General features: G+C 44.6%; 49 protein-coding genes and 1 tRNA gene (1 of these 50 cut by a window edge). 12 read left to right on the top strand and 38 right to left on the bottom strand.

All coding sequences use genetic code 11. The features are described from left to right. The 19 genes from eboE to G9Q97_RS09130 all read right to left on the bottom strand — a co-directional run. Positions 1–757: the 5' portion of a metabolite traffic protein EboE gene (eboE, locus tag G9Q97_RS09220; RefSeq protein WP_166145979.1), read on the bottom strand. Its footprint begins 452 nt before the window's first position; 757 of the gene's 1,209 nt are visible here — the first part of the coding sequence; it begins with the start codon at positions 755–757; its stop codon lies off the left edge, out of view. A 36-nt stretch (positions 758–793) separates the two neighbouring features. Further along, complete coding sequence (locus tag G9Q97_RS09215; RefSeq protein ID WP_187357718.1) at positions 794–1,954, bottom strand: 3-dehydroquinate synthase; 1,161 nt, start codon at positions 1,952–1,954, stop codon at positions 794–796. A 70-nt stretch (positions 1,955–2,024) separates the two neighbouring features. Further along, positions 2,025–2,915: a UbiA-like protein EboC gene (gene eboC, locus G9Q97_RS09210; protein ID WP_166145976.1), complete on the bottom strand. Its 891-nt coding sequence runs from the start codon at positions 2,913–2,915 to the stop codon at positions 2,025–2,027. 7 nt (positions 2,916–2,922) lie between these two features. Then, on the bottom strand, positions 2,923–3,834 hold the full coding sequence (locus G9Q97_RS09205) for a TatD family hydrolase (protein WP_187357717.1): 912 nt from the start codon (positions 3,832–3,834) through the stop codon (positions 2,923–2,925). Between the two features lie 105 nt (positions 3,835–3,939). Continuing rightward, the gene (locus tag G9Q97_RS09200; protein ID WP_166145973.1) at positions 3,940–4,827 is read right to left on the bottom strand and encodes an EboA domain-containing protein; all 888 of its coding nucleotides are present in this window, start codon (positions 4,825–4,827) and stop codon (positions 3,940–3,942) included. 300 nt (positions 4,828–5,127) lie between these two features. After that, positions 5,128–6,282, bottom strand: coding sequence for a Gfo/Idh/MocA family protein (locus G9Q97_RS09195; protein WP_166145970.1), 1,155 nt, complete (start codon positions 6,280–6,282; stop codon positions 5,128–5,130). A 49-nt stretch (positions 6,283–6,331) separates the two neighbouring features. Next, the gene (locus G9Q97_RS09190; RefSeq protein ID WP_166145967.1) at positions 6,332–7,363 is read right to left on the bottom strand and encodes a sugar phosphate isomerase/epimerase family protein; all 1,032 of its coding nucleotides are present in this window, start codon (positions 7,361–7,363) and stop codon (positions 6,332–6,334) included. Between the two features lie 173 nt (positions 7,364–7,536). After that, the gene (locus tag G9Q97_RS09185) at positions 7,537–8,742 is read right to left on the bottom strand and encodes a class I mannose-6-phosphate isomerase (RefSeq protein WP_166145964.1); all 1,206 of its coding nucleotides are present in this window, start codon (positions 8,740–8,742) and stop codon (positions 7,537–7,539) included. Between the two features lie 34 nt (positions 8,743–8,776). After that, entirely contained in the window at positions 8,777–9,841 is a 1,065-nt protein-coding gene (locus G9Q97_RS09180; RefSeq protein ID WP_166145961.1) for an aldose 1-epimerase family protein, read from the bottom strand. 104 nt (positions 9,842–9,945) lie between these two features. Further along, positions 9,946–10,743, bottom strand: coding sequence for a 3-keto-disaccharide hydrolase (locus G9Q97_RS09175; protein ID WP_187357716.1), 798 nt, complete (start codon positions 10,741–10,743; stop codon positions 9,946–9,948). 78 nt (positions 10,744–10,821) lie between these two features. Then, on the bottom strand, positions 10,822–13,464 hold the full coding sequence (locus G9Q97_RS09170) for a c-type cytochrome (protein ID WP_246255550.1): 2,643 nt from the start codon (positions 13,462–13,464) through the stop codon (positions 10,822–10,824). A gap of 222 nt (positions 13,465–13,686) precedes the next feature. Beyond that, positions 13,687–15,192 (bottom strand): RagB/SusD family nutrient uptake outer membrane protein, encoded by a 1,506-nt coding sequence (locus G9Q97_RS09165; protein ID WP_166145954.1) that lies wholly within the window; start codon positions 15,190–15,192, stop codon positions 13,687–13,689. A 30-nt stretch (positions 15,193–15,222) separates the two neighbouring features. Further along, positions 15,223–18,318 (bottom strand): SusC/RagA family TonB-linked outer membrane protein, encoded by a 3,096-nt coding sequence (locus tag G9Q97_RS09160; RefSeq protein ID WP_166145951.1) that lies wholly within the window; start codon positions 18,316–18,318, stop codon positions 15,223–15,225. Between the two features lie 354 nt (positions 18,319–18,672). Continuing rightward, positions 18,673–20,178 carry a RagB/SusD family nutrient uptake outer membrane protein gene (locus tag G9Q97_RS09155; protein WP_166145948.1) on the bottom strand — a complete coding sequence of 502 codons (1,506 nt, stop codon included), beginning with the start codon at positions 20,176–20,178 and terminating at the stop codon, positions 18,673–18,675. Positions 20,179–20,197: 19 nt separating this feature from the next. Next, on the bottom strand, positions 20,198–23,272 hold the full coding sequence (locus tag G9Q97_RS09150) for a SusC/RagA family TonB-linked outer membrane protein (protein ID WP_166145945.1): 3,075 nt from the start codon (positions 23,270–23,272) through the stop codon (positions 20,198–20,200). Positions 23,273–23,545: 273 nt separating this feature from the next. Beyond that, positions 23,546–23,911: a 50S ribosomal protein L19 gene (rplS, locus tag G9Q97_RS09145; RefSeq protein WP_166145942.1), complete on the bottom strand. Its 366-nt coding sequence runs from the start codon at positions 23,909–23,911 to the stop codon at positions 23,546–23,548. Positions 23,912–23,968: 57 nt separating this feature from the next. After that, entirely contained in the window at positions 23,969–24,694 is a 726-nt protein-coding gene (gene trmD, locus G9Q97_RS09140) for a tRNA (guanosine(37)-N1)-methyltransferase TrmD (RefSeq protein WP_166145939.1), read from the bottom strand. A gap of 1 nt (position 24,695) precedes the next feature. Beyond that, the gene (rimM, locus tag G9Q97_RS09135) at positions 24,696–25,226 is read right to left on the bottom strand and encodes a ribosome maturation factor RimM (RefSeq protein ID WP_166145936.1); all 531 of its coding nucleotides are present in this window, start codon (positions 25,224–25,226) and stop codon (positions 24,696–24,698) included. Positions 25,227–25,240: 14 nt separating this feature from the next. Continuing rightward, positions 25,241–25,963, bottom strand: coding sequence for a 30S ribosomal protein S16 (locus tag G9Q97_RS09130; protein WP_166145933.1), 723 nt, complete (start codon positions 25,961–25,963; stop codon positions 25,241–25,243). A 286-nt stretch (positions 25,964–26,249) separates the two neighbouring features. Here G9Q97_RS09130 and G9Q97_RS09125 point away from each other — a divergent pair, with 286 nt between their 5' ends. The 4 genes from G9Q97_RS09125 (at position 26,250) to G9Q97_RS09110 (ending at position 27,210) form a co-directional block, all read left to right on the top strand. Continuing rightward, on the top strand, positions 26,250–26,498 hold the full coding sequence (locus G9Q97_RS09125; protein ID WP_166145930.1) for a GIY-YIG nuclease family protein: 249 nt from the start codon (positions 26,250–26,252) through the stop codon (positions 26,496–26,498). A gap of 68 nt (positions 26,499–26,566) precedes the next feature. Continuing rightward, complete coding sequence (locus G9Q97_RS09120) at positions 26,567–26,815, top strand: GIY-YIG nuclease family protein (RefSeq protein ID WP_166145927.1); 249 nt, start codon at positions 26,567–26,569, stop codon at positions 26,813–26,815. Positions 26,816–26,883: 68 nt separating this feature from the next. Beyond that, complete coding sequence (locus tag G9Q97_RS09115; protein WP_166145924.1) at positions 26,884–27,129, top strand: GIY-YIG nuclease family protein; 246 nt, start codon at positions 26,884–26,886, stop codon at positions 27,127–27,129. Positions 27,130–27,138: 9 nt separating this feature from the next. Continuing rightward, positions 27,139–27,210 (top strand) — tRNA-Arg (locus tag G9Q97_RS09110). Between the two features lie 61 nt (positions 27,211–27,271). Here the strand turns inward: G9Q97_RS09110 and G9Q97_RS09105 are convergent. The 5 genes from G9Q97_RS09105 to G9Q97_RS09085 form a co-directional block, all read right to left on the bottom strand. Further along, entirely contained in the window at positions 27,272–28,051 is a 780-nt protein-coding gene (locus G9Q97_RS09105) for a glycosyltransferase family 2 protein (protein WP_166145922.1), read from the bottom strand. Further along, positions 28,048–28,881: an FkbM family methyltransferase gene (locus G9Q97_RS09100; RefSeq protein ID WP_166145919.1), complete on the bottom strand. Its 834-nt coding sequence runs from the start codon at positions 28,879–28,881 to the stop codon at positions 28,048–28,050. The genes G9Q97_RS09105 and G9Q97_RS09100 overlap by 4 nt, the downstream gene beginning before the upstream one ends. Positions 28,882–28,967: 86 nt before the next feature. Further along, the gene (gene pheS, locus G9Q97_RS09095) at positions 28,968–29,996 is read right to left on the bottom strand and encodes a phenylalanine--tRNA ligase subunit alpha (protein WP_166145916.1); all 1,029 of its coding nucleotides are present in this window, start codon (positions 29,994–29,996) and stop codon (positions 28,968–28,970) included. A 76-nt stretch (positions 29,997–30,072) separates the two neighbouring features. Next, complete coding sequence (locus G9Q97_RS09090; protein ID WP_246255549.1) at positions 30,073–34,425, bottom strand: AsmA family protein; 4,353 nt, start codon at positions 34,423–34,425, stop codon at positions 30,073–30,075. A 469-nt stretch (positions 34,426–34,894) separates the two neighbouring features. Beyond that, the gene (locus G9Q97_RS09085) at positions 34,895–35,929 is read right to left on the bottom strand and encodes an RluA family pseudouridine synthase (RefSeq protein WP_166145910.1); all 1,035 of its coding nucleotides are present in this window, start codon (positions 35,927–35,929) and stop codon (positions 34,895–34,897) included. A 264-nt stretch (positions 35,930–36,193) separates the two neighbouring features. Between G9Q97_RS09085 and G9Q97_RS09080 the strand changes: the two genes are divergently transcribed. Beyond that, the gene (locus G9Q97_RS09080; RefSeq protein ID WP_166145907.1) at positions 36,194–37,102 is read left to right on the top strand and encodes a 1-aminocyclopropane-1-carboxylate deaminase/D-cysteine desulfhydrase; all 909 of its coding nucleotides are present in this window, start codon (positions 36,194–36,196) and stop codon (positions 37,100–37,102) included. A gap of 1 nt (position 37,103) precedes the next feature. Here G9Q97_RS09080 and G9Q97_RS09075 read toward each other — a convergent pair whose 3' ends face one another. Genes G9Q97_RS09075 through G9Q97_RS09065 form a run of 3 tightly spaced genes read right to left on the bottom strand, consistent with a single transcriptional unit; the run spans position 37,104 to position 40,345 of the window. Continuing rightward, positions 37,104–38,459: an FAD-dependent oxidoreductase gene (locus G9Q97_RS09075; RefSeq protein ID WP_166145904.1), complete on the bottom strand. Its 1,356-nt coding sequence runs from the start codon at positions 38,457–38,459 to the stop codon at positions 37,104–37,106. A gap of 30 nt (positions 38,460–38,489) precedes the next feature. After that, on the bottom strand, positions 38,490–39,776 hold the full coding sequence (gene kynU, locus G9Q97_RS09070) for a kynureninase (protein WP_166145901.1): 1,287 nt from the start codon (positions 39,774–39,776) through the stop codon (positions 38,490–38,492). A 56-nt stretch (positions 39,777–39,832) separates the two neighbouring features. Beyond that, a complete protein-coding gene (locus tag G9Q97_RS09065; RefSeq protein WP_166145898.1) occupies positions 39,833–40,345 on the bottom strand; it encodes a 3-hydroxyanthranilate 3,4-dioxygenase in 513 nt (170 codons plus the stop codon). 217 nt (positions 40,346–40,562) lie between these two features. On the opposite strand from G9Q97_RS09065, the gene G9Q97_RS09060 reads away from it, so the two are divergent. Beyond that, complete coding sequence (locus tag G9Q97_RS09060) at positions 40,563–41,171, top strand: thiamine pyrophosphokinase (protein WP_166145895.1); 609 nt, start codon at positions 40,563–40,565, stop codon at positions 41,169–41,171. On the opposite strand, the gene prmC is transcribed toward G9Q97_RS09060, so the two are convergent. The 3 genes from prmC to G9Q97_RS09045 all read right to left on the bottom strand — a co-directional run bounded on the left by prmC (position 41,145) and on the right by G9Q97_RS09045 (position 42,872). After that, positions 41,145–42,014 carry a peptide chain release factor N(5)-glutamine methyltransferase gene (prmC, locus tag G9Q97_RS09055; RefSeq protein ID WP_166145892.1) on the bottom strand — a complete coding sequence of 290 codons (870 nt, stop codon included), beginning with the start codon at positions 42,012–42,014 and terminating at the stop codon, positions 41,145–41,147. The genes G9Q97_RS09060 and prmC overlap by 27 nt on opposite strands. 136 nt (positions 42,015–42,150) lie before the next feature. Next, the gene (locus G9Q97_RS09050) at positions 42,151–42,510 is read right to left on the bottom strand and encodes a magnesium citrate secondary transporter (protein ID WP_166145889.1); all 360 of its coding nucleotides are present in this window, start codon (positions 42,508–42,510) and stop codon (positions 42,151–42,153) included. Further along, entirely contained in the window at positions 42,510–42,872 is a 363-nt protein-coding gene (locus tag G9Q97_RS09045; protein ID WP_246255548.1) for a hypothetical protein, read from the bottom strand. Before G9Q97_RS09045 ends, G9Q97_RS09050 begins: the two co-directional genes overlap by 1 nt. A 40-nt stretch (positions 42,873–42,912) precedes the next feature. Here G9Q97_RS09045 and G9Q97_RS09040 point away from each other — a divergent pair, with 40 nt between their 5' ends. From G9Q97_RS09040 to guaB, 3 genes are all read left to right on the top strand, one after another. Continuing rightward, positions 42,913–44,103, top strand: a complete 1,191-nt coding sequence (locus G9Q97_RS09040) for an RsmB/NOP family class I SAM-dependent RNA methyltransferase (RefSeq protein WP_166145886.1) — start codon at positions 42,913–42,915, stop codon at positions 44,101–44,103. 64 nt (positions 44,104–44,167) lie between these two features. Continuing rightward, positions 44,168–44,905, top strand: a complete 738-nt coding sequence (locus G9Q97_RS09035; protein WP_166145884.1) for an SGNH/GDSL hydrolase family protein — start codon at positions 44,168–44,170, stop codon at positions 44,903–44,905. A 142-nt stretch (positions 44,906–45,047) separates the two neighbouring features. After that, positions 45,048–46,526 carry an IMP dehydrogenase gene (guaB, locus tag G9Q97_RS09030; RefSeq protein WP_166145881.1) on the top strand — a complete coding sequence of 493 codons (1,479 nt, stop codon included), beginning with the start codon at positions 45,048–45,050 and terminating at the stop codon, positions 46,524–46,526. A gap of 58 nt (positions 46,527–46,584) precedes the next feature. Here the strand turns inward: guaB and G9Q97_RS09025 are convergent, their stop codons facing one another. The 4 genes from G9Q97_RS09025 to G9Q97_RS09010 are packed head-to-tail and all read right to left on the bottom strand — an operon-like array spanning position 46,585 to position 49,700. After that, on the bottom strand, positions 46,585–47,145 hold the full coding sequence (locus G9Q97_RS09025) for an FKBP-type peptidyl-prolyl cis-trans isomerase (protein WP_166145878.1): 561 nt from the start codon (positions 47,143–47,145) through the stop codon (positions 46,585–46,587). Positions 47,146–47,155: 10 nt separating this feature from the next. Next, a complete protein-coding gene (locus G9Q97_RS09020; RefSeq protein ID WP_246255547.1) occupies positions 47,156–47,701 on the bottom strand; it encodes an FKBP-type peptidyl-prolyl cis-trans isomerase in 546 nt (181 codons plus the stop codon). Positions 47,702–47,743: 42 nt separating this feature from the next. After that, positions 47,744–48,667 (bottom strand): FKBP-type peptidyl-prolyl cis-trans isomerase, encoded by a 924-nt coding sequence (locus G9Q97_RS09015; protein WP_166145875.1) that lies wholly within the window; start codon positions 48,665–48,667, stop codon positions 47,744–47,746. Beyond that, positions 48,651–49,700: a DHH family phosphoesterase gene (locus G9Q97_RS09010; RefSeq protein ID WP_166145872.1), complete on the bottom strand. Its 1,050-nt coding sequence runs from the start codon at positions 49,698–49,700 to the stop codon at positions 48,651–48,653. The genes G9Q97_RS09015 and G9Q97_RS09010 overlap by 17 nt, the downstream gene beginning before the upstream one ends. A gap of 179 nt (positions 49,701–49,879) precedes the next feature. On the opposite strand from G9Q97_RS09010, the gene G9Q97_RS09005 reads away from it, so the two are divergent. Together G9Q97_RS09005 and G9Q97_RS09000 are read left to right on the top strand one after the other, a co-directional pair. After that, positions 49,880–50,302, top strand: coding sequence for a nucleoside-diphosphate kinase (locus G9Q97_RS09005; RefSeq protein ID WP_166145869.1), 423 nt, complete (start codon positions 49,880–49,882; stop codon positions 50,300–50,302). Positions 50,303–50,443: 141 nt separating this feature from the next. Beyond that, positions 50,444–51,817, top strand: a complete 1,374-nt coding sequence (locus G9Q97_RS09000) for a glycoside hydrolase family 140 protein (RefSeq protein ID WP_246255546.1) — start codon at positions 50,444–50,446, stop codon at positions 51,815–51,817. Between the two features lie 14 nt (positions 51,818–51,831). Here the strand turns inward: G9Q97_RS09000 and G9Q97_RS08995 are convergent, their stop codons facing one another. Then, entirely contained in the window at positions 51,832–52,908 is a 1,077-nt protein-coding gene (locus G9Q97_RS08995) for a lysylphosphatidylglycerol synthase transmembrane domain-containing protein (RefSeq protein WP_166145863.1), read from the bottom strand. Beyond that, a complete protein-coding gene (locus tag G9Q97_RS08990; protein WP_166145860.1) occupies positions 52,905–53,660 on the bottom strand; it encodes a segregation and condensation protein A in 756 nt (251 codons plus the stop codon). Before G9Q97_RS08990 ends, G9Q97_RS08995 begins: the two co-directional genes overlap by 4 nt. 183 nt (positions 53,661–53,843) lie before the next feature. Here G9Q97_RS08990 and dxs point away from each other — a divergent pair, with 183 nt between their 5' ends. Further along, on the top strand, positions 53,844–55,769 hold the full coding sequence (dxs, locus tag G9Q97_RS08985) for a 1-deoxy-D-xylulose-5-phosphate synthase (RefSeq protein WP_166145857.1): 1,926 nt from the start codon (positions 53,844–53,846) through the stop codon (positions 55,767–55,769). Positions 55,770–55,868: 99 nt separating this feature from the next. Here the strand turns inward: dxs and G9Q97_RS08980 are convergent, their stop codons facing one another. Next, a complete protein-coding gene (locus G9Q97_RS08980) occupies positions 55,869–56,096 on the bottom strand; it encodes a type II toxin-antitoxin system MqsA family antitoxin (RefSeq protein WP_166145855.1) in 228 nt (75 codons plus the stop codon). 129 nt (positions 56,097–56,225) lie between these two features. Then, the gene (locus G9Q97_RS08975; RefSeq protein ID WP_166145852.1) at positions 56,226–56,825 is read right to left on the bottom strand and encodes a Uma2 family endonuclease; all 600 of its coding nucleotides are present in this window, start codon (positions 56,823–56,825) and stop codon (positions 56,226–56,228) included. Positions 56,826–57,671: the final 846 nt, after the last annotated feature.

Genomic DNA, 57,671 nt, shown 5'->3' with positions numbered 1-57,671 from the left:
AATTTTCCAATACTGTACGATGGTCCTCATAGGCCACAGCAAAATGGCACACATCATAACAAACCCTGACATGGTCTTTAATGATGTCCATGGCCTCCTTTGGGGAAACACCATATTTGGCTGTCAGCATAGGTATGCCTTGTGGAATCAGCCATTTTTCAAAAAACTCATGGACCCCGGAAGCATTTTCAATCATCCCATCCGGCTCTGGTTCTATGTCCAGATGAAGGATTTGCTTTCTACTCAATTTGATGCTGTAGAGGTAATCCACCACCTCCAGGATTTGGGTGCAGGATTTGCCTATGATTTCATTCCTGGCAGTTTCAGTACTGTGCCAGTGTTTGTAGCTCAATGGTGAAGTGGAAATTCCGGCATCCATATCCCCTGGCATTAATACGGAAAGAATATCGAAAAGTCGGAGGGTATACTCTTTTCGTGCCTGGGTGGTCCAGTCCGGTTGATGCACTTCATCTTTGACCACCTGCCTGTGAAAACCACCATAGGGAAAACCATTTAAGGTAAACACATAACAATTGTTTGCCTTTAACCAGGACTTGAACGCCTGTAATTCATTGTTTTCCAGCAGTTCCCTGCTGGCTTCATCTGATAACCTCAAGCCTATGGCAAAGCGCTTTTCTATAGAAAGCCCATCTTTGATTTTGGGCACATAAGACTTTAAATTTTCGAAGGTAGCTTCCCAGCTTTCTCCAGGATGAATATTGGTGCAATAAGTAAGGTGGTAATCTGAAATTTGCATGGTCAGGTATTTCCTTGATTAAAATTAAAAAACCAATCAGGCTTTTTGATAGTCCATTTGTAATTGATTTAGTTTTTCCACTGCCTTGAAAATTAATGCCGGGTCCATCTGATGTACCTCCACGCCACTTCCAATTTTATCCAGCAGCATGATGGTCAACTCCCCTCCCAGGTGCTCACGAAACTCATTCAACCCTTTTAAAAGGGCCTCTCCTGACAATTCAGGTACATACAAATCAAATCCCAACTTGATGATGAGGTCCAATACCCTGTTCAGCTCATTTTCAGAAAGCATCCCGGCAAGGAAAGAATAGGTAGTGTCCAGGGCGATACCTACAGCCACTGCCTCTCCATGCCGGATTTTATAGTCTGTCAGGTGTTCTAATTTATGTGCTGCCCAGTGCCCGAAATCCAAAGGCCTGGATGAGCCTGTTTCAAAAGGATCTCCGGAAGCAATATGATCCAGGTGCATTTGCGCACAGCGATAGATCAGTTCTGCCATGGAGGAATGGCTTTTATCCATCAAGTCCACAGCCTGCTGTTCTATCCAAACAAAAAAGGATGCATCCTTGATCAAGGCAACCTTCAGGGCTTCTGAAATCCCGGAGCGCCAATCTCTTTCCTCTAAAGTCTGCAAGAAGTCTGCGTCATTGATCACAGCAAAAGGAGGGGCAAATGTACCCAGGTAGTTTTTCTTTCCATAGGCATTGATGCCATTTTTCACACCCACGCCCGAGTCGTTCTGAGACAATACCGTGGTAGGAATGCGGATATGCCTGATCCCTCTGTGGGCTATGGCTGCAGCAAATCCCACCATGTCCAACAAAGCTCCACCTCCTATTCCGACTACATAGGAATGCCTGTCGATGCCATAGGTATGGGTTGCCTTTAATACTTCCTGAAAATATTGCTGCTCATTTTTTACCTGCTCTCCTCCGGGTACCACTAAGGGTGCGGCGCTTAATGTAAAGGCATCGTTATTCGCCTGAGCATATTCCTCAATCGCTGTTATCAGGTTGGGGTGATGCCGGGCCATACCTTCATCCAAAACGAAGAAGACTTTGGGGACCTTATCTCCTTTTACCAGCTCTGCAAAAAGCTGATTTCCCTTTGAAAACAAACCTTTAGTAAAAAATACCTGATACTGGAAAGGAACGTTAAAAGCCTGCTCAATTGTTTTATTTGCCAATTTTTTCATTTTTATTTTGACAGTTCAAGAGAACTTTACATTTCATTATAGATAAGTAATAAAACCCTGTTTTGGTTCATTAAGTGACCGCAAATGCCTTTGCCATCAGAAGGGAAATGGGCAACAATAACAGGATGACTAATGCCACCAACCATCCTGCAAAGGCAGCGGCCAAAGTGGCGTTGACAATAATTAGCGACAAAACAGCAGCTTTTACGGATTTCCCAATCAAGGCCGGCTCCTGATGTTGTAATGCTTTAAGCAATGGAGGAAAAATAAAAGCAGCCAATAAGACCAAAAACGGCAAACTTTCCCACCAATGATCGTTGTACAAATAAGCCACAACAAAAATAAACAAAATGATACTTCCGTATATGAATGCTCCTCCTTTCAGGGCGCTGGTGTTTTTTCCGTGAACCTCTCCGCGGCTCACCATAGTAATGGCGGCAACATACAGTAAGGGGATTAAAGCAATAAACCAAAATTCTTTCCAGGCGCCCTGAACCAAACTCATGCCCAATAGCAGGTTTCCGGCCCTGCAAAGTCCCATGTTAATGGGCCCCAGAAAAGATTGATGTTTGCCCCAGGCATCGTAAACTACTGCCAAAACAGCTACCGAAAAGGCCAGAAAAGCAGCATGCAGGCTGACCTGCCAAGCCGCCCAAACGCCAATTAGAAGCAGCAAAAAGGCCATTGCTGCTGCACTTTTGACACTGGCTTTCCCACTGGGAATGGGACGCTCGGGACGCTCCACCTTGTCCAGTTCCGCATCAAATACATCATTGAAAGCCACTCCCCCTCCGTAAAGACCGATGGTAGACAGCACCAGCCAGCCAATGCTGCCCCAGTCTACAGCATTACTATAAAAAATCAATCCACCCGAAATAGCGGCTCCAGCTAAAATATCGGCAATGGCCGTTATAATATTGGCAGGCCTGGTGAGCCTGATGTGGGCAATGATATTGGACATCAACTGGCTAATTCTCTATAATGTTAGAGGAATCATTATCCACTCTTGGCTTTTGCCCTCCCCGTAAAACGGTATTCCCGCCATGTTTTTTAGTTTGGTCAATGGGTTCCTTTTCCAACCAGTCTTTTTCCTCCATTTGCCCGCTTTGACCATAAGCCTTCAAGGCATTTCCGTAACAGGTCAGCTGTATGTGCTCTTCAGGAATGCCTCTTTCTTTCATTAATGCGGCCGTTTTGGGCACTGCCAATGGGTCACTTATGCCCCAATCAGCGGCACTGTCTACAATAATTCTTTCCGGTCCGTACTGCTTTACAATGTCTACCATTCGTTCGCTTCCCATTTTGGTATGCGGGTAAATAGTAAATGCCGCCCAGTATCCCCTGTCCAGCACTTCCCTGACGGTTTCTTCATTATTGTGGTCAACGATGACCATTTTTGGATCCAATCCATGCTCTTCACTTACATCCATACTGCGGACAGTTCCTTTCTTCTTGTCCCTGTGGGGCGTATGGATCATTACCGGCAAGTCCACATCCTTGGCCAACTCCAACTGTAACCGGTAAAACCTGTCTTCTGCGGCCGTCTGATCATCATATCCGATCTCACCGATGGCCACCACGCCTTCTTTTCCCACATATAAGGGCAGGAGTTCCATAACTTCTTCCGCAAGAGCCTCATTGTTCGCTTCTTTTGAATTCAAGCCAATGGTACAGTAGTGTACAATACCGAACTGCTTGGCCCTGAATCTTTCCCAACCTACCAGACTGCTGAAATAATCCTGAAAACTACCCACTTTCGTCCTCGGCTGACCCAGCCAGAAAGCCGGTTCTATCACAGCTACTATGCCTGCTTTCTGCATGGCTTCATAGTCATCAGTTGTCCTGGAGGTTACATGTATGTGTGGATCGATATACATCATAATGATTCAATTTTACCTGCTAACCTAAACTTTTTTATATGCAATTCATAACAATAACAAATGAACGGAACAATTTTATGGGAAACGGTAATATCCAGATGAATATCACCTTTCCAAATCGTAGGATTCACCTACTGCTGCCCAGTACAGGCTACCTTCCCTGATGGCGGCCAAATAATCGGGGTACCGGTCCAATAGTTCTTTGCATCCGGCATGCTCTGAATGAAAACAGGCCAAAGTTACCGCTTCCTTTTCCAGTTTACTTCCTTCCTTTAGTACTTTTTCAAACATCCCCAATATTTCCATGTCTGCAAAGGGGGAAAGAAAACGCCACAATTCAGGCATTACATTCCTCCCGGCTGACCAGCGTTCGTGCACATAATCCACCAAAGTCTTTGCCAGGTTGACATTGGCTCTCGCATCTGCCCCCGTTATTCTATACAGGGGGCGTTGCATGAAAATGGCTTTCAGTACCAATTGATTCCACGCAGGCTCGTCCAAAAATTCTGCAGGATAAGGATTGTTAAGGGCAATGGCATCAAATACAGAAGTGATATTTGTCCTGAGACCCTCCGAAGCCCTCTTTTTAAGTTTTTCCGGAAATGGATATAAGGGCAGGGCTGCGTAAAGCGCTTCCAATTCGTGCATATCTGCCGATTCAAACAATTTGTCCAAAGTCGGTATCCAATCATCATTTTTTTCTGATACTGCCTCCAGTACCAGAATGGTTCTGGCCGTTTGCAATGTAGTCCAGAAAGATGGCTGAAACCCGGATCTGATTTCCCTGGCAGTAGCTTGATCTGACTCATCCAGCGCTAAAGTTTCTTTGGAGAAATACCTGGACGCCTGACTGAATGCCAGAAATAACTTCATGTTCCCTTTGGCACCTGTGACCTTAACTACCTGCTCATCCAACCAGTTCATTGACTCTCTGGGAGCAGACTGAGATAGCACTTTAATTAAAAATTGTCTGATGGTAGCGAGCAGCATCATAAACCGTTCATTTTAATTCTCTGTAAATATAACACTTATTATATTTCCTTCAGTTGATCATGAGAATAATCATATTTTCAATAGATTCCAGTGTTAAGCCAAGCCTGAACTTACAGGCAATCTGATCTTTCTTTCGGGGTATCTTAGCCTAACACTACTGTCTCCCAATCCTTCTCAAAACCCAAATTTCTTCTTTCCAACATTGTTTTGACACCGGGAGAAAGTCAAGGGGCAAAAGGCAAAAAATCCGGGCCATTTATGACCCGGATTAAATTTACGTCAATTGCATGTTCCCGGGTGTTACCAATCCACACCGGTATCCTTCCAGCTTCTGGAAGCTGCAGAATCCAAAACAGCCTGGCAGACTTTCTGGGTTTCATAGGCATCCTTAAAAGTGGGTGGGCAAGGATCATTGCTTTCCAGGCTTTTAAAGAAATCAGACACTTGATGGATGAAGGAATGCTCATAGCCAATACAAGTCCCCGGAATCCACCACCTGCCCATGTAAGGTTGGTCATGGTCTGTCACATGGATGGAACGCCAGCCCCGGACCACAGACTCATCCCCGTGATCAAAATATTCCAATCGGTTCAGATCATGCAGGTCCCATCTGATTGAAGCATGCTCTCCATTGATCTCAAAAGTATACAGTGCTTTATGGCCTCTTGCATAGCGGGTTGCCTCAAACAAGCCCAAGGAGCCATTATCAAAATGACAATGAAAAGAGCAGGCGTCATCGATGCTTACCTTTTTCTTTTCACCGCTTCCCTGATGAACCCTTTCCTTGATGAAGGTTTCAGTCATTCCAGACACATCTTTGATCCCCCCATTAAGCCACATGGCAGTATCGATACAGTGGGCCAGCAAATCTCCTGTTACACCGGAGCCTGCCGCATCTGCATCCAGCCTCCACAGGGCATCGCCGCCTTGTGGCAAATCCGGACTTATGGTCCAATCCTGAAGGAAATTGGCCCTGTAATGAAATATTTTTCCCAGCTTTCCTGAGTCAATCACCTGCTTGGCCAAAGTAACCGCAGGCACCCTGCGGTAATTGTACCATACAGTATTTCTTACGCCAGCTTTTTCTATGGCCTCCACCATGGCCTTGGCTTCGTCCAGTGTCCTTGCCAAAGGCTTTTCACACAATATCATTTTACCGGCTTTTGCAGCCGCAATGGCAATTTCAGCATGGGTGTCATTGGGTGTACAGATATCCACTGCATCCACATCGTCCCGCTCAATTACCTTTTTCCAATCCGTCTCATAGGAAGCATATCCCCACTGTTCGGCAAATGCTTTGATCTTATCCTCTCTTCTGGAGCAGGCAACCTGCAAAACAGGTCGATATTCGTACTCAGGGAAAAAATCCCCCAATCGCTTGTATCCGTTGGTGTGGATCCTTCCCATCAGACCCGTACCTATCATTCCTATTCTAATTTTCTTCTTTTCTGACATGTTTGAGTTTTTTTGTTGGAAAATAAAGATTCATTCCGAAATAAAGGACTTAGGCTTTCCAGCCATGTGCTTCACGAACCTGAATCAGGGCAGCCAGAATATTATTCCAGGTATCCTGCTTACTCATCACGGCATTTGGAAACATACAACCATCCCAGCAGATGTGATTGAAGGCCTTGGTAAGATTACCTTTCTCATCACGCAGCCAATATCCCGCATCCTCAGCAATATCCAATTTCCCATTAGGGTCATTGGCCAGGCAATGCCTGCCTGTTTTATCGTGCGAACCGGAACCAAATACGGTCGCATCATTTTGAGCCACGTGAAAATCAATGGTCCAGGGACGCAAGGCGTCGGTCATCTCTTTCAAGGCTGCTTTCCAAACAGATTTATCTTTCCAATCATATCCCTCAGGAAGAATTCTGTGTTCAGGGTAATTATAGCCCAGTGTATACAACAAGGTATGGGCCATATCGGCCTGAAAACCCAGATAAGGGCTATCTACAGATTCCAGGGTTTCCAGCATGGTTTTCCAGCTGTGCATGCCTCCCCAGCAAATTTCCCCTTCTGCTGCCAATTTTTCTCCGTAATTCTCGGCAATCTTGCAGGCCTCTTTAAAAGTCTCCACGATGATTTTCTGACTGCCTTTGGGATCTTTGGCCCATTGCTCAGGACTACTTGCAGTATCCACCCTGACTATACCGTTGGGTCTGATACCTGCCTCCCTCAGCTTGGAAGCCAACTTGCAGGATTTTTCGAGTAAATCCAGATAGGTGGCACGGTCTTCTTTGGAACCCAGAATAGGGCCTCCCCAAATCGGTGCCACCACTGAGCCTATTTCAAGGTTATAGGAAGACACCTTCTCCACAAGCTTTTTCACGCCGTCATCGTCCATTTCCAGATCGATGTGAGGGTCAAAAAGACCTATGTCCACCCCGTCAAACTTCACGCCGTCTACTTCTGCTTTTGCAGTATTTTCCAGCATCTCATCAAAAGAAATGATGGGTTCGGAATCGGGCCCTTTTCCTACAATTCCAGGCCAGGTGGCATTATGTAACTTTGGAAAATTATTTTGGGACATAATATTATTTTTTTTACTATGAATAATTAATTAAAATTAAAATTAAGTTTTGAAAAAGAGAAAATGCCCAGCTAAAACAGAAGGCCTTCCTCCAAAAATCCTTTTCAATTTAATAAATAACTGAAAGAATCCCAGTATAATACAGGATTCTGACCCTATTGTTAAGGATAAACTTATAGTTTAAGATCAGGATTACCCGGCCCAAAATGCTTGAGCATCACGATCGGGTCAGTTTTGGAATGGTTGCTGATTTTCACTCCTTCCCTGGCTGCCTTTTCGGTTACAAAATACTCGTCATGGGTCAATTGACCATAGCGGATCAGGGCTGGGGTCTCTACATCCCAGACGCCCATGGTGCCATGGCCCTGCATCATGATCATGCCATAGGCTGCATTGTCTTTTATTGTCACAGTCTGCCCCGGCATCACAGTCAGCTCTTTGGCACTAAAAGCATCTGAACGGTAGCAAATCCAATTCTCTACAAAACCTTCTGCCTCCATGGCAGAAGTCTCTTTTACGGGAACAGGGGCCATGAACCGGGTCTCCAGGATGTTTGGGTCTACATTGAGGTCCCAGTCAATAACTTCCATCAGCTGGTCATAATCGCCAATTCTATCTTTCGGAGTCCCTTTCCACAACAACTCTTCCGGAATAATGGCCTCATTTACCAAAGATTGGTACATGGCAAAGACATCAGAAGCCTTTTGTGGCTCATAGGTACACATGCTGCCTGGAGCATGTAACATCCCTGGAGGTACATCCCAACCAGTGCCCGGATCCAGCTTAAATGCCTGAGAAAAACTGGTTATTTTATTATCCCCTTTAGTGAAATTCATCAGACATTCCTTGATTTGCTCTTTGGTGGTACCCGGGGCAATACCGAAAAAGGTATAAGGGAAATCACCTCCATGGTTATTCAACTGAGGAGGAAAATAATAGGCCTCCGGTTTTCCTTTCATCCCTATCTTGGCAGCATGTTCATCATTGTGATGGATGTGGTGGGGTAAAGGCCCCATATTGTCAAAAAATTTGGAATACATGGGCCAGCTTTTATATTCGTTCCAAAGCCGGTCTCCTATTATTTCCGCTTTCAATTCATCAATGACATCTTTCAAAAGGAGTTGCTCTTCCTTTCCTGCAGCCCCGACTACCACTTTACTCAAGCCCTCATGCTTTCCGGTAAGCGGGCCGTTTTCAGCAGGAGTGGTGGAAGAAAACCAACGTTCATCAATACCTCCCCTTTCTCCTCCCAATACATAATAATCATCCGGGTGTAATTTTATCCTTCTTCCGGGAACACAAAAAGACCGGGGCACCCAGGTAGGAGCCAAACGCAATATGCCTTCTCCCTCTTCTAATGCTTTTTTTGCCAAACTCATAGGTTCTAATTTGATTTATGGTTACTGATGCTAATTAATTATTTTTTACAAATGATGCAATTTCTTCCTGCTCGGTTAAAATATCAAAAATCAACTCATATTGCCGACTTTCTCCGGGTTTGAGCATGATCAATGTGCCCTCTTCCCTTGCTTTTGCCTGACCAATGGGCGGGTTGGTTCCAGGTTCCAGGGCAGTCACGTACTCGTTTTCCCCCCAGTGCTGCCAATTGATCAACCAGGGCAGTTGTTTTTTATCGAAACCCATGCGCATGGCAAAACCCAATGCCGGATTATAGATGCCAGCCCTGCATAGCCCATCCACTTCAGCTTCAGGCTCAATAAAGGCCACATCCTCCCCAAACCCTGCATGTTCTTTTAAGGGGGCAGGACAGTCCTTAAAATCATTTTCCGGATAAAATATCCTGTTTTTGGGGTCCCTATCTCTGGACGTCCATTTGCCTTTCCAAACAATACGACTCCCTTCATCGACCAGTGGCCATCCAAAATTGACATGATATAGCAGCATGTGTGGGGATGCAACATTAGAGGTATTGGTGACCTCATCTGTAATTTTCAAAAAGGGTTTGCCCAGGGTTCCTGAGATGGTTCTTTTCAAAACCAAATGCGGCCCAAAAACGCTGCTTTCCCGTATGATCCCGGATATGTGCATGTCCAAATCACCCGTCCACAAATCTGGTTGCCTGATGCTTACAATTTCAGCCGCTTGATTGGAAACCTTACCGTGAAGGCCCCTTTTACCCGTTTCATCGGCTTCAGGACCACCTACGTGACTCAGTCCACAAGTAGTGAGTAGACCACCTCCAAAGGTACTTAACCAATCCAGTCCCTCAGCAGTGAAGGGTGAAGGAGGAGTAATACCCACCTGGCTGATCCAGGACAAGCCATGTGGCCCAAATGAGGCAGCGGAAATATCCATGGCCCGGTCTAGCACAAGTTTGTAACGAAGGCCGGCTCCGGTATCGATCCAGGCTATGCGAACACCTTTGCCCGATCCGTTATCCAAAACAGCCGTTTCAATTCCCCCGATTTGCTGGACATTGCCTACTTTTCCTTCCCATGGTTGGTTACCTGTACGCATAAAATGTTTTTTATCGATACAATTTAACAATTCCAACGCTGCCAACTATCCTGTTCTTTCGGGTTTGCTCCCGAAAAAATGTACAGCATTGCAACCGCCTGTCTTCAAAGCTCCTTAAGGAAGATATTCCGGTATTCAACCTGCATGGGTGGTCCTACATGGACCTGCATGCCCAGGTATCCCTTCATGGTCCGGTTGGCAGGATCTTCATCCGTCACATCACTCATAAGGGTGCCATTGATGTAATGCTGCAACCTGTTCCCCTTAGCGATAATGTGGATTTCATTCCAGTCATTGGACTTGACCACCTTTCTCATCTCTTCACGATCACCCAGTTCTTCTGTTACCTCCAAACCCAGCCAGGCATTTCTCTCCACATTGGCTCTCAGGTCACCTTCTTTTTCCTGTGGATTGATTTTCGTTTTTTGTCCGATATAGGCCAAGGTAGTCCTTTTCCTTTCTTCATAATTCTGACCGGTATAATTGTTCTTGCCATCAATATCTGCCTGATATCCTTTCAAGGCATGATCAAGGCCCTCCACCAGATCGCTGCGGTAATTCACACCTGAGTTGCCGGCTTCTGTTATTTTAAATTCGGCCTTGAACTCAAAATCAGCCGGTTGCCCCCCCTGCCAGATGATGAAGTGATTCCTTTCCAGAGTCGTCTCTTCGGTAATCTCACCTATCAGTGCGCCATCTTCTACCCGCCAATAGGTAGGATCTCCATCCCAACCGTTCAAGGTACTTCCGTCAAAAATCTGTACAAATCCGTCATTGTCATCCTGAGCCTGCACGGCTTCTGCCACGCTATCAGTTTCAGAATCGTTTTGTTGGCCAGATCCACAGGCAAAGACCAGTGTGGAGATAACAGCCATAAAGGTTATTTGAGAAAATTGCTTCATTTTAGTACTGGTTTGGTTTAAATTTTTCAGGCCAAACATATACTGTCTGGCCTGAAATACTAAGTTATTGTGAAAACTTTATTGGTACACTTCATGGTTGGGATCTCCTCCCGACACCAAATATGCCATCAAATCTTTCAATTCTTCTTCGTTTAACCGATTTACCAAACCTGGCATCATTACAGACACTTCGGACTCCTTGATACTGGTCACCTGATCTTTAGGAACTTCTTTGATCACTTCAGGAGCAAAAGGATTTTGAGAAACATAATAGGTATCGTCATCTTCACGGATCAGCCTGCCCACTACAGAGGATTTGTCACCCATAACAAAAACCATGGCTGCGTATTGATCCGAAATGACAGCACTTGGATCAAGCGTGGCTTCCAAAATGTCCTTAGGAGTAAAACGGTTACCCAACTGGGTCAGGTCGGGGCCTACGGCTCCACCTTCACCTCCAATGGCATGACAAGAACTGCAAAGCGCTGCTCCATACATGGCCTTGCCCTTTTCCAGGTCACGGTTGCCCAGGTCGGCTACCATTGGTGCCGCTTCCTCAACAGTCCATCTCCTTCCGGGGCCTTCCGGCTGTACTTCCGAAGCGGCAATATCGTTACCAGAACCGGTGAGCAGTTTGCCACCGGAAAGCTCATCGTAACGGTCAAATTCACTTTGAGGAACGGTGTTCAGTGCCATTTTTCTTGCCCGGTCAATGAAGCCCACGTAACTTCTTCCTCCCTTATATTGGAAGGCATTGTGTGTCCAGTTGAAATATTTCTCGTAAGATGCCTCATCCCAGCCGGCTTTTGCTCCTCCCAATACGGTAGCGTAATAGGTTTGCTGTGCAGGAGGCACGTTGGCCAACATGTTGGCAATATCCAATCCATACTGAGGGTTTCTCATGATCAAATCGGAAGAAGCCGTTAATGTTTTCTGGAAATTCGGATCGTCCTCTGCACTTTCAAGCAGGCTTAGTAACTGCGGCACAGCCGACGGAGCCTCCAATGCCACCAATACTTTTCCAAGTACCCTGTTCAGGCGATTGCTCTGGGCTGGGAAATGTTCATCCAGGTAGCCGATCAACTGATCTCTTACTGCACCTGTGGGGTTACCGTGACGGTCTATCACTACTTCTATCGCTCTGGATAAGTTCATTTGATCTTCCTCATTCAGAGAACCATAATCAATTCCCATCAAAGCTTGCAGCATGGCATTTCTTTGAGAGGCACTTCCATGCCTGGCCATGGCAATCATGGCTTGGGTCAGGGTCCTTGGGTCGCTTTCACTCAATGCTTTGTTTTGCCATTCAGAAAGGGGCTGGTGTTCTACGGCAATTCTGGCAGCATACTGAACAAATCTGTCTTCATGCTTTAAATAAGGCCAGGCAAAATCGATGGCCTCAGGATTGGGACCAACATGATACGCTTCCAGACTTCTTCGGATTTGATGTTCTTCCGGCAAATCAGCTTCACTTAATCCACCGTTACCATCAGCACTTAAATCTCCGGTATAATGCACACGGTACAGATCCGATTCCAATCTTCTTCCCCCTGTCATGAAATACAATGCCCCATCGGGACCAATGACTCCATCAGTTAATGGAAGCGGGGATCCGGAAATGAACTCTTCACCGGTAGCTTTATAGGATCCACCATCAGGCTCCAAATTAATTTTGTACATGATGCCAAAACTCCAGTCAAATGCATACAATGCATTTCTATAGTCTGCCGGAAATTTTGCATTGGTACCGTAAAACACATTGGTAGGTGAGCCCTGACCAATATTCAGAATAGCAGGAAGGTTATCGGTGTAGTCCGGGGACCACTTTTTGTTACCGGTTCTCCATCCATATTCACTTCCGCTTGTTACATGATTGATCCGGGTAGGACGGTACCAGGGCATTCCAAAATCCCATTCCATGTCCGAATCGTAGGTGAAAAGATCTCCTATTTCATTGAAAGCAATATCAAATGGATTTCTATAGCCTACACTGATCAATTCCCATTCTTTTCCTTCGGGGTCAATTTTGGCTACCCAGCCTCCCGGTGCGCCTCTGTTATTGGCATGGCCACGGGGGTCTTTGATTTCAGGGATCAGGTTGTCATCTGCCCAAACCCTTGGAATCCGGTAATGATCCATTTCAGGTACATCAATGTGATTTCCTACAACGATATAAATTGATTGACCATCGGGGGAGACCACCATACTATGGGGCCCATGTTCTCCCGGACTGCCTGTAAATTCCTTAATGGTGGTGATTTTATCAAATTGATCGTCTCCATTGGTATCCTGCAAGCGGTAAAGACCGGTTTCTTTGTCAAATTCTTCATTTGCCCGGTTATTTACCATCACATATAGGCTATTAAAGGCATAAAGTAAACCTTGAGCGTAGCCCATTCCAATTTTGCCATCACCATTCTCTCCGATTATGAGTTTTTCCACCTTCGGAGTCAGCGAATCTGAACCGATTGCAGGTACCTCGAGCCGGTAGATGGCGCCATATTGGTCTACAGTCAACAGCCTGTCCTTATCATCGAAGGTCATGCCCACCCAGGAACCTTGTTCATGTTCTCCCGGGCTGTAAAGGTGTTCTGCCTCAAAACCAGAAGGTAACTTTAACTTGGCTACTTTGGGATCCACATCTTTCTGTTCTCCACTGCCGCCTTCACCACATGCCCCTGCGATTACCAGGAGAAAGGCAGCCATCAGCCAGTTTTTCATTGAATTTTTATAATACATATGTTTGTCATTAATTGGCGATTCTTTATTTATTAAATGTAAAGAAACCTGCTTAAAATTAACCCAATTACCTCGTTAATTAAAGCCAGTAATAGGAAAATTACACCTTTGATCACAATTAACCAAAAACAGCGGAAAGCCTGTATGCTCTCCGCTGTAGGTTAAAGGCTGGGTTATACCGTTATTTTCATGCTACCTGTTGGATCAGAAATGAGGAGTGATCTCCGCTTCTGCAGCCGGCAAGGCATAATATTTGGTGATATTGGTAAAGGCATTGGAACGGAAAGTGGCTCCTGCAGGATAATAATAGTCCTGTGGATTGGCCAAAGCCCTTTGTCCGAAATCTCCAATGATTTCCTGCACCCTGTCTGCACGGGTGATGTCAAACCACCTTTTGTTTTCAAAGGCCAGTTCCACCCTTCTTTCCTTAAAGATGGCTTCTCTCATGTCGGCTTGCCCAGAGGCATCGGTATCCTCCAATCCTGCACGGTCTCTTACCTGATTCAGGTAACCTGCAGCCTCCTCAGTCTTGCCCTGCTCGTTCAGTGCTTCTGCCAGAAAAAGCAATGTCTCTGCGTAGCGGTAAATCGGCCAGTTCATGCCGTGATTGCCATGCAAGTCATGGTGCTTGGCATACTTCTTAATATAGGGATATACCTTGTCCGCACGGTCACTACCTGCAATTTCTACGTAAGCTATAGAAGCATCCTCTCTCAAATCCCCTTCTTCGTAGGCAGCGATAATATCCGGAGTAGGAATGTTATTTCCTTCACCATCAAGGGGTTGTGCATTGGAAGTCCCAGTGATGGGCGTCAACTCCTGAGGAGAAATGGGCCGGGGCATAAAGCTATACAGAAAGCTGCTGTTCAAACCTTCAGGTCCTTCCAGAAACTGCACTTCAAATAGCGATTCTGCGTTGTTTTTATTGCCGACACTTTCAGAAAATACGTCTTCGTAATTTTCTATCAATTCATACTCTCCGCTGCTGACAATCGCCTTCAGCAATGTTTCTGCTTCAGCCCAACGCTTCTGGGTGATAAACACATCTGCGAGTAACATCTGGGCAGCTCCTTTGGAGGCCCTGCCTACACCCTGCTGAGATCGTACCGGCAACAAATTGATAGCGGACTGAATGTCACCTATCAAATGCGTGTAAATCTCGGCTTCGGGAGTCAAGGGCAAGGCAGCTTCCTCCCGGCTGGTCACCGGAGTCAGGTGCAAAGGCACGCTTCCGAAATACCGGGCCAATTCGTAATAGGCATAGCCCCGCAGGAAAAGTGTCTGACCTTTCAGGTTATCCTTTGCCGTCTGGTCAAACTCTACATCGTCGATTTGAGACAATATCTGATTGGTTCTGGCAATGATCAGGTAATCTTGCCTGTATTGGTTCAATACATGCGTATTGGAAGTGATTCCCTGCGCTTCAGGCAAGGCATGATCTGACAGGTCTTCCTGCTGCTCGGTAGCACCAAAGTTAATGTTACGTGCATAAATAGTATTGTCCGAACGCATTTCGCACAATAACCAGGAACGGTCGTTGGCAATGGTTCTCATTGGCGCATAAGCTGCATTTACCGCTTGTTCAAAGTCGGACTCCGTCCTGTAGAAGGTAGCCGAACTCAGCGCAGTTTCGGGTGCTATGGTCAGGAACTCCTCGCAACTTGACAGCATGATCCCCAAAAACGCTAATATGATATGTATTTTTTTCATTTTTTGATCAATTTTAGATGAGAAGCTTCTTTAGAAGGTTATGTTAGCGCCTACCGTAAAGGTCCTTGGTACAGGATAACCAGTTAGGTCAATGCCAGGACTCAGGTTTCCTCCATCGCCATTTCCATTATCTTGCTGGCTAACTTCAGGGTTTGGTCCTCCCCAATAAGGAGTAAAAATATACACGTTCTGAACCGAGGCATAGAGTCTGGCAGACTTAACCACGTTCGAAATTGCTCCAATATTGTACCCTAGTGTAATGTTCTTAATGGTGAAGAAAGAAGCATCCCATACAAAGTTGCTGTTGGCCCAGTCTCTTTCGATACCAGTCACATTTCCACCACCCACGGTGGTTCCGAATATTCCCTCACCCGGATCTTCTGGTGAACGGAAACGTTCGGTTGCTTTTTGTACCATATTGAAAACCCCGTCCAGGTTGGCTGTACTATAGAGATGCCTCATGTACAATTGATGACCATGTGACCCCGAACCGATGATGTTCAGGTCCCATTTTCCATATCGGAAATTATTGGTGATGCCGTAGGTGAAATCAGGAAAAGGATTCCCAATAATGGTTCGGTCATCGTTATCGCCACCTATGGTAATGATACCATCACCGTTGATGTCTTCCAATTTAATAGAACCAACGGTAGACCGGCCAGGTACCTGAGGAGAACTGTTCAAATCTTCCTCATTCATGTAATTGCCTAGTTTCCGCAATCCATAGAATTGACCGAATGGCTGTCCTACCTGCGTAATGTGGAAGGTACCGTAAACCCGGTCAATGCCTTCAGCAAGATCCATTACCTGATTTCGGTTAAAGGAGATATTGGCATTCGTGGTCCAAACCAGTTTTCCCTGGGTATTTCGCGAAGTAATGGCAAATTCATGGCCCCAGAATTTAATCTCGCCTATATTATCTGTGAAACTACCAAATCCGGCTTCCTGTGGAATCTGCACATTGTACAACAGGTTGGTGGTATTTTTGGTATAGAAATCGTAAACAAACTGGATACGATCTTCAAACAGACCCAAGTCCAACCCTATGTCAAACTGCTGGGTGGTTTCCCATCCCAGGAAGGGGTTTTGCAGGGAAGTGACCGCAGCCCCGGGTACTACCGAATTGTTGAAAACATGGTTTACGGTGTTGTTAACCAAAGCATATTGGGTATAGTTACCGATGTTGTTGTTTCCGGTGACCCCGAAACTACCCCTGATTTTGGCAAAGGAAACCTTATCACTGGTATTCAAAAAACCTTCATCTGACATGACCCAACCGGCAGAAACAGAAGGGAATACACCCCAACGGTTTTCAGATCCAAATCGGGAAGAACCATCCGCCCTGATGGCTGCTGTCAGCAGGTATTTACCCTGATAGTTGTAGGTCAACCGGCTAAGAAAGGAAGTCAAAGCCCATTCCTGCACATCCGATATGGTGCTTCCTCTATTGATATTGATCGCACCCTGTACAGTAGGCAGGCGGTCATCCGCATAGGTATTGGCAGCCACCTGTGTACGGTCCAATCGGAATTTCTGATTGGTAAAACCTCCCAGCAACTGGAAATTGTGATCGTTGATAGATTTGGTATACGTTACCGTATTTTCATTCAACCAACTGAATATTTCCCGGTTATCACGAACGGAGGAAGCCACCGTAGGGATGGCGACATTCATACCTGGAGTAGCAGTAGAGGGATTGAAATACAAATACTTGCTGTTTCTGATTTCCGCGTTAATGGTGGATTTGATTTCGAGACCTTCTATTGGCTGGTATGACACATAGGCATTGGACAGCAAATTGGTTTGTTTGGTCTCATTTGTAATTTCCAGAGCTGACCTTACATAATTGGGATAAGCAAATATATTTCCCGTCTCGCTTGGAAAACGGTTAAAATAAGTCAATTCTCCCTCATCGTCGTAGATGGGCATATTAGGCCAGGTATGAAGTGCATTGAACAAAATACCGGTACCTCTGGATCCATCTGTTCTGGGTGTGTTGTCTCGCACATATGTCGGAGCCAGGTTAAAACCCATGGTCAGCTTATCTGATGCCGTGTAATCAGTGTTTAATCGCAATGAAAATCGCTCGTAATCGGTATTCAATACCACGCCTTCCTGATCAAAATAGCCTGCCACCACTGAAGTTCGCATTTTATCGGTATTGGAATTGATCGTCAGGTTGTAGTTTGTTATTGGCGCTGTTTCCAATAATGCATCATACCAATCCTGCGTTTGTCCTTCATACTGGGAAGGATTCTGGAACATTTCCGGTACCGGACGACCTGCATCTTCAAAATACTCCTTCTTGAATTGGGCGAATTCCACTGCATCCATCATTTCCAGCCGGTTATAATGGGGGACATTTTGTAATCCGGTGTATACGTTTAAGGATACCGAAGATTGGCCCGCTTTTCCTCTTTTGGTAGTAATCAAAACCACACCGTTTGCTGCACGTGATCCATACAAGGAGGTAGACGCCGCATCTTTCAAAATGGTAATGTCCTGAATTTCATCGGGATTCAGGGTAGCAATATCTCCCGTAATAGGAAATCCATCTACTACGTATAGTGGGTCACTTCCTGCAGAAACAGATAACTGACCCCTGATCCGGACGTTCATGCCCTGACCGGGCTTACCCGTGGTCTGGTTAATCTGCACTCCGGCAAGCTGTCCCTGCAGCTTCTGCGCCATTTGCGTAGCTGGTATGTCCATCAGGTCATCTCCCTGGATGGTTTGTACCGATCCCGTGATTTCCTTTTTTAACTGGCTACCATAACCCACAACCACTACTTCCGTCAAGTCACTCATGGAAGAAGCCAGCACAATCTCATACTCGGTCTGTCCACCTTGTACCGGTACTTCTTGCGTGGTGTAACCAATGTAGCTCACAGAAAGAACTTCTCCGGATGATGCCTCTACCTGAAACCTTCCATCCAGGTCTGTAACCGTCCCCCGGGTAGTACCTTTAACCAGTACAGAAACTCCCGGCAATGTTTCATTGTCTCCCTCAGAGCGCACCACACCGGATACGGTGCTCTGCGCATAGGAAGCAAAAGTCAATAGCATGGCCGCCATGAATGCAATCAGGCGCCTGCTATCCAAAATTGGGTAACAATCTTTTTTCATAATATTTAGGTTAATTTACATGGATTTATTTAACCACCTTCACAGCTTTACCTGTGAAAATATCCCTAAATTAATCATATATTTTAATAACAGCCATCCTGTACTGTGCTGAATAGAAAAAGCCAATTGTCATTTTGGAAAAATGATCAAACTGGTATTATTAGCACAAGATTTAATAAAAAATGAAATTTAATTCTGACAGAAATGGTCTTTGCACCAATCAAAAGAACTTTCTGTTCGATTGCTCCCCATTCTAAAATATAATACTGAAAATTGAAAAAAGAAAAAAGTAATATCACCGGAAAACAAGACTATATACCCTGCTTTCCGGTGATAATAATCATATTATTATTTTTAATATCCCGGATTTTGCACCAAATCCGAATTGATCCTTATTTGGTCCTGAGGGATAGGAAACAAAATTTCATGGGCCTCAAAGATAAAATCCCCATTGGAAAATGGAATACCCTCTCTTGAAGTAGTGGGGTCGGCACGTTCCCTTAATCCATAATCATTCAGAAAACTTACCAGTTGTTGTGTATCCATGGTCCTTTTCAGATCAAACCAACGGTGGTTTTCAAAGGCCAGTTCGATTCTTCTCTCCTGCATTACAGCCTGGCGGAAGGCATCCTGTCCCAATCCACTCAATGGATCCAGACCTGCCCTTTCCCGGACATCATTCAGGTAACCGAAGGCTGTTCCTGTGGGACCATCCGTCTCATTGATAGCTTCTGCCAGCATTAACAAAACATCTGCATACCGGATAACCGGCCAGTTGTCATTGGTCACCCCTCTGATAGAATGGGGATGGTTAAACTTATTGATAAAAGGAACCCCAACATAATCTCCATCCAGATTGGTATATCCTTCTTTCAGGGATACTTCTTTCCGCAAGTCTCCTTCTTCATAAGCTGCAATGATGTCATTGCTTGGGGTATTCCAGCCTCCGCCTTCCTGACCCGGAAAATCAATCACTGCTCCAAAAGACTCCCTTGGAGCGAATGTATAAATAAAATTACTATTAACTCCAAACTGATTTTCTCCCTGGTATTGAATATCCCAAATGGATTCCTGGTGATTTTTGTTTTGCGGGTCGAATACAGCTGCATAATCCGTCAACAAATCATATCCCAGCGAGGTAACCTGATTCAGTGCCTGTATAGCAGGACCATACTCTTTGCGGGTCAAATGTACTTTTCCCAAAAGGCTCAAAGCCGCCCCTTTGGTCACCCGACCCACTTCATCCTCATAGCTTTCAGGCAAGGCATTGACGGCATCATTCAAATCCGAAAGAATCTGCTGGTAAACGGTCTCTACGGGTTGCCTTTCATATTCAAATGCTTCTGCAGGTGAACTCACAGGTTCGGTGATGACAATCACATCTCCAAAGTGCTGTACCAGGTGGAAATACAGATAGGCCCGGATAAATTTCAATTCTCCTTCCGAACGGGTCTTGATGGCCTCGCTGGCATTGGATTCGGGAAGTTTCTGCAAAGCTGTATTCACATTTACCATCACCCCATAGGTACTGTTGTACAGGTTGGTAATATTGGGAGTGGCCGGATTGTATTGCCAAAACTCCAATGCTTCCAGGGCAGGTCCCTGTCCCCTGTTTCCAGGGTTAAAATGCAAGGTAGTATTGTCGGAAATAAATTCCGTGTATTGCCATTGGTTTAAATGGAGCGGACGCAATTGTCCATATACTCCATTGACTGCCTGAATAACCTGCGTCTCGGTTTGATAGAAATTATCAGCTACCAAAACGGTGGGGTCAGTTTTGTTCAGAAACTCTTCATCGCATGCTGAAAATGCAAGCAATGATCCCAGACAAAACAATTTTATTTGCGTGTTTATTTTCATCTCTTCGGTAGTTTAATGTTTAGAATCTGATGGTCGCACCCAAGGTAAAGGTTCTGGGCATTGGATAGGCTTCATCATCTACCCCTATATTGATTCCCCCTCTACGATTGATTTCCGGGTTTGTTCCTGGAAAATCGGTGAAAAGGAAGGGGTTTTCCGCACTGAAAAACACCCTGGCATTGGGAATCACCGGATTTTTAGGGACGGTGTAGCCCAGGGTAATGTTTCTCAGCCACACATGCGTCGCATCATAAACATAGCGGGAATTGGATTCACGCTGCCATTTCCAGGTATTGGTGGTGGCACCACGTCCATCTCCCGGATTTTCCGCTGATCTCCAGCGGTTTACTCCAGACTGCAGGATGTTAAACACCCCGTCCATGTTCATGGTAGTAGCCTCAATGTTACGGAATACATCATAGTCGAAGGCACCTGTAAACATGAAGTTAAAGTCAAAGCTCTTATAATCTCCGCCAAGGGTAAAGCCCAGAATGTAGGCAGGGTGTGGGTTGCCGATCTCTATCATGTCCTGTTGGTCATATGATATCTCTCCATCTCCATTGGCATCAAAATATTTGTAGGTTCCCGGGATGGCACCATCCTGAGTGGGCCAGGCTTCGATTTCATCCTCCGTATTAAAAATACCCTCCATGCGGAATCCATGCAGCATGGCCAGGGGACGACCCACTTTGGAAACATTGTAAGTACTATAAAAACCACCAGACCAGATCTCGTCATTTTCGCCCCTGATTTCAAGGACTTTATTCCTGTTAATGGTCAGGTTCAGATTGCTCCGCAGGTTTAGCTGGCTGATTCGGGTCCTGTAATCCAGGGCCAATTCCAACCCCCTGTTTTGCACCTGACCCACATTATCCAGCGACTGGGTGAAGCCGGAGATCACCGGCATTTCTACCGATAACAGCATGTTGTCTGTCAAGCGGTTGTAATACTCAGCGGTAAAAATCAAGCGGTTGTCAAACATGGCCAGATCCAGACCTATATCCGTTTGCTGGGATTGTTCCCATCCCAGGTTGGCATTGGCAAAATTGGACAGCACCTGTCCATTGGCAATGGTACCGCCCAGAACGTAATTGGAAAGCCTCATATTGGATAAACTGGAATAATTTCCAATGGCATTGTTACCTGTTATCCCAAAACTGGCCCTTAATTTCAGATCGGTAATCCAGTTGGTCTGAGGCATAAAGGATTCTTCGGAAATTCTCCATCCTGCAGAAAAAGCGGGAAAGTCCCCCCATTTGTTATTGGCACCAAACCTGGAACTGCCCTCTCTCCTGTAAGATGCGGATAGGAGGTACTTGTCATTAAAGGAATAATTCACCCTGGCAAAATAAGCCAGTAGGCTCCAATCTGCCTCACCTGAACTGGATACCTGCCGGATAGCTGCACTCAGGTACCGCACCTGGTCGTTGGCAAACTCGTTTCCATTCCCCTGAAGGAATTTGTAGGTTTCTTCCTGAGCTGAAAATCCCAGCAAACCGTCCACCCTATGGCTGCCCAAGATTTTACTGTAGGAAAGCAATTGGTCTGCGGAGATATTCAGCACTTCATTTCTTCTCTGGTACAAAGTGGCCTCTCTGGGAGGTGCCTGGTTAAAACCGGTTCCGGCCAAGGTCGATGGCCTGAATTCCTTCTGATCCGTATTTTCAAGAATGGCATTGACCGATGTCCTGAATTTGAAATCTTTAAGAAACGAAAATTCCAGGTAGCCATTGGTCAAAAGGTTGTTTTCATTCAGGGTCCTTTCCATTTCATGCAGTTCCTGTACCACATTGGCTGTACCGAATACTCCATGCGTACCGCCGATAAAATCATTGAAACTTCCGTCCTCATTGTAAACGGGGTTCCTGGGATCTGCCCACAATGCCCTTCCTATCAGGGCATCTCTTCCTTCAGTGGAAGCATAATCCTCCCTGGAATGGGAGGCGGCAATGTTCCAACCCATGCTGATAAAGTCATTGATCTTTCCATCGATATTTGCCCTGACGTTAAATCTCTCAAAGCCGGTCTCAATTACGGCACCCTCCTGATTGATATAGCCTACGGAAACCAGGGAGCGGATATCTCCCTTACCAGCAGATAAGGTGGCATTGTAATTTTGAAAGCGGGCGTTTTGATTCATGATCTCCTCAAACCAGTCAGTAGATATGGTGGTTTGCTCCGGAAACCTGAATTCCAAAGGAATTTCTTCCAATGCGGGCTCCCGCTGTTCGAAATAACGAATTCTGTCCACAAAACTATCGTGCTTGAACTGCGCAAACTCTGGCCCGTTCATCATGCGTGTTCTTCTGCCGTCCGGCACATTCTGAATACCGTGGTTGACCACAAAATCCAGGTTAACGGTTCCTTCTTTAGCGGATTTGGTGGTGATCAGGATTACGCCGTTGGAGCCCCTGGCTCCGTAAATTGCTGTAGAGGCTGCATCTTTCAGAACGGTCATACTTTCGATGTCGGCAGGATTCAGGTTCTGTCCCAGGGAAGTTCCTATCGGAAACCCATCCACTACATAAAGCGGCTGGCTACCGGCGCCCAGGGAACCTATACCCCGGATGGTAACTTCCATTTCCTGACCCGGTCTGCCGGTTGGTTGTCTGACCTGCACACCTGCGGCCTGTCCTTGAAGCAAACGAGAAACATTGGTAGTGGGCACATCCCCAATGTTCTCCATATTGATTACCGAAACTGCAGAAGTAATGTCTGCTTTTCTTTGAGAGCCATAGCCTACGACCACGACCTCTCCCAGGTCACCTATAGCGGCTTCCATGCTGATTTCATAGTTGGTTTGGCCACCGGTAACAGCTACTTCTTTGGTTTCAAAGCCGATAAAACTTATGGTGAGTGTTTCCCCTGAGGATGCCTGTATGGCAAAATCCCCATCCATATTGGTAACCGTACCGCGGGTAGTCCCTTTTACAAGGATGGAAACCCCCGGCAGCGGCTCAGCATCTTCTGCTGCTACGACCTTTCCTGTAATCTGCCCAGCCTGTTGGGCATAGCCTTGAAAGGTCATCAACATCAGAAAAGCCATTACTGCAATTCCAGACCCCCTGAGGGCAGAATAGTAACATTTTTTCATTGTTTTTTGAGTTTAGTTAAAATTGAATCGTGATTCTAAATAAACCCAAATTCTCCTGAAATACTATCCTGCACTATCCTGTTTAAATAAAATAATATAATGGTATAAAACTAAATGAAAAGTAAATAATGTCGATTTTTAAAAAATAAAGAATTAAAAGTGAAACTTATAAACCAAAGAAGACGCTCTCCGTTCGGCGTGAAGAAATAAATTGGTGGAAACAAAAAAGGGCCATGTGGCCCTTTTTTATGTAATGTAAATGTGAGTTGAAGCTTATTTCTTCACCCTGATTTTTTCTTTGATCTTGGCAGATTTGCCTTGTCTTCCTCTCAGGTAGAAAAGTCTTGCTCTCCTCACCTTGCCCTCACGGAGCACTTCGATCTTCTCCAGACTGGGAGAAATGATGGGAATTATTCTTTCCACACCAATCCCGTTGGATATTTTTCTTACCGTAAATGTCTCCCCATTGGTATTGACATTTTTCCTTTGGATTACGGTTCCCTGAAACTGCTGAATACGCTCTTTGGCACCCTCAGTAATTTTCACGTGAACATTGACGGTATCGCCGGCTTTGAAAGCAGGGAATTTCGATCTTGCGTCTTTGTAATCCTGTTCTACGAATTTAAGTAGTTCGCTCATTGCTTTACTATTTTGCTTCTCGCTGATATGGATACCCGGGGGATATCCTTGATTGTCTTAATTATCGTTTCGTTCTTCTATATTATCGCCTTTTTCAGCCGAAATACCTCCAGCAATTAAATCTGGCCTTCTTTCTCTGGTCCGGCGAACCGATTGTTCAAATCTCCATGATTCAATATTTGCCGCATGCCCTGACAGCAAAACCTCAGGTACCTTCCAGCCATCAAAATCGGCCGGTCTGGTGTAAACAGGAGGAGCCAGGAGCCCATCCTGAAAGGAATCTGTCAGTGCAGAAGTTTCATCGTTCAACACGCCCGGAAGCAAACGGATGATGGCGTCTGTCACCACCGCTGCAGCCAACTCTCCTCCGGAAAGCACAAAGTCACCAATACTGATTTCTCTGGTGATCAAATGCTCTCTTACCCGCTCATCTACTCCTTTATAGTGACCACAAAGGATGATCAGGTTTTTTTTCAGAGACAGTTTATTGGCCATGGACTGGTTGAAAGAGTCTCCGTCCGGTGTCATGTAAATGACCTCATCGTATTGCCGTTGGCTTTTCAAGTCGGTCATGCAATTGATAATGGGTTCGATCATCATCACCATTCCTGCTCCACCGCCAAAAGCATAATCGTCTACGTTTCTCTGCTTACCGATACCATACTTTCGCAAGTCATGAAGCCTCACTTCAGCCAGGCCCTTATCCTCCGCTCTTTTCAAAATAGAGTGGGAGAAGGGACCTTCCAGAAGTCCGGGCAATACGGTAATGATATCAATACGCATATCAATCTTCCAGGTAAATGTCAAGCAAGCCTTCCGGCAAACGGCAGAAAACTTTTTTCTCTGCCTTATCTACTTTTTGCAAAATACCTTCCTGAATGGGGATAAGCACTTCTTTTTCCTTGTATTCCATTCCTATCAGATCCTGGGTATCCAGGTCATAAATGACCTTTACCTCTCCCAATTCGCCCATATTTTCATCTATTACGGTAAAGCCTACCAGTTCATGAAAATAATATTGGTCTTCCTTGAGTTCCGGTAGAGCCGAAAGGGGAAGGAAAAGTGCCGCTCCCACCATGGGCTTGACCTGATCTACATGGTCAAACTCTTCAAATTTTGCCAGGAACTTGTTATTGGGCTGGGGTACCATGTGTTCCAGAATGAAAGGTACCAAACGGTTGGACTTTTCGACGAAAACATGATTTAAATCCTCATAGTCTTCCGGAAAATCCACATCCAACACCAGCAACAACTCCCCGTGCAAACCATGAACCTTGGCGATATGGCCCAATTGAAAACAATTGTCTTTGTTCATGGCTGAAGGTAAATTTAATCTTTTTTGTCTTCTGAATCAGCAGACTTATCAGCTGCGGGAGTTTCTTCCTTAGGGGTATCAGCAGCTTTAGCTTCGCTTTTAGCGGCTTCTTCCTTTTTAGGAGCTTCTTCTGTAGCTGCTTCAGCAGGTTTTGCTTCTGCTTCAGGAGCTTCTTCCTTTGGAGCCTCTTCCTCAGCAGCCTCGGCAGGTTTTGCTTCTTCCTTAGGTGCTTCAGCAGCCTTGGCTTCCGCTTCAGCAGCGGCAACCGCGGCGGCAGCATCGTCCTCTCGTTTCTTGATGGCATCAAGTCTGGCCTGGTTCTTGGCAGCTTCCGCTTCCAATGCAGCCTTTTTGACACTGTCTTTTGCAGATTGGATTTTATCCACTTTGCTGGCGATAGTCTTCTCCTTGTTTTCTAACCAGGCCTGGAATTTTTCATCCGCCTGTTCCTGGGTGATCGCACCCTTAACCACACCGATTTGCAGGTGTTTTTTCAACATCACACCACGGTAGGAAAGCATGGCTTTCACCGTATCTGTGGGTTGTGCTCCATTCATCAACCATTTTAACGCACGGTCATTGTTGATGTTAATGGATGCGGGGTCAGTATTGGGGTTATAAGACCCGATCTTTTCAATAAAGCGTCCATCTCGTGGAGCCCTTGCATCAGCTACTACTACATCATAGATGGCCATTTTTTTCCGGCCCCTACGTGCTAATCTGATTTTTACTGCCATATTATATTGACTTTTAGTGAATTGATGGAACCCGTCCATCCTTAATTTTTGGACTGCAAAGATAAGGCATTAAAATCAAAAAGAACAATAAGCCCATCTTTTATTTGTGAAATAGTAAAATAATGGTTTAAATTGCGGTGTTTTTCGGGGGATAAGCCCCTGATTTTGGCTTAAATAAAACCTTAAGGGCTGTTTTTCAATAAATTAGCCTTTCAAAAAAGCATGGCCTCGTAGTTCAACGGATAGAATACCTGCCTGCCGGCAGGCAGGGAAGTTTCCTGAAATTATGACAGAATCCTACACAGTTTATGCGCTGAAAAGCCTTTTTGATGGACGTATCTATGTGGATTTCACGAGTGACATGGAAAAAAGGCTTAAGGAACATAATGCAGGAAAAACAAAATCCGCAAAAGGCTTTAGACCTTGGATTTTAATTTATACTGAGATAGCAGAAACTAGGCAGAAAGCCCGAGAAAAAGAAAAATACTTAAAATCTGGCATTGGTAAAGAATTTTTGAAATCTTTGGAGTTATAGTAATTTGGCCTCGTAGTTCAACGGATAGAATACCTGCCTGCCGGCAGGCAGGGAAGTTTCCTGAAATTATGACAGAATCCTACACAGTTTATGCGCTGAAAAGCCTTTTTGATGGACGCATCTATGTGGGTTTCACGAGTGACATGGAAAAAAGGCTTAAGGAACATAATGCAGGAAAAACAAAATCCACAAAAGGCTTTAGACCTTGGATTTTAATTTATACTGAGATAGCAGAAACTAGGCAGAAAGCCCGAGAAAAAGAAAAATACTTAAAATCTGGCATTGGTAAAGAATTTTTGAAATCTTTGGAGTTATAGTAATTTGGCCTCGTAGTTCAACGGATAGAATACCTGCCTGCCGGCAGGCAGGGAAGTTTCCTGAAATTATGACAGAATCCTACACAGTTTATGCGCTGAAAAGCCTTTTTGATGGACGTATCTATGTGGGTTTCACGAGTGACATGGAAAAAAGGCTTAAGGAACATAATGCAGGAAAAACAAAATCCACAAAAGGCTTTAGACCTTGGATTTTAATTTATACTGAGATAGCAGAAACTAGGCAGAAAGCCCGAGAAAAAGAAAAATACTTAAAATCTGGCATTGGTAAAGAATTTTTGAAATCTTTGGAGTAATAGTAATTTGGCCTCGTAGTTCAACGGATAGAATAGAAGTTTCCTAAACTTTAGATACAGGTTCGATTCCTGTCGAGGCTACAAAAAACCCCTTATACAAGCTGTATTCGGGGTTTTTGTGTTTTGGGGGACAGTTTGGGTTTCAAATTTTCCCCATCCACCCCAACAAAGTATTGTAAACCCTGGACCAGCTGCGCTGAAACCGCAGGGGGCCGTTCAGCTGCTGCTGAAAAAAATCGGCGTGCTTTCTATTCAAATAATCAATCCGCTCCCGCTTTTTTCGGCCGGTTCCCGTCTTTTTCCGCTTGCTATCCGGCGTCATCCGGTAATAAAATCCAACAAAAGGAAGCTGAACTACCTCCCCTCCATTTTTGAGCATTTTGATCCAAAATTCCCAATCCTCCCGGCCCATGTGCATGTCTTCAGAAAAGCCTCCTACCGCTATTGCATCTGCTTTCCGGAACAGGGCTGCCACAAAAATCATGTTGTCCCTGGCCAGGGCCCGAAGGCTGAAGGGTTTTAATTTCCAGGGTTTTTGCCCTGCTTCGGAAAATTTTACCGCCTTGCAATAGACGACTTTCACCTCTGGCCGATCCCCTAGCAGCCCCACTGCGGCCCCAATGTAGTCCGCAGAAATCTTATCATCGCCATCCAAAGGCAGGATGATTTCTCCTTTGGCTGCCTTAATACCCGTATTTCTGGCTTTGGCCACTCCACCGTTGACCTGCTCAATGACAGTAAGTTCTTCATGCTTTTCCTTCAGGTGCAGGGCAATTTCCAGGGAATCATCCGTAGAACCATCATTGACGATCAGCACTTCAAGGGGGCGATACCTGGAGGCCAATACCGATTGCACGGTTTCCGTTAGGTATTTCCCCTGGTTGTAGCAGGGGATGACTACAGAAACCAATGGATTTTTCATCGCTCAAAAAATTGGGAAAATAGCGGATTGGATCGTTTCAATGCCAGCGTATTCGGGCCGAATTTCCGGGTGCCGTAGCCATTATCCTGCAAAAGGGAAAGGCAGGCAGCATAATCCGCCTCTTTTAAACCCACGTTTTCAAATACCACTGCCTCCGGCTGGCTTTTGGGTATATCAAATATGCGGATCACCTCCAGGTCATAGCCCTCAGCATCGATTTGCAGCAGGTCTATGTGATCAAGCCCATAACGCTGTATCAGGGTATCCGGAGCAATTACCTCCACCTCTTCCTGACTGATCCATTTGTTTTTATCTTCCGGGATCTCAATGCCGAATTTTTCGCAATTGGTAGCGACAATACCCTCCTCAAAGGCCTGTTCAATTTTTTCCCTGGAAAAGGAAGTCAGTCCGGTCGCCCAGCGCATATTGGAAAATCCGATTTTAAAAATAGGTTGGGTGCCATCTTTCTCACCTATGGCGGCACAAACCGTTTTTATGCCTTCATTTTTAGCATAGATCTTTTTCAGGAATTGGTGGTACACGTCTGGCTGGGGCTCCAGCAAAACGCCTTTCCATCGGTCCCTTTTGATAAATTTATGAATGGGATCATGTGTGATGCCATCGTTGGCCCCTATCTGTATAACCGTAAAACCAGATCTTTTGGACAAGGAATAGCTGCTGAGAAATTCACTCAGGCTACCTTTGCCAGGATTGTAAAAATACTTGTAGAAACCCACAAAAGCCGGGTTATTGGACGCACTTAGCTGGAAACGCAGGGCCTTCCATTGGCTTTGTAATTTTCTCTTGAGCGGCAAAAATAATGATTTCATAATCCTTATGTCCAAACCTTCTGTTAAATATGGCTGCCCCTTTACCAGATAAGCCTGCCTTGATCCATTGAAACCTTGTTTTTAGCTTAGAGAAAGCCCCTAAACTGCTGAAGGAAGCGGATATCGTTTTCTGTAAACAACCTGAGGTCATTGATCTGGTATTTGAGCATGGCAATGCGCTCTATACCCATTCCAAAGGCAAAACCGGTATATTTTTCCGAATCTATGCCGCAATTTTCCAGCACATTGGGGTCTACCATACCAGATCCGCCGATTTCCACCCAGCCGGTACCTTTACAGATATTGCATCCTTTGCCTCCACAAAGCTGACAGGAAATGTCAATTTCCGCACTGGGCTCCGTAAATGGAAAAAAGGAGGGCCTGAACCTGACCTGGGTATGCTTACCAAACATTTCTTTGGCAAAGTGATACAGGGTTTGCTTCAGATTGGCAAAACTGACATTCTCATCCACATAAAGGCCTTCCACCTGGTGAAAGATACAATGCGCCCTGGCAGAAATGGCCTCATTCCTGAAGACCCGTCCCGGAGAAAGGGTCCGTATGGGGGGCTTTTCATTTTCCATGACCCTTACTTGCACCGAGGAAGTGTGCGTCCTCAGGGCAATATCAGGATTTTTCTCAATAAAGAAGGTATCCTGCATTTCCCGTGCGGGGTGATTTTCAGGAAAATTCAGGGCAGTAAAATTATGCCAGTCATCTTCGATTTCCGGTCCCTCCGAAAGATTGAAACCAATTCTTTCAAATATTTCAACAATCCGCTGCCGGGTGGCAGTAAGGGGATGAATACCCCCAACAGGCCAGGAAGTGGGGGGGAGGGTCAGGTCAATGCCCTGGTTGGCCTTTTTTTGTCCCCCATTGTCGATTTGTTGGATCAGGGCCTGAAATTTTTCTTCTGCCAGTTGTTTGACTTCATTGACCTGCTGTCCGTAGGCTTTCTTATCTTCGTTGGGAATATGCCTCATTTCAGCAAAAAGAGCACCCACCACACTTTTTTTACTGATAAAGCGCATCCGGTATGCTTCCAGCTCTTCCCGATTTTCTGCATTGGCTGCTGCAATTTCCGCTTTGATCTGATCTATTTTTTCGCTTTGCATGCGCAATTTGGTCTTTTTAAGACCACAAATCTAAAATAAAATATTGAGGTGACCTACCTTTTAAATCAGGTAAAAATTATTCTTGCCCCTGGATTTGAGCTTCCTCCTCTTCTTTTCTGGGAATTTTGGGTTGCATCAAGCCCGAACTTCCCATCAAACCTGAAAAGGTAGCCTTCCACATGTAATTAAAAATGAATTTGTGAGTCATGCGCTCCATATAGATAGGCGAGGACACCAACCGGTTAAAAATGGGACGTGGATTATTTTTTCGCATGGCCAGGGCATTGATAACGAAAGTAAGTATGCCTTTTCGCCCCCCCGCTTCCCTGAGGGTGCGCTCTTCAAGAAGCCGTACTTTCAAATCGTTGTATTTCAATGTCATTTCACCTATGGCCTTGTTCTGATCCGCAATAAAATGCCAATCTCCACCTTTGATGACTCCTCTCTCAACGGTAACAAAAGCGTTGGATTCTAAGATGGAATTGATCACCGGAAGCTCAAAGGAATTTACGCTGGCCTTGACTTGAAGGGGATAAGGTTCCTTAAAAGTCATGGAAACATCAACTGCCAGTTGGGCCGCCTGGTTGATCTCAAATGATGCATTGATAAAAGCCTTGTCTCTTTCTTCCCCAAATGCTCCCAGCCTGAAGGGATACATTTGGGCATTCATCTTTGTAAAGCTTATTTCTCCTGGCACCATACCCTTCTCGGGAAACTCCCTGTACCTGAGGCGGCCATCTTTGACGATAAGGGTATCCAGGTCCAGTACCATTCCTGCTGCTTCCATCAATTGCTGAGGCATGGGTTTTACCACCGTGGTATCCTCTGTTACCCTTTTGTCCCTAAAAACCTCTGCATAGGGAGCAAAAAGTGTCATGGACCGGGCTACCAACTTTTCTTCGGCGATAAATTTCCCAGCTTCCAAACCATCGATAACCAGCCTGGGAACATAAACTTCTGCCACATCTGTCTGCTCGCCCACCTTTCTGGCATAGGCGTAGCGGCCTACTTTCGGAAAAAAGCGTACATCATTCAACACGAGCTTATTTTCTGAAATCAACACCTGACCAATATCCAGTTGGTTGAGGCTATCCGGTAATTCCAGGCTGTAGTCTTTTAATTCCAACTGGAAATCCTTGTTGAAAAAAAATGCTGTGTTAATGGTTTGATTTTGAGTAAAGTCAAAATTAAGGTCGCTGAGGATCAAACTCAGGTTATTCAATGCTGTGAGCTTGGTGGTATCGGCTTTATTCATCCAGGAAAGTTTGCCTCCGGTGAGTTTAAAATTTCTCACCAACAGGTTTTCCAGCACATTTTGTCCAGTTTCATCTTTTTTCTCACCAGGCTTGAGCCGGGTCATATTTTCCTTACCATCCAGGTAGAGACTGACTTCCGGATCGGTCAGCTCCATTAAAGAAACATCCAACTCGCCGGTTTTTTGAAAGCTTTTCAGTGACCGGGTGCTTATTGAAACTTTGGGCACCCTGGCTTTCAGGATTGGAATGCCTTTGATACCAGTAAAATTTCGGGGAACCACACTAAGGTTCTCCAGAATGATTTCTTCATCCCTGGAATCAAGTTCTATATTGGAGAAATTAATGGAATGTATACTGTCCTTTAAAGCCAGGGAAAAATCGTCGACCCCCAGGCTCATATTGGAAAAGAAACTGGCAATGTCCCCTTCTGCAAGTCTGGCAGAATCAAGAAGAAAATCAGCGATGGCAATGTTTATGCCTGTTTTGATCAAATCCAAATCTTTCCCCTCCTGATAATAGGCTACATTAAAAGAGGCATTTGAGGTAAGTATGGAATCTATCCTGATCACCTCAATTGTATTGGGCAAATTACGGCTTCTGGAATTTTCTTCTTCCGCTTCATCCCCAAACTCCCGGTTAATGGAGAGCTTCACTGCGGCATCTGAAAGCCGGAGTTGGGATAAGGAAAGGGTATTGTCAAAAAGAAAGGCTTCCAGATCCACACCGCTAAAACTGAGCTCGGGAATAACAGCCTCAATACTCACTTTTGAATCCAAATAGCTGTTTGGCATTAAGCGGACATTGAAGGTATTGATCTCTTCTCTGGCCGAATTAAAGGCTATTCGCTCCGCCACTATGTTGTATTTCCCGTTGGCTATATTAAACAAATAATTGTTCAAATTAACATCTACCTCCTCTGCGAATAGGGTGCGGTTTTCAGTTGGATCTATGTTTTCATCCAGGTAAAAATTCCTGATTTTTACCGCTATATCATTCTCTGCAAAGGTCCTGAACGTTTCATTGGCAAAATTTTCGTAAACAAAAGTCCCCTCGGCTATGCTCAACGAATCAATGCCCACCTCCCTGAAATAGTTTGAAATAAGATTTAAAATATCTCCCCGCTCCAGCTGGGCCTGTTGGGCTTCATCACTGGGAATATATTTGGACCAGCGTATGATTGGGCTTGGGATATCGATATGGTTGATAAACAAACGTTCATCAAAATAAGCCTGATTGATATCCACTCCCGTGGCCAAAAACTCCGGTATCTCAATGTCCAGGACAGTGGTCTTGTCATACCTTTCCAAAACAGGCATTATGTCCTCCGGCGAATGAGGCTTGAGCCGGAAGCCATTGATCAAAAGTAACTCATCATTGGTATCTATCAGTATCTTGTCTGCGGCAAACAGGTGCAGGTTATCTGATAATTTCAAGGCATAATCACTGATCTCCAAACGAAGGTTGTCTGCGAGGAAAATTCTGGAGGAAGAATCTGTTTGCTGTTGCTCATCCAATTGGAAATTTTCAAGGACAAAGTCTATCCTGCCGAAGGAAAGGCTGTCCTGCCGCACCCTGAGGTGATTGTCCAGGACCAGACTGCCTTCTTCCATTTCCAGTTTTTGGATGTATATGGCTTTCAAAAAACCCCGGGTAAGCTGTGAGAGGGCTGTCATAGATACAGGGGCTTTATCCCGTGAAGCATTGCCCAAAATATCTTTTATGACCACGTCGGGCGCCCTGATCATCAACTCCCCAATATCAATGATCTTTTCATTATAAATTTTCCTGAGATTGGCATTGGCAAAAGCCAATTGGGGTACTTTGATTTCAAACAGGGAAATATCTGAAAGGCTGTCCTCATCAACAATGGGCATTAATTCCACGTTATTGATGGTCACCCGGTCTTCAAATGAGGAAAGATAGATATCCTGGCCCGATACCCAATGAATTTCGTCTGCCAGGGCTATCCTTGCTTTTTTGATTTCCAGGCTGGCATCCTCAGCGTAAAAAAAACTGTTTTCGCGCAATGCTTCATCCTGTCCTATATAAACATCCTCCATTGAAAACCGAATGTCTTCGGCTTCTATTCGGTTCTTATTGGGGGAAGCAACCCCTCTCTGAAGAAATTGTCCATGATTGATGGTAAGGTGCTGGATCGAAATGGATGTCAATACCTCCCGGATAAGTTCATATAGATCAGTGGTCCTTCTTTCACTTTCCAGGGTGGACCTGTCGGTGTAAAGCACAAAGTCAGGCGCATCAAGATTCAGGTCCCCCACATTTACTTCCGCCGTCTGAAACATCTCCATGATGTCTGCATCGGCCAGCTCTAAATGGTCCAATGAAATTTCGTAATATACATCAGCCGGTTTCTCCAGATCCGGCACCACCTGAAGCATTTCGGCCTCGATTCGTTTTTCCAATGAAGAGATGGACACTTTTTGGGCTGCTACCCTATGGATGCTATCTGCCAAAACAATATCAAAGTTGTCAAAATCCAATTCAAAACCTTCAATTCCGAATGGAGTCAATTCGCTTTTTTCCTTACTTAGGTGGATGTTTTTTACATACAAATTGGTATTGGAGGCTGATATGGATTTTTGGCTGATAAAATTTTCTATCAATAAATTGGCCTGGTCCACATAAAAATCACGTATAAAAATTTCCTGAATCTTGGTGCCCAAAGATTTTTGAATTTCAGCTTCCAATAGCTGAAGCGGACTTTCATCCTCATTTTCCGGTAGTTCAGCCTGTTGTCGGGCTTGTACCACAGGTGAGCTCAGGCGAAGCACACCTATGCTTAAACTGCCGCTATTCCGGGAATAGCCCACACCCAATATATCCAGGTTTTCAAGTGATATTTGGTAATAAGGTATCCTTTCCCGGTCAAAAACCTCCGGATCGATAGGATAAAGGGTAAATCCCTCAACGAAAACACCTACCTGAAAGAGAGATACATATACCTTGTCAAAGTCTACTCCGTATTTCCCAGCTGAGGCTTTTTCTACCTGCTGTTTGATGTATTCCCTGAAAAGCCAGTCGCTCCCAAAATAGAGTCCCGCCTGCAGGGCCAACAACAAGAAAACAATGATCCCAAATACCTTCAGCCATCGCTTTCGCCTGTTACTTTGCTGTCTTGTATTTAAATTATCTTCACCCATTTGCCAGTTCAAGAATACAAAATAAAGTGGATATTATTCAATAATGACCAACAAAAGAAAAGTTGCATCAGGATTTGGGCATAAAAAAACCGGAAATTATTCGGTAAAATAATTTCCGGTGGAAAACTTTTGCTGTAGGAGAAGGATTCGAACCTCCACGGAGCCGTTAGGCAACACATTGAGCTCGATGTGTGCTTTATCCAGTACACCAGATAAATCTGGATCCTCCACCCCCGAGACAGGAGGGCTTGTCTGCCAATTTCAACATCCTACAATTAGTACCAATAAAATAATGGTTGGTTTAAAACAGAAACCAAATATTATATTGATGCTTCAAATGTAATGAATTCCTCCATTTGAAGAAATTTTTTTATATAAAAATGTGTTTTTTTATAAATTTAAAAATTAATTAAGGTATTTAATTCATTTTTGGCAAAAAGCAACTTGTTTTTATTATTTTAATTAACAATTTAATAATCTCTTATTTTTGATATTGAACATAGTTTTTCCATTTCTGAATAACAGATTCCATATCTGCAGGGATTTCACTGTCAAAAAACATCTCTTTTCCGGAAACAGGATGGATAAATCCCAGGGATTTGGCATGCAAGGCCTGCCTCGGCAAAAGTTCAAAACAATTTTGTACAAAGGTTTTATACTTGGAAAACTGCGTTCCCTTTCTGATTTTGTCCCCTCCATACACCGGATCATTAAACAATGGATGTCCCAGGTATTTCATATGAACCCTGATTTGATGTGTTCTTCCGGTTTCCAATGTGCATTCAATCAAACTGACGTACCTCAGCCTTTGTATCAATTTCCAATGGGTGACGGCTGATTTACCTGTCTCCCCATCGGGATATACCTGCATTACCTTTCTGTCCTTTAGTCCCCTACCAATGGGCACATCAATGGTTCCCTCTTCTTCTTTCATCTCTCCCCATACCAGGGCCAGATAACTGCGCTGTATGCTGTGGTCAAAAAACTGCTTGGCAAGATGAGTCATTGCCTTTTCGGATTTGGCCACCACCAAAAGCCCGGAAGTATCTTTATCTATGCGGTGTACCAGCCCGGGGCGACCTGAATTTCCGGGCAATTCAGGCAGACTTTTGAAATAATAAGCCAATCCATTTACCAGGGTTCCGGTCCAGTTTCCATGAGCGGGGTGCACTACCATTCCTGCGGGTTTACATACCACCAACAGGTGCTCATCTTCATACCGGATATCCAAAGGAATGGGCTCGGGAATCACATCCGGATCCTTTCTGCTCCTTTCCATGACAAAACTGATCAGATCCCCTGCCTTGGTCTTGTAATTGGATTTTACAGAAAGGCCATTTACTTTCACCTCCCCATCTGTGATGCGTTGTTGCACTTTGTTTCGGGAAGCATTGGCTACTTTATCGGTAATGAACTTGTCTATGCGCAAGGGACGCTGCCCCGGATCAACAAACAATTCGATGCGTTCAAAATAGGATTCCTCTTCCGGTAATTCCTCGTCTATGGATTTAGTCATGGTACAAAATTAGGATTTGATCAAAAACAATCGGTATTTTATCATTAAAATCCACAAACCTTTCAGTTGCTGATAATCATCAGCTGCTGGTTACACCCGAAATATGCAAGAGAAATTCCATTGCAGTCTGATCCCAAGCCCTGTAATATAGACCGGGTTTAAGTCAAATGAGTAAAACCTGAAGGTTTTTTCTCTAAAAGCTTCAGCACCTGGGCAGCAGGTACTGCGGATTTATGTTGTTATCAAATAATTGGATAATTTACTTTGAAAAAGCATTTATTGCCCTTTTACCAAACCCTTCAACTGCCTCTGCTCGGGGAAAAACAAATACAGGTTGTCGTTAAAAGGCTGGACCTTTTGCATCCGCTGATACAGGGAAACAAACATTACAAGTTGCTGCACAACATTCGGGCAGCGAAGGAAAGAGGATATGCCAAAATCCTGACTTTTGGTGGTGCTTTTTCAAACCATATCCATGCAACCGCTATTTCAGCTGCACAAAATGGCCTGCAATCCATCGGTCTGATCAGGGGCGAAATCCCAAGACCTCTCAATCCCACTCTGTCTGACGCCGAAAATCAAGGCATGCAACTGTATCCCATGCCCCGGACAGACTATCGGGGGAAACAATCTCCATTAGTATTGGAACAGCTCAGGTTAAAATTCGGCGAGGTTTATATTATTCCGGAAGGAGGCACCAATGCCCTCGCCATCAAAGGCAGCCGGGAAATACTGGATCCAGAAGATAAGTTAATGGACGTAGTGGCTGTTCCAATAGGAACCGGGGGAACTTTTGCCGGTTTGCTGGCAAGTGCCTCCACAAACCAGCAGGTGTTGGGCTTTTCGGCTTTAAAGGGAGCATTTATCCATCAGGAAATCAGCAAGCTTTTGGAGGATCAGCAGATCAACCCTTCTTGTTCCTGGGACATCCATACCACTTACCATTTTGGCGGGTATGGCAAATTCAAACCTGAACTGATCGCGTTCATAAAAGAAATTAAAGAGACTTGCGGGCTTCCACTCGAACCATTATATACAGGTAAAATGCTATACGGTCTAATGGATCTGATAAGGAATGATGCTTTTCACAAAGGCACCCGGATTCTACTCATTCACACAGGAGGTCTTCAGGGCATCAGAGGATTTAACCAGCGCTTCAAAACCGATCTGTGATTTAAACCGCTCCAGCTACGACTACCTGATGCAGGATTTCTTCATAATCCAAACTATCCCAATTTTGGGTAATCAGCGGATCACTCATCACCCGGTCCATTACTTTCTCCTGAAGCTTTCCAATGGCATAAGCTTCGGAATATTTCATTTCTGAGAATGTCACCATGCTGTACAGCGGCACCCATTCCTCAGGGAAAAGTTCATGTAACCTGGCTTCAATTTTCTTCCTGATCAGAAATTTGGGATCGGCTACATTATCGCTCATCTCCACAAAATTATCCATGGCCAACTGACAGATGGCATCGGTATCCGGTTTCCGGCCCTTTTGGAATTTTCCGAAAACCAAGTCCCAGGAAGAGGTGCCATATTTGCCCACCAATCCATCTAAAATGGAGCAATCTTCAAAACCACAGTTCATGCCCTGCCCGTAAAATGGCACCATGGCATGTGCTGCGTCTCCTATCAGCAAGGTATTGTTATCTGTCCACGGATAACATTCCGTATTGATCAAGGCTGCTGTGGGATTCCGCTTGAAGTCCTGCAGCAAAGTAGGCATCAAATTATATGCATCATTGAAATGCGTTTTGAAAACCTGCTCTACATCCTGCTCATCATGGATGTTTTCAAAACTGACCTTATACCCTTCAAAGGGTAAAAAAAGCGTACAGGTAAAGGACTTATCCAGGTTGGGAAGTGCTATCAGCATGAATTTTCCCCTTGGCCATATATGTAAGGCATTCGGATCCATCGCAAAATCACCCTCCGGAGTAGTGGGAATGCTCAGTTCCTTGTAGCCATGTGATACATATTGTTGGTTAAAATTAAAACGCAGCTGGCTTTGAAAGGCATTTCTAAGGGCTGAATAAGCACCATCAGATCCGATCAACACCTCTGCGGCTATATTTTTGGAAGAACCATCAGCCAGGCTAAAGGTAACTTCCCTTTTGGCCACATTGACATGCTCTACCTTATGTTGAAAATAAATGGATGCACCCTGCTCCTCTGCTTCATCCAGGAGTATTTTATTGAAAGCATTCCTGCTTATGGAGTAAATGGCCTGATTTTCCTTTCCATAGGGCTGGAAAAAGGTGTCGCCATGCTCATCATGAATCCTCCTGCCATACATGGGTTGCGTATAAGGTATGACCTTGTCCTTAATACCGGCTCTTTCTAGTGCTTTCCAACCACGATAACTTAAAGCCATGTTGATGGAACGGCCTTCTCCTGAGGTATCTACCTGTCGCCAATCTTGTCTTTTTTCATAAATGGCTACATCCAACCCTCTTTTTCTAAGGTAAATGGCCAAAAGGGAACCGATCAATCCTGCTCCCAGTAAGTTTATTTTTTCTTTCTTCATTGATTCAATAGGTTTTGGGGGTCTCTGATTCTACTGTCCCTCCTTCATGGATGATTGCACCATTTTACCGAAGGCAAAAACATCCTGAAAACTGTTGTACAAAGGTGTGGGGGCGAGTCTGATCACATTGGGGTTTCTCCAATCGGCTACCAGCCCTTTTGCCGTCCAGGAGTCAAATATTTCTTTGCCCGCTTTATGAATAGACAAAGAAAGCTGACAGCCCCTTTCATTTGGTTTTGAAGGAGTTATCAATAGAAACTCTTCTGGCCCACCAATTGTTTCACGAATAACAAACTCCAAATACCCGGTCAATAGTTCAGACTTGGTGCGTATTTTTTCCATGCCTGCTTCAGCAAAAATATCCAGTGATGCCTGATGCGCTGCCAGGCCTAAAACAGGGTCATTGCTCAACAACCAGCCATCTGCCCCGGGCATGGGATCAAAGGTTTTTTCCATCAAAAAGCGTTTCCCCTCATCATGTCCCCACCAACCTGCAAAACGGGGTATATTTTTGTCCTTTCCATGTTTTTGGTGGACAAAAATTCCCGAAACATTGCCGGGTCCGGAGTTGAGGTACTTGTAGCTGCACCAGGTGGCAAAATCCACTCCCCAGTCATGCATGGCCAGCGGCACATTACCAATGGCATGGGCCAAATCAAAACCCACCTTAATTTCATGAGAGGAGGCTTCCTTGCCGATGGCTTCCATATCAAAAAACTGGCCGGTATAATATTGCACTCCAGACATCATCACCAATGCAAGCTCATCCCGGTGTTCCCGGATTTTTTCAAGAATATCATTTGTCCTGAGCAAATGCTCACCCGGTCTTGGGCTCATTTCTATGATGGCCTCATCCGGATGGTACCCATGGTAGGCTACCTGTGAGGCCAAAATATATTGGTCTGAAGGGAAGGCCCCGGCTTCTGTAAGGATTTTAAATCGCTTCCCCTCAGGCCGGTAAAAGGAAACCAGTAAGAGGTGAAGGTTGACACTCAGGCTATTCATGGCTACAACCTCCTCCGGAAGTGCGCCCAATAAATTGGCCAGAATAGGCTTGGAAGGCTTGCGGGCATCCACCCAGGGTACAGTACCCTCGAAATGTCCATCCACACCCTTATCGGCCCATTTTTTTAAATCCTTATTGATATGTGCCGCAACTGTTTTCGGTTGCAGTCCCAGGGAATTCCCACAGAAGTAAATAACAGGCTTGGCATTTTTCTCGGGGATATAAAACTTTTCCCGAAATTGCCTTAGTGGATCTTTTTCATCCATCTCCCTGGCAAAATCCAGACTAAAAACATAAGGTGAAACATCCATAAATGGTAGGACAAGAAATGGCTATTCAAGAAGAAAACAGGGTGTTTAGGGAGGGGTTATTTGCTCATTACTGTTCCACATTGCTCACAGGTGGTATGCTCAGGATTGGCCCAAAACCGGTCCATGATAGGGGGAAGTTGATTGACTATGTCCGTGATGGCCTGATATTCTTCATACAATTTATGTCCACAGTTTTCACAAAACCACAAAAAACCATCCTTTTCTCCGGGCTTTCGGTATCTTTCAATGACCAAACCCACCGTGTTGGCAGGTCTTCTGGGACTATGAGGGGTTCTGGGCGGCAATAAAAACACATCCCCCTCTTTGATGGTAATGTCTTTCATTTGCCCTTCATCCACCACTTTCAGGGTGATGTCTCCTTCTACCTGGTAAAAAAATTCTTCCCCTTCGTTATAATGGTAATCTTTTCTGGCATTGGGACCTCCAACCACCATGACGATAAAGTCTTCGTTTTTCAGGTACATCTGCTGGTTCCCAACGGGTGGTTTTAACAGATGTCTGTTTTCTTCAATCCATTTGGTGAAATTAATCGGTTGGGAAATCGGCATAGCTGTTTTCTTTTAGGTGGATTTTACGAATGCGGCATACTTGCCTTTGGGGCTTCCTGCAAAACTTATGCAACCAAAATTATAAAAAATATCCTATTATCCTGAGCATGCTGATAAATTCCCTGAAATCTGATGGGATAAATAATGTTCTCGAAAAAGCAGCAAAAAGAAATCTGCGGCTTATATTCCCTTAAATTTCTTATTTGATAAAAAAAACATGTCCTCTCATCATTTTGTAAAAGAACAACAGGAACCCGCTCTATTGATACTGACACTGGAGGGATGGGATTTAGCTACGCTTCATTCTCTGTTGGAATGGGTACCCACAATAATCGTTAGTCAGGAAACGGTGTTCAAAATGTTGTCTCTGGGAATAAAAGTGGATATTATTTTGGCGGACACAGATTTTCAAAAGGAAAACGATGTGCTTTCGGAAGAACAATTTCCAGTGAAGTTTGTGACCGCCGGCGAGAGCAGGTATATGGAGGCTGGTTTAGAATACCTTGTCCAATCCGGTCATCATGCCGTCAATATCCTGGCTTTTGATCCTTTTGATGCAGATAAATTAACCCCTTTTTTACCTTTCCTGGACATCGTATTTTTCAAGAATGAGCTCAGGTATAGCCCTGCAAATAAAGGATTGATCCAAAAATGGCTTCCCAGGTCAAAAATTCAGTTGCTTGGTGAGGAGGGGCAGAAGATCAGGCACGAAACCCGGAACTGTACCACCTGGATACTCCTGAAATCCGTTGACCATTTACATGTAGCAGAAGGTTTGCATGGATTTAAAAGTGAGCAATTATTTTGGATGGGAACCAGCATTTAAGCAACTCGGTTTTCTTCCCCATACTACCCGGTCCTTACCCATCAAATCTTGATAAACCCGGACTTCTTCCATACCAGTCCCTGACATCAAATCTGACACTTCCTTTCCGTAAGCTTCATTGATTTCAACATACAGGTATCCACCGGGATTTAGGTATTGGCGGGCATGCCGGACAATGGCCCTGTAAAACTTCAGGGGGTCATGGTCGGGCACAAAAAGGGCCGAATGAGGTTCATGAGCCAGTACATTCTGATGCATGCCCCCTTTTTCCAGCTCAAGTACATAGGGTGGATTGCTTACCATGATATCTACCATTTCCAAGGGCAATTCGGTCTCCAACATATCCGCATGGAAAAAGCTGACCGAAGCATCCATTGCTGCTGCATTACGCCGGGCCATTTCGATGGCATCCGGGCTGATATCCAAAGCCTGCACCTGCGATTCCGACCACTCCAGGTCCAGGGTAATGGCGATGCAACCAGAACCTGTGCCCAAGTCCAACACTTTTAGCTTTCCTGAATGGTTGGCCAGAATAAGGTGCACCAGTTCCTCCGTTTCATTTCTGGGCACCAAAACAGCCGGGCTCATCAGAAAGGTCCTTCCATAAAAAGGAGCTTTTCCAAGCACATATTGTATGGGCATGCCTGCTTTTAATTTATCCAGTGCCGCTTCCATTTCCCGGGGAATAAAGGGCAATTCCCTATCCAGTAAAAGGTCCTTTCTTTCACATTCCAGAAAAGCTTCAAAAAGCCAATAAACCAGGTTTCTTGCTTCTTCAACCGGATAACTGCCGCTTAGTGCGGTACAGTACTGCTTGTAAACATCTCTCAGTGGTATGCCCATGTGCCAGCAAAATTAATCAGTTTACTTTTCATATGTTTATAATTGTCTTTAAATGGTCAGATGCCCGCCCGGCTGACGCCAGTCGGACGGGGAATCTTAGCATGATTAATAATCATCCCACTGTGTGAGATTCTCGTCATGCTCGATTTCTGTTGATCAAAAAATAGAAATAAACAGTACCTATAAGGTAACATCCCACATCCCAAAAATCCCTGGTATAGGTGGAAGACCAGATTGGCAGCAGTCCTTCAAACAAGATGCTGAAGTAAACCAAGCCTACCATTACCTGTACAGGGGTGAAAACAAAGCCATTTTTTAAAGGGTGGATCCAGCGGTATATTTGAAGTGTCGTCCCCAAGACCACCGGCATGGCCATTAGGTCATCAAAATAACTATATAGATAAGGAATGAAAATGGCCTGAATTCGCTCCAGGTATTGATTTACCCAGAAAAGCAAGGCCGGTAATAGGAAGTATGGGTTTTTAAGGATGGACATTATCCGGGCAAAGCGGCAATCAGCCAGGCAATAAAAGTAATAATGGAAATATAAATAGTATAAAAGAAATTACCTGCCTTTTTCACTCCTTTTACAAATTCACTGTCGGTTTCCCTGATGTAAAAGATCCACTGTTCTTCATTCGCTTTTATCTGAGCTGCCCTTTTTTCCTGAAATTCCAAGTCTGCCCCTCCAAGGGTATGGCCGCAATGCTGGCAGGTGTCTGTTAAATTTTGGTTCCAATCGGACCATTTCCCGCAATGGGGGCATTTTTTTTCTCCCATAATGGCAAAAGTACCAAAATCCTGCCAAATATCTGCCTTTTCCTTCCCAGGCAAAAACCAGCTTCGCCTTTCCTGCATTTTTATTTACCTATATTTGCATTTTAAAAGAAAGAGATTTATGAAGCTTTTCCCGAACACGGTGAATGGGGTAGTCAAAGCCCTGGAGGACATTTTTGACAAGAACCAATATGCTGATAAGGTCATTGAGCGGGTGCTGAAATCCAATCCGAAATGGGGAGCCAGAGACAGGGCCTTCATTGCAGAGAGTGTTTATGAGATCGTTCGCTGGAAACGTCTCATTCAGTACCTGAGCCCGGGAGCCGATTATTACAAGTGGTTTGGCACCTTCTGGACACTACAGGAGAGGACACTACCTGATTGGAAAGAATTCAAAGGAATTGACAAGCAGAAAATCAATAGCAAAAAGGAAAAAATCACCCAAAGGGCCCTATTGCAATCCATCCCCGATTGGCTGGATCAGCTGGGTACGGAGCAATTGGCAGATAAATGGGAGGAGGAGCTGGCCAGCCTCAACCAGGAAGCCGAAGTAGTTTTACGGGTTAATACCATTAAAACCAATAAGTCACAACTCAAGGCACAACTGGAAGAACTGGATATTTCCACGCATGCTATCAAGGGCTATCCTGATGCCTTGGTATTGCAAAGGAGGAAGAATGTATTTAGAACCCCATTGTTTAAAGAGGGCCTGTTTGAGGTACAGGATGCCTCCTCGCAAATGGTAGCTGCTGCCCTGGATGTGCAACCCGGTATGCGGGTCATTGATGCCTGCGCAGGTGCCGGGGGAAAATCCCTGCATTTGGCTGCTTTAATGGAAAACAAAGGCAGAATCCTTTCTATGGACCTGGAAGCATGGAAGCTGAAAAACACCAAATTAAGGGCTAGAAGAGCCGGTATTTCCATTATTGAAACCAAACCCATAGAGAGCAGTAAAACCATCAAAAGATTGCATGCCAGTGCTGACCGCCTGTTACTGGATGTCCCTTGTTCCGGATTGGGGGTGCTCAAAAGAAATCCGGATACCAAATGGAAACTAAGTCCTGAATCCATCACCAAAGTCCAGGGTATACAGCGGGATATCCTTGCTCAATATCCTTCCATGCTTAAGCCCGGAGGTATTTTGGTTTATGCCACTTGCAGCATTTTACCCTCTGAGAACCATTTACAAGTAGCCGCATTTCTAAGCAGTCCGGCAGGTAAATCCTTTGAACTCCTGGAGGAAACTCAAGTCCTTTCCCATGAAAGTGGCTTTGATGGATTTTACATTGCCAAAATGATAAAAAAAGCATGAAATCGAGCCTGCCCGAGGCAGACAGGCATGACGCAAGCGGCACACGGAGGAATGATTATCAACCATGCGAGATTCCACCCCGATTTATCGGGGCAAGTTATGGCCACTTAAAGACAATTATAGACACATGAAATCAGGAGTGAGGAAATTAAGTTTATGTCTTGGGTTAATCGGTCTTATTTTCTCCTGTCAACCGGGGGAAAACCAACCCCGAAAAATCCAAAAAATCCTCGTCATAGGAAACAGCATAACCTATCATCCTCCGGATGCAAGTATTGGCTGGAATGCCGATTGGGGAATGGCTGCCAGTGCTGCTGATAAAGACTACTTTTCCCTGCTTCAGGATAGCCTGCAACTTCACCTACCTGGTTTGCAAATGATTCGGGAAAATGTTTTTCCTTTTGAAAGGCAGTTTTCCACCATAGATTTCACCCAATACGAACAACTGCAAGCCTTTCAAGCTGATCTTTTGGTAATCAGATTGGGAGAAAATGTACCTCTCGAAAAGGTTGAAGGTTGGAATTTCTCACAAAGCTTGCGGGATTTTGCCGGGTACCTTTGCACCGACCAAACCAGGGTAATTTTGACCAGCACCTTTTGGCCTAACCCCCCGGTCAATGCGCAATTGTATCATGCTGCTTCCCAAATGGATTGGCAGGTCGTGGAAATTTCACATCTGGGAACGAAACAAAAGTACATGGCATTGGGAGAATACGCCAATGAGAGTGTATCCCGACATCCGAACAACCAGGGTATGCAGGCCATCTCGCGACTGATCGCCAGAAAGATTTTTGAGAAATGACGCTCCCCCTATCATCCAAAGAATATTCCTTTGATTAGAAGAATTCAGGAAGTAGGCTGTAATTTTTTTTCGTTAAATCATTGATTTGCATGTGAAAAACATCGTACCTTTGACGGGCAAATAGGGTTACTAACCATTTGCCATGATTCCAGACACAAATAAATTTCTCTTCGAAGCACTCACCTATGATGATGTGCTTTTGGTACCCGGTTATTCTGAGGTACTTCCCCGAAATACAAGCACTGCTACTCAACTTACGCGCAAAATCCGGCTGCAGATTCCCCTGGTTTCTTCTGCTATGGATACGGTCACAGAAGCCGAGTTGGCTATTGCTATTGCCTTGGAGGGAGGATTGGGTTTCATCCACAAAAACATGTCCATAGAAAAGCAGGCCGCCCAGGTCCGCAAGGTAAAAAGATCCCAAAGCGGGATGATTTTGGACCCGATCACATTGGATATCAATGCCAAGGTAAAAGATGCCGAGGCCATCATGAGGGAATTCAATATAGGCGGTATTCCGGTAGTGGATGAAGCACGTTTCCTGAAAGGCATCATCACCAACAGGGATTTAAGATTTATCAAGGACATGGAAAGACCGGTAAGGGAAATCATGACCAAGGACAACCTTTTTACTGCCAAAGCAGGCATCAGCCTGGAGCAGGCAGAAGAGATCCTTCAGGAATACAAAATAGAAAAATTACCCATCGTTGATGAAGAATACAAATTAACCGGCCTGATAACTTATAAAGATATTCTGAAAAGGAAGGACAAACCCAATGCCTGCAAAGATGAGTTTGGAAGGCTGAGGGTAGGTGCTGCAGTAGGTGTTACCTCGGATATTGTAGAAAGAGTGGAAGCCCTAAAAGTCGCTGGGGTTGATGTGGTTTCCATTGATACCGCTCATGGCCACTCCAAAGGGGTAATCGATACTTGTAAAAAAATCAAGGCCAACTTCCCTGATCTGGAAGTAATAGTAGGGAATATTGCCACTGCCGAGGCAGCGACAGCCTTAGCTGATGCAGGTGCTGATGCTGTTAAAGTGGGTGTAGGACCAGGAAGCATTTGTACCACACGAGTGATTGCCGGAGTGGGTATGCCACAATTGTCTGCTGTTATGGAAACTGCCAGGGTTTTGAAAGACAGAGGTGTTCCTGTGATCGCAGATGGAGGGATCCGTTATTCAGGTGATATCGTCAAGGCCCTTGCGGCGGGTGCCAGTTCGGTGATGATCGGGTCTATTTTGGCGGGAACTGAAGAAGCTCCCGGAGAAATCATCATTTTTGAAGGTAGAAAATTCAAGTCCTACAGGGGAATGGGATCTATAGAAGCAATGGAATCCGGATCTAAAGACCGTTATTTTCAGGATGCAGAGGACAATATTAAAAAACTTGTGCCCGAAGGAATTGTGGGCCGGGTAGCATTCAAAGGTCTGGTTTCTGAAGTATTGTACCAATTGATCGGAGGACTTCAGGCCGGTATGGGCTATTGCGGTACAGCTACCATTGAGGACCTCAAAGAAAACGGAAAATTCGTAAAAGTAACCGCTGCAGGTGTAAGGGAGTCTCACCCGCATGACATCAGCATTACCCGGGAGGCACCAAATTACAGTGTCAAAAATTAAATAAAAAAAAAACCTCCTGAATTGAATTCAGGAGGTTTTTTTATCTCTGCTTATTTTTTTAATCCAGTCCCAAAAACTCCACATCAAATACCAACACGGAATTTGCAGGTACCCGGATGACGTTTTCATTGTCCTGATAGCCATAAGGCGAGGGAATGATTATGGTAGCCTTTGCACCGCTTCTCAGGCGCTTAAATCCCATACTGAATCCTTGTATAGCTCCGCCCTGGGAAGCCGGTAAATCAATAAAGAAAGAAAAAATATCATAATTTCTATCTTCATCATAGATATTGTTTTCCCGGGCAACATCCTCCAGATTCGAATCAAAAACCGTCCCATCCAATAGGTATCCGGTGTAGTTGGTATAGACCACATTGCCTGAAGTTGGCCGGGAGCCCTCTCCCTCTTCTTCTACAATGATGACTACACCTGATGGGTCGTGAATGCGGTAAAGACTGTCAAAGGGAGCGGTTTCCAAATATTCCGCAATGATTTCCCGGTCTATGGCCAGGTTACCTTCCCTATCGTACACTGGACCTCCAAAGCCCCCCATCTGATTGTCGCAGGAAACGGCCAGTGCAGCCACTAAAAAAATGTAAATGCTACGGTAAAATCTCATCTCTGTTGGTTTAAGGTTGGTAAGGTCTAACCTCTACCAGGTCCAGTTCAAACACCAGTACTGAATTGGCAGGAATAGGTCCGTTAGCCTGGCTGCCATACGCATAAGCGGAAGGAATCAGGGCAATGGCCTTTTCACCCTCCTTCATACGGGATAAAGACCAGTGCCAACCATTGATTACATTGGAAACACCCAAAATAATTTCATACGGCTCGTAAGTTCTATCGGGATTGAAGACATCATTGTCCTGGGCCACCTGCTCCAGGGAGCTATCGAATACGGTACCATCCAGAAGCATACCAGTATAATCTACCGACAAGGTATCCCTGCCATCAGGCAATTCCCCCTCCTCTACTACCTCAGTGAATAAAAGCTCAATACCTGTATCACCTACCGTTTCCCTCCGCATGTACTCCGTCTCCACAGTCTGGATATATTCCTCGATTTTCTGCAGATCCTGCTCGAAAACCACATCGACATTTTCTTCCTCGGAAATACAGGAAGCCATCAATACAACTGCAGGCAGCATGCCCCAGGTTAAAGCACTTTTTTTCATGGTAGTTACTATTTATATGCGCTTCAATAACCCAAAAACGGGCTATTGCTTTTCTACATCAGTTACTTCTACATCAAATATCAATATAGAATTAGGCACTATAACGGCACCTCGCTGACTGGGACCATAGGCTAAAGGTGAAGGGATCAAAAACTTAGCTTTTGCTCCTTCTTTCAACAATTGAAGTCCTTCATCCCATCCCGGAATGACCATTCCCTGTCCTACATCAAAGGTGAAAGGCTCATAGGGTCTGTTTTCATCATAGGTATTGGCCTCTTTGGCTTTGCTCTCTATGCTGGTATCGAATACGGTACCATCCAGCACATAACCCGTGTAGTTCACAGAGATTTTATCTCCCTGCTCTACCTGAGCTCCTGAACCTTCTTCTTCTATGACGTAATAAAGCCCCGATGCTGTCTTGCTTGCATCCAAATTATTTTCCTGAATATAAGATTCTATGGTCTGCACATCTTCATCCAACTGAACACCAGCCTGTTCGGATTGCTTTTTTTGCTGTTCGGCCACCAGGTCATTGAAGTAATCTTCAAACACCTCTTCTTCAAGCACGTTAAGCACACCAATACTAATGGTCACGGTCTCATCATTCTCCAGGAATGGGGGCACATTTTCAAGAAATATTTTTTCTGCAGTGGATGTGATGACAATGCTGTCTCCGTTGTTCAGGTTTAGAAATATTTCATCTATACCTGTCTTTGCTTCCGCAGAATCCAAATGCTGTAAATAAGGAGGTACCGGCTGATCATAGCTGGAAATAAACAAGGAATCACTGCCGGTTTTGGCTGTAAAGTGATAGACCACGAATTCTCCGTCCTTGGTCTCCTGATCCCCCTGATTGATGTATTTGTATTCAATACCATCGGATGTTGTCTGGGTTTTTTCACAGGAAAAAAGCAAACCAGAGCTTACCAGAAGAACTCCTAAAACTAAATTATTGATTTTTTTCATCGACTAATGCTAATTGATTAAATAGGATATGTTTGTTTTCTTTTACTAATTTTTCGAATCGCTGAATGGTATCCTCCAAAGAAAGCTTAGAGATCCCACCCGAGGCATTTTTATGACCTCCCCCTTCAAAAAAGGAAGCCGCAAATTTATTGACTGCTACTTCTTCAGAAGAGCGAAATGAAATTTTCACCCCGTCTTTTCTTTCAGTAAACAGGGCAGCAATTTTTATTCCATCGAGGGAAAGTGCATAATTAACCAGCCCCTCTGTATCGCCGGTCTGAGATTGGTATTTCCTAAGGTCCTTTTTGCTTATTCCAAAATAGGCTGTGCTTAATTCCGGCAATATGGTTAACCTTCTGGTCAATGCAAAACCTAAGAACTTAAGTCGATTGACGGAATTGGTATCATAAATAAGCCTTGCAATTTTGGAATTGTCCGCCCCCAGTTCTATCAGTTCTGCCGTTACCAAATGTACATTCTTGGTGGTATTGGGATGTCTGAATCCTCCGGTATCCGTCATAATACCGGAGTAAAGGCACTCTGCAATATCCTTATCGATCAATTCCCTATCTCCCACTTTTACAATCAAGTCGTACAATAACTCGCAGGTGGCCGCTGCCTTGGAACTGCAAAAGCTGAAATCTGCAAATTCCTCCGGATCCTGATGGTGGTCAATATTGACCATAAAGGCTTTGGACTCCCTTACTGCCTGTTCCATTCCCTGCAATCTTCCAAGGTTGGAGAAATCCAGACAAAAGATGATCTCCGCGTCGGCGATCAATTTCCTGGCTTCCTTTTCCTTTTCAGGATCCTCAAAATTCACTACTTCATCATTCCCTTTCATCCAATGTAAAAACGAAGGATAGTCGGATGGGCTCACCACGGTTACCTGATGGTTTTTCTTTTTCAGATAGCCGGCCAGCGCCAATGAGGACCCCAGGGCATCTGCGTCAGGTTTATGATGGGTGGTGATGATGATCTTTTTGGATGAAGCTGATGAAATCTGTTCTTTAAATAGATCTAATTCCTGCATGTGTATTATTTGAATACCGTATTTTAAAAACACGGACGACAAAGTTCTGTATAATTTTCTGAAATTCCCAATGGCAATTTTTCCAGCTGCGTGCAGTTTTTTCAGAAATGCCCCATTACCTTCGGTCTTTCATTGAAAAGGATTAATTTTGTGGCCTTAACAAACAAAACAAACAATTTATGGCTACCAATAGAACATTTACCATGATCAAGCCTGATGCTTTCGGAGCAGGAAACGCAGGCGCAATATTGAAAATGATTGAAGAGGCGGGTTTCAAAATTATTTCCCTTAAGGCAACCAGGCTTAATAAAGAACTTGCCGGAGAATTTTACAAAGTGCACCAGGAAAGGCCATTTTATTCCGATTTATGCCAATACATGTCCTCAGGCCCTATCATTGCTGCCATCCTGGAAAAAGATAATGCAGTGGCAGATTTCAGGGAGTTGATCGGTGCTACCAACCCGGAGAATGCAGCAGAAGGTACCATTCGAAAACTTTATGCCACATCCATTGAGGCCAATGCGGTTCATGGTTCAGACTCAGATGAAAATGCATCCATAGAAGGCAGTTTCTTTTTCAATGCCTTTGAGCAGGTAAGCTGATCCCAGTTTCCCCCAGCCCTTAAGCACAAAAGAGTTGGGGGAAATTTTATGAACTTTTAACATTTTTCCAAAAGCACAGCCGGATTTTCCTGCTGTTTTTTGATTTTTCCTATATTGCATGTTCAGCCATTCCCCATGAACATGAGCCCAAAATCCTTTTTATTCCTGTTTTTGTTCCTTTTCTCCCTTGCTTTCACCTACGGTCAGGAAGGCCTTCCCCGACTCAGGATTTCTGAAAATCAAAGATTTATGATTACTGAAGATTGTGAGCCATTTTTTTGGATGGCTGATACCGCCTGGGAACTTTTCCACCGCTGTGACCGGGAGGAAGCCGCTTTCTACCTTAAAAAACGCGCCGAACAAGGCTTTAATGTGGTACAGGCAGTGGCACTCGCCGAGATTGATGGTCTCCAAAGCCCTAACCCATACGGAGAAACACCCCTCATTGGTCTGGATCCCAGGCAACCCAACCCGGCCTATTTTTCGCATGTGGATAAGGTGGTAGAAATGGCAGCTGCCGAGGGTATCTACATTGCCCTGCTACCAACCTGGGGAGATAAGGTTTTTACCCATTCCTGGGGAAAGGGGCCGGAAGTGTTTACGGAAGAAAATGCCAGATCTTTTGGCAAATGGATAGGCAACCGCTACAAAGACCAGTCCAACATCATTTGGGTCATTGGTGGGGACCGAAACCCCAGGGAAGGAACTTCGGACGTAGCCATTTGGAGAGCCCTGGCGGCGGGTATTGTCGAGGGAACCGGGGGGCAGGACAAAGCATTGATGACTTTCCACCCCCAACCCGCTGGACCCGGTGGATCCAGTAATTGGTTTCACAATGACGAATGGCTGGATTTCAACATGCACCAGACTGGTCACTGCGCCAACCAACCTACTTACCAAAAAATTAGCTACGATTACAACTTACAGCCTGTCAAGCCTACCCTGGATGGTGAGCCATTGTATGAAGATCATCCCAATTGCTTCAATGCCAAAGAACTGGGATACAGCCTTCCGGAAGATATCCGAAGGATCATGTATTGGAATGTGTTTGCAGGTGCATTTGGACAGACCTACGGATGCCATGACGTATGGCAAATGTACACCACAGACAGGGAAGGGATCAATGGACCCCTTAGGCCATGGAAAGTGGCACTGGACTTACCCATGGCCAATCAAATGAAACATCTCAAAAACCTTATGCTGAGCAGGCCATTTCTGACAAGGATTCCGGCGCCGGAAATGATACCCGCTAATCAGGAAGATAATACAGATTTTGTCATTGCAACCAGAGACAGTGAAGGAAGTTATGCCATGGTTTACTTCCCTACCGGTCAAAGCAAGGCAGTGAACTGCAAACCACTAAATTCCAGACTACTAAAGGTCACCTGGTACGATCCCAGGACCGGAAACCAGATAGATGCCGGAATTATTAGCAAGGCTCCCAGTAATACTTTTGTACCGCCCAGTTCAGGAGGAAAAGGTCACGACTGGGTCTTGATTTTGGATGCTGTATAAAACCGGATCATTCATTAATCAACGGACTTGTTATCAGTTTTATCTTTCTTCTTGAAAAAGACCTGCCTGATCCAGCGCGGCAGAAAAATGGCTCCCAAAAGCAGGTAAGGATAATACGAGAACATGCGCCAGAGTATGCTGGTAACAAAGGTATAACCCGTGAGGAATTCATTAAAAAACTGCGCGAAGAAAAACTCTGCCGTCCCGCTACTTCCCGGCGTAGGACTGATCATCATTACAATCCACATGATGATCTGACGGGCAAAGATGACTACATGTTCGAAAATACTGATGCTGGAGTAGGCCGAAATCAGGGCATTCAGCATAAAATACCTGGCAGACCAGATGAAAATGGTGGTGAAAATAATTACCAGCCAGTATTTCAGGTTTTTACCCCTGAATTCCTTGCTTGCCTGTATGATTTGATCCCCATAAATATTTGCCTGGTATTTCCATTTCTTAAGCCACCTGATGGAAAAAAGTTTTAACAGCAGCCATTTGAAAACCCTGGGCCGGTAAAACAAGGCCAGTGCCATTAGCAAAGAATACAAAGTGTACAAGGAGTAGCTCACCCAAAAGAGGTATTCAAGGCTGTTTCCCAGGCGCATTTCCAAAACCCTGCTATCTGGAAAAATATAGCCCTGGGCAAAAAACAGAATAATTGGAGCTCCCAACACAAAAAACAGGTTGTCCAAAATGGCTGTTAACATGGTAAAGGCCAAAGCCTTTCCGAGAGGTATCCCTTCTTTATTCAAAATAAATACCGCCACTGCTGTACCGCCTACAATAGAGGGGGTGACTGCAGAGGCAAATTCCCACAGGACAATGACAAAGATGGCCCTGTTCCAGGTAAGGTGCTTGTCCGTCACTTCCCTGATCCTGAAAACATAGCCTGCATCCCGCAGAAATATAAATACCACAGCCAAAAGCAGGGACCAGGCCGAAGCATCAAAAACCCCCCTGAGCGTTTGCACATTGACAGTTGGGTCCATGTAGAACATTACAAGTACAATCGCAATCCCGATCAATACAGGAACCCAAACCTTATTGGGGTTTAAGGTTTTAAAAACTTCCCTATTGTCTATTTTCATGTGTTTTCTACTGGTATGGATGCAAGCTTTTCAACCCAAAAATTATTGAAACCTTCACCTATCTTTATGGTCACAAGGGCAAGCTGAAGCAATTCTAAAATGGCTAAAAAAGTATAAATGACAAAAATCTTATCCGGATTATAAACGATAAAATCCGAAAAAGGGATCCTCGGCTTTTCATTGAGTCTGTCAAGGATCAGGGACTTTTGTTGTTCGATGGTATACGGATATTGAATGACCGTATGTTTGGTATCATCGCTTCTGTGAGCGAATTTGGTCATGACCTTTTGGTACACTTTAAGGAGGCTGTACAGGTCCAGGTCCTGCAATTCGGCATCAACATTATCGACTTTTGATACCTGCTTTAACTCATCCATCACATTTCCCCTGGCGAATTTACCCATCCTGTCTTTCTCCATTTCTGAGAGCTCGGCGATCACAGACTTATATTTTTTGTATTCCAATAAATGCCTGATCAGTTCCTCACGTGGATCTATTTCTTCTCCCTCTTCATTTAACTCTGGTCTGGGCAAAAGCATTTTGGATTTGATTTTCATCAAAGTGGCCGCAAAAAGGATGAACTCACTGGCTATTTCAATCTCCATTTTCTCCAACTTATGGATATAATCCAGAAAATCATTCGTGATTTTGGAGATGGGAATATCATAAATATCCAGCTCATCCCTTTCTATAAAGAAAAGCATCAGGTCAAATGGTCCTTCAAATAAGGGTAATTTGATTTCAAAACTCACTGGATACGATTATTTTTTGTTATTTTTGCATTTCCTGTTGCGATCAAAGATATTACTTATCTTTTTAAATCAATAGGCATCCGAATAATTTCCTTAAAACCATGGGGTCTTGAATAATTATTGGTATTATTAAACATTATACAGAGACGGGGGGTTATTAATTTTTATAAAGAAACGCTGCATATGCAAATAGAACCTGGAAAATTACTCAGGGAAATCCAATATCCGGACGACCTAAAAAACTTCCATAAAGACCAATTGGTTCAAATCTGTGATGAATTAAGGCAATTCATTATTGACCATGTGTCCATCTATGGTGGACACTTCGGCGCTGGTTTGGGAGTGGTGGAATTGACGGTTGCATTGCATTATGTACTCAACACCCCTGATGACCAGCTGGTGTGGGATGTAGGGCATCAGGCCTATGGACATAAAATACTTACCGGTCGCAGGGAGCAATTTTATACCAATAGACTTTACAAAGGCTTGTCGGGTTTTCCCAAAAGAAAAGAAAGCCCTTATGATGCATTCGGAGTAGGTCACTCAAGTACCTCTATTTCTGCTGCATTGGGCATGGCTATGGCTTCCAAATACAAAGACGAAAGTCACCGGCAGCATGTGGCAGTGATCGGTGATGGAGCCATGACCGGGGGTATGGCTTTTGAAGCCATGAACCATGCAGGGGTTTCAGATACCAATCTGTTGATTATCCTCAATGACAACTGCATGTCCATCGACCCCAATGTGGGTGCTCTAAAGGATTATCTCACCGATATTACCACATCCCATACCTACAACAAAGTAAAAGATGAGGTGTGGAGCCTGTTGGGCAAAATCAGTAAATTTGGTTTTAGTGCTCAGGATGTGGTTTCTAAGGTAGAAGGGGCCATCAAGTCCGCCTTGCTCAAACAAAGCAATCTCTTTGAATCACTGAATTTAAGGTATTTCGGACCGGTAGATGGACACGATGTCAACCACCTGGTAGAAATTTTAAACGACCTGAAAGACATTCCCGGGCCAAAAATTCTGCATTGCATTACCGTGAAAGGAAAGGGTTTTGCTCCTGCTGAAAAAGACCAGACCAAGTGGCATGCACCCGGAAAATTTGACAAAATCACCGGGGAAATTTCCAAAAAAATCCCCACCAGGCCCCAAGCCCCGAAATATCAGGAGGTATTTGGCCATACCCTGGTGGAACTGGCCGAACAAAATGAAAAAATAGTTGGTGTTACCCCGGCCATGCCTTCTGGTTCATCCATGAACCTGATGATGCAAGCGTATCCGGATAGGTCCTTTGATGTCGGTATCGCCGAACAGCATGCCGTGACCTTTTCTGCCGGTCTGGCCACCCAGGGTCTCACGCCTTTTTGCAATATCTACAGTACTTTTATGCAGCGGGCTTACGATCAGGTGATCCATGATGTTTGCCTGCAGGATTTACCCGTAGTATTCTGTCTGGACAGAGCGGGATTTGCTGGTGCGGATGGTCCCACTCACCATGGTGCCTATGACCTGGCTTTTTTCCGTTGTCTTCCCAATCTGGTAGTAAGTGCGCCCATGAATGAGGAAGAATTGCGGAACCTGATGTTTTCGGCTTCGGAACATTCAGGACCTTATGCCCTTCGTTATCCCAGGGGACAGGGCGTAATGCCCGATTGGAGAAAACCGTTAAGAAAAATTCCTACCGGGCAGGGACGTATTATCAGAGAAGGAAAGGACCTGGCCATTTTAAGCATTGGTCATGTGGGGAATTATGCAGTGGAAGCTGCAGAAAAACTCCAAAATAAAGGCATCGATCTGGCCCATTACGACATGCGATTTGTAAAGCCATTGGACGAATCCATGCTTCATGAAATTTTTAATAAATTTGATAAGGTCATTACCATTGAGGATGGCTGTCTGATGGGAGGATTTGGCAGTGCCATTCTGGAATGGATGGTAGATCACAATTACCAATCCAGGGTTAAAAGACTGGGAATACCGGATGAAGTTATCGAACACGGCGAACAGATAGAATTGCACCGGGAATGTGGATTCGATCCGGATGGGATTGTGGCCGCTGCAAAAGAAATGGTCGGAACGACCGTTTCGGAAAAGTTCAAGTACTGAAGGTCGGGCAGGATTTACCGGAAATGTGATTTGAAGTAATTGGTTAATCCTATTTGTTGTGTTTCAACCTCATAATCGCTTCAACTCACCTACTTCCAGTCAGGCCACTTGAAGTTTCACTACTTCCAGTTCGGTACCTTTGCTGTAAGCTTCCTTTCCTTTGTCCAAAACTAATTGTGTCGTTTTCTCGGAAAGATAGTAATGCCCACAATTGGTGCAAACTTCTGCAGGCACGCTTTTAATCAACACGATGGTTTCACCTTTTTCCAGCGTCACTGTTACATAACCCTTTTCGGTGGTGCCATTTTTACATAATGAGCATTCCATAGCTATTAGTTTTTCTTTCTAAAATTTTCATCCCACAATTTGGGATCAGGCTCATAGGCTGTAATGATAACACAATTCTTTTTATTTACGCCAATCAATATTCAAAGACGCATCGCTGAAAGCCTAAGCCTACAACTCCCCAAAAACTTCATCCAGATCCAGGACAAAACCCGAAAAAACCTGAGACTTCACTTCGTCTCCCAAGGTAAATAACCGGGAGGGTCGGTATTTTCCGGATTCCAGGGTATAGATCAGCAAGGTGCGTTCGTCGGGATGAATGACCCAATATTCCTTTACACCCGAGGCTTCGTACACTTCATATTTCAATTGCAACTCTTTCTTATTGTTTCCCGGAGAGAGAATCTCAACAATCAGGTCCGGAGCACCTACGCAGCCCAGCTCGTCCAACTTCTCCGGGTCGCATACCACACAGAGGTCCGGTTGTACCACGGTATCGATGTCGGTATGCTTTCTGGAAGAAACCGGAAGGCGCACATCAAAGGGGGCGGTATACACCTTACAGCTTCCTCCTTTTAAAAATCCGTGAATTCTCGTTACCAAGGCTACCGTAAGCCCCTGATGGATTCTACGAGGAGCAGCCGCCTGCCGGAATACCTTTCCGCGGATCAGCTCCACCATCTCATCCAGCTGCCAGGAAAGGTAATCCGCATAGGAATAGCGTCCATAGGCGGAAAACGGTTCTTTAACTTTATCTTCTGGCTTTTCCATAATCTGCGTTGCGAATCGAAAACGAGTAGTAAAGATAACAAGATTTGGGCAAATCCACCAGAATTGCAACCTCTTGATTACCACCTATTCGAACGTACACAATTCCCCCTTTCCAAAGGGGGACAAAGGGGGATTTTCCGATCATTTAAATTTATTGAAACAGGCTGTCAGCTAATAAATCAATACTAAAACATCTTCAATAGGAAATAGCCAGTACTGGGTGAAGTATGCTAATCACTCAACTATTTTCGGAATCATAAACAGAAAATACCCGCCAACAAGCCATTTGTAATGGCTAATCGGGTGCATTTTAAGAAACGGACTTTTTAGGGTTTGTCTTTGGTTTCCGGCATTACCAATGGATCATTTCCGTAACCAATCAGACACCTGGGATGTAGTTGCCAACTCACCCTGAGAGGGTGCTGGAAATTTATAGATAATGGACATCCCTTCGATGAATCTACAGTATTTATTTAACCACATAGTGGCATCGTTCACATAGAGGGCTTCCCTTAGAATTAGCAAATGCTGCTTTGGCCGCAATAAACTATGTGTCCTATGTGGGCTATGTGGTTTATTTATCTTCATACTGAACACGCCATTGCCATAAATGAATAACAGCTTTGGTCCCATGCCATCTCATCCCTTTAGCGTTTTGCAGTCTTTTTTCGTCTTAAAAGGAAAAGACAAAAGGATTAGGAAATTAAAAATAAAACCTGTATGTTTAGTAGTGTTTTTAATCCTTTCTTTTTTTAACCGGATGGAGTAGCAATTAAAATTTGATTATAATGAAGAAAGTAGTAGTTTTTAAAAATAGATGGATGGTTTTGGTAGGCATGGTTTTTC

This window comes from Cyclobacterium plantarum (genome assembly GCF_011290685.1).
Lineage (GTDB): Bacteria > Bacteroidota > Bacteroidia > Cytophagales > Cyclobacteriaceae > Cyclobacterium > Cyclobacterium plantarum.
Note: the sequence above shows the minus strand (reverse complement) of the source record. Positions and strands in the feature narration are given on the sequence as shown.

Coding starts and splice junctions, on each gene's coding strand:
- guaB (WP_166145881.1), top strand. CDS start 45,048: ATGATTCCAGACACAAATAAATTTCTCTTCGAAGCACTCACCTATGAT.
- trmD (WP_166145939.1), bottom strand. CDS start 24,694: ATGCGTATTGATATCATTACCGTATTGCCCGGACTTCTGGAAGGTCCC.
- G9Q97_RS09020 (WP_246255547.1), bottom strand. CDS start 47,701: ATGAAAAAAAGTGCTTTAACCTGGGGCATGCTGCCTGCAGTTGTATTG.
- dxs (WP_166145857.1), top strand. CDS start 53,844: ATGCAAATAGAACCTGGAAAATTACTCAGGGAAATCCAATATCCGGAC.
- G9Q97_RS09185 (WP_166145964.1), bottom strand. CDS start 8,742: ATGAGTTTGGCAAAAAAAGCATTAGAAGAGGGAGAAGGCATATTGCGT.
- prmC (WP_166145892.1), bottom strand. CDS start 42,014: ATGGGCATACCACTGAGAGATGTTTACAAGCAGTACTGTACCGCACTA.
- G9Q97_RS09050 (WP_166145889.1), bottom strand. CDS start 42,510: ATGTCCATCCTTAAAAACCCATACTTCCTATTACCGGCCTTGCTTTTC.
- G9Q97_RS09125 (WP_166145930.1), top strand. CDS start 26,250: ATGACAGAATCCTACACAGTTTATGCGCTGAAAAGCCTTTTTGATGGA.
- G9Q97_RS09160 (WP_166145951.1), bottom strand. CDS start 18,318: ATGAAAAAAGATTGTTACCCAATTTTGGATAGCAGGCGCCTGATTGCA.
- G9Q97_RS09165 (WP_166145954.1), bottom strand. CDS start 15,192: ATGAAAAAAATACATATCATATTAGCGTTTTTGGGGATCATGCTGTCA.
- G9Q97_RS09200 (WP_166145973.1), bottom strand. CDS start 4,827: ATGATGCTGCTCGCTACCATCAGACAATTTTTAATTAAAGTGCTATCT.
- rplS (WP_166145942.1), bottom strand. CDS start 23,911: ATGAGCGAACTACTTAAATTCGTAGAACAGGATTACAAAGACGCAAGA.
- G9Q97_RS09100 (WP_166145919.1), bottom strand. CDS start 28,881: ATGAAATCATTATTTTTGCCGCTCAAGAGAAAATTACAAAGCCAATGG.
- G9Q97_RS08980 (WP_166145855.1), bottom strand. CDS start 56,096: ATGGAATGCTCATTATGTAAAAATGGCACCACCGAAAAGGGTTATGTA.
- pheS (WP_166145916.1), bottom strand. CDS start 29,996: ATGCAAAGCGAAAAAATAGATCAGATCAAAGCGGAAATTGCAGCAGCC.
- G9Q97_RS09105 (WP_166145922.1), bottom strand. CDS start 28,051: ATGAAAAATCCATTGGTTTCTGTAGTCATCCCCTGCTACAACCAGGGG.
- G9Q97_RS09005 (WP_166145869.1), top strand. CDS start 49,880: ATGGCTACCAATAGAACATTTACCATGATCAAGCCTGATGCTTTCGGA.
- G9Q97_RS09180 (WP_166145961.1), bottom strand. CDS start 9,841: ATGCGTACAGGTAACCAACCATGGGAAGGAAAAGTAGGCAATGTCCAG.
- rimM (WP_166145936.1), bottom strand. CDS start 25,226: ATGAACAAAGACAATTGTTTTCAATTGGGCCATATCGCCAAGGTTCAT.
- G9Q97_RS09010 (WP_166145872.1), bottom strand. CDS start 49,700: ATGCAGGAATTAGATCTATTTAAAGAACAGATTTCATCAGCTTCATCC.
- G9Q97_RS09155 (WP_166145948.1), bottom strand. CDS start 20,178: ATGAAAATAAACACGCAAATAAAATTGTTTTGTCTGGGATCATTGCTT.
- G9Q97_RS09170 (WP_246255550.1), bottom strand. CDS start 13,464: ATGAAAAACTGGCTGATGGCTGCCTTTCTCCTGGTAATCGCAGGGGCA.
- G9Q97_RS09085 (WP_166145910.1), bottom strand. CDS start 35,929: ATGACTAAATCCATAGACGAGGAATTACCGGAAGAGGAATCCTATTTT.
- G9Q97_RS09215 (WP_187357718.1), bottom strand. CDS start 1,954: ATGAAAAAATTGGCAAATAAAACAATTGAGCAGGCTTTTAACGTTCCT.
- G9Q97_RS09175 (WP_187357716.1), bottom strand. CDS start 10,743: ATGAAGCAATTTTCTCAAATAACCTTTATGGCTGTTATCTCCACACTG.
- kynU (WP_166145901.1), bottom strand. CDS start 39,776: ATGGATGTTTCACCTTATGTTTTTAGTCTGGATTTTGCCAGGGAGATG.
- G9Q97_RS09035 (WP_166145884.1), top strand. CDS start 44,168: ATGCGAGATTCCACCCCGATTTATCGGGGCAAGTTATGGCCACTTAAA.
- G9Q97_RS09120 (WP_166145927.1), top strand. CDS start 26,567: ATGACAGAATCCTACACAGTTTATGCGCTGAAAAGCCTTTTTGATGGA.
- G9Q97_RS09205 (WP_187357717.1), bottom strand. CDS start 3,834: ATGATGTATATCGATCCACACATACATGTAACCTCCAGGACAACTGAT.
- G9Q97_RS09065 (WP_166145898.1), bottom strand. CDS start 40,345: ATGCCGATTTCCCAACCGATTAATTTCACCAAATGGATTGAAGAAAAC.
- G9Q97_RS09015 (WP_166145875.1), bottom strand. CDS start 48,667: ATGAAAAAAATCAATAATTTAGTTTTAGGAGTTCTTCTGGTAAGCTCT.
- G9Q97_RS09040 (WP_166145886.1), top strand. CDS start 42,913: ATGAAGCTTTTCCCGAACACGGTGAATGGGGTAGTCAAAGCCCTGGAG.
- G9Q97_RS09075 (WP_166145904.1), bottom strand. CDS start 38,459: ATGAAGAAAGAAAAAATAAACTTACTGGGAGCAGGATTGATCGGTTCC.
- eboC (WP_166145976.1), bottom strand. CDS start 2,915: ATGTCCAATATCATTGCCCACATCAGGCTCACCAGGCCTGCCAATATT.
- G9Q97_RS09150 (WP_166145945.1), bottom strand. CDS start 23,272: ATGAAAAAATGTTACTATTCTGCCCTCAGGGGGTCTGGAATTGCAGTA.
- G9Q97_RS08995 (WP_166145863.1), bottom strand. CDS start 52,908: ATGAAAATAGACAATAGGGAAGTTTTTAAAACCTTAAACCCCAATAAG.
- G9Q97_RS09025 (WP_166145878.1), bottom strand. CDS start 47,145: ATGAGATTTTACCGTAGCATTTACATTTTTTTAGTGGCTGCACTGGCC.
- G9Q97_RS09195 (WP_166145970.1), bottom strand. CDS start 6,282: ATGTCAGAAAAGAAGAAAATTAGAATAGGAATGATAGGTACGGGTCTG.
- G9Q97_RS09045 (WP_246255548.1), bottom strand. CDS start 42,872: ATGCAGGAAAGGCGAAGCTGGTTTTTGCCTGGGAAGGAAAAGGCAGAT.
- G9Q97_RS09115 (WP_166145924.1), top strand. CDS start 26,884: ATGACAGAATCCTACACAGTTTATGCGCTGAAAAGCCTTTTTGATGGA.
- G9Q97_RS09130 (WP_166145933.1), bottom strand. CDS start 25,963: ATGGCAGTAAAAATCAGATTAGCACGTAGGGGCCGGAAAAAAATGGCC.
- G9Q97_RS09000 (WP_246255546.1), top strand. CDS start 50,444: ATGAGCCCAAAATCCTTTTTATTCCTGTTTTTGTTCCTTTTCTCCCTT.
- G9Q97_RS08975 (WP_166145852.1), bottom strand. CDS start 56,825: ATGGAAAAGCCAGAAGATAAAGTTAAAGAACCGTTTTCCGCCTATGGA.
- G9Q97_RS09190 (WP_166145967.1), bottom strand. CDS start 7,363: ATGTCCCAAAATAATTTTCCAAAGTTACATAATGCCACCTGGCCTGGA.
- G9Q97_RS09060 (WP_166145895.1), top strand. CDS start 40,563: ATGTCCTCTCATCATTTTGTAAAAGAACAACAGGAACCCGCTCTATTG.